This is a genomic window from Brucella sp. NBRC 12950 (assembly GCF_030268145.1).
Taxonomy (GTDB): Bacteria; Pseudomonadota; Alphaproteobacteria; order Rhizobiales; family Rhizobiaceae; genus Brucella.
Map to the genome: position 1 here is coordinate 1 of NZ_BSQC01000002.1, position 56,597 is coordinate 56,597.

Sequence of the window (56,597 nt, forward strand, 5' to 3'; positions counted from 1 at the left end):
GTATTCCCTATCAGAGCCGTGGAAGACTACCACGTTGATAGGCCGGGTGTGGAAGTGCGGCAACGCATGTAGCTTACCGGTACTAATAGCTCGATCGACTTGATCACTCCCATTTACAATATCCATCGAACGAAGTTCGATAGTTTGTTTTGTCCTCACGCTGTCGCAGCTAACGCTGCTTCGCTGCGGACGGCGCGTCGCACAAGCGACGGCACACAGTCGTGTGCTTATTGTTTATCAGCGCCTGAAAACAACTCAATATCAGCACGAAAGACAACAGCTTCTCATATTTGTGTTCTTCGCCGACCTGGTGGTTATGGCGGAGCGGCTGCACCCGATCCCATTCCGAACTCGGCCGTGAAACGCTCCAGCGCCAATGGTACTTTGTCTTAAGACACGGGAGAGTAGGTCGCTGCCAGGTCTGCTAAGCACACAAATATCAATCATCTTCTCAAAACCATACAAAACAGACCATTCAACGCGGCAACCGCGAAAAAATACCCAACCGGTTCATAATAAACACCCTGGCGCGGGGTGGAGCAGCCCGGTAGCTCGTCAGGCTCATAACCTGAAGGCCGCAGGTTCAAATCCTGCCCCCGCAACCAAATAGAACCCAAAACCCTCAATCAATTCAAACGGTTGGCTGAGGGTTTTTTGTTGCCTGAAATCCATCAAACTTACCAAAATCTAGTTTCATCAGTTATTACAGTGCCTTAGCCAAAATTGGTTCAAATCGGGGGTGGCTTCAAACGCAACCACATACAATATGTAACGACCGTAGTTTGGGGCAGGGGACAACCCAAAAAAGTGCGAGCCTGGCGGTATATGTTGATGTTTGTCTAGCGCGGGTTGTTATGAAGCATCCAAGACAATCGAAAGGCAGCTTTGCGCCTTCATGCCGGACGTTCGAGCTTCCGAAAAGTTTTCTGTAGGCGGTCATTTCGCTTTTCATACTACTAGCGACTGCGAAGGGGTGGGCAGCGGTCGGGCAGCTTTTTCTTGGGAAGAATGGCAACGGGACATTCGCTCTCAGGTTTACGGCCTGTTCTTCCCCTGCTGATCAATCAAGACTGCCTGCTGCCATCGGCTTGGCGCTTTGTCGGTGCGGTGAACGCAGCCCGCCCAACAGCATGGGCGTTTCTCTCCCTCCAACAGTTCGTCACAGGTTCGCTCTATGCGACGCTGGCGCGTCTTTGGCTGTTTCGCATCATCCACCCAGCAGATGAATTCATTCCGGCCGAGCGGCGTCAGGCTTTCCCACAGCACGAAGACATTCGGATCCGATTGCAGGGCCGCCTGAAGATCCGCGCGTGCCTCGTGAACAGTGCCGTGTGGAAAAGTGTTCGCCATGCAACCTCCAAACAATGTCGCTAGCAACCCGGGCGGCGGCGAGCCATTTGACCGCCGTCGTCAGGTTACTTTTTGTCCTGCGCCAATGTGTGTGCGACAACTGCGTTAGCGTGCCCGTGTCCCATTCCATGCTCGTTCTTCAACATTGCGACGAGATCCATGTGCTTTGCCGGGAGACCCTTACGTACCAAATCCTGCCAATGGACGATGGGACGGCCGTACTTCTTTTCAATTGAAGGGAAGTAGGAGGCTGGGCCCTTGGCCGGTTCGTCGGTCATTAGTGAATTTACCCCATGTTGTAGGTAGCACCAAATATCGCCCGAATCGGGAATGAGCGCAATATGCTGCGAGGAGCAGCTTTCAGCGAAGTCTCACCATGAAATTGACGGCTGACATGGGGTCGGAAACTGTCGTAGACGCAAACAGAGCGGGAACCTTCCCAATTGTTTCTATTCGGATTCTTCGTTCTCGGAAAACCGTTGCAAAGCCCCCGGGTTAACGACAATGATAGATCGATAGGTGTGGTTAACCCAACCGGCTGCAACAAAACGTTGCATTGCCGTGTTGACCTGTTGCCGGGAAGCGTTGGCCATGACACCAAGGTCACTTTGAGATAAGCCAATGGTCATGTCGCCCAACCAGCCTGCCCGTTGAAGCACTGCAGCAATCCGGCGCACAACATCGCGCTTTTGCAAGTCGTGAACGATGCGAAGAAGAACATCAACAGTAATTACAGTGTTCATGCCGATCGCGCGAAAGACGCCGGAATCGCGTGCTGCCATCTTTTCGAGAGCTTCGAGCGGTACATGCATCATCCAGGCGCCACCAAGCGCCCTCATTTCAATACGACGTGGTTGGCCGGACAAAAAAGGACCTTCGCCCGTCCACGCGCCGGGCATCCCCAGATGGATCAGACGGGGGGTCGCGTCGCTGGGCGCCGAATTTATGGTCAGGGATCCAGCGACAAGTCCGTACATCCCTCCGCTCAGGTCACCGTGCCGGTAGATGATTTCGTTAGGGTGGAACTTCTGTAAATGCGCGTGTCGCAGCAGTTCTGTTCGAAATGTATCGCTCATACTTGCAAGCCATGGCCCCCTGCTCATGACTTCTTCCGCCTTCTTTCGCGTCATAACCGGCACATTTTTCTCCACATTTTCAAAAACGTTCGGGCAAAAAGCTGACCGCCCTATACCTGCATCGCTGTTGCAAATTAAATAACCAGAAATACAGACTGATGATATACTTTCAAAAAAATGACAGATTGTCGGGATCCGCACAATCTAATGTTTGTGAATATGCAATCTGATCCCGTCGGTGAGCTTCGCGCGGGGCTATGGGCTTGGGGGCATTGGTTTTTACTCGGCAAATGAGGCGGCGAGCCTGCCACAAATGCGATTGCGAACCTTACTCACATTCCTCTTTCCACGATGAATACCAATCTGAGCCGAGATGCATATTTGTTGACACAGGGAAAAGCCAATGAAGCCTTGTTTAGTGTTGGCACTATTACTATTCAGCGTTGCTGCGGGGGCATCGGTCAAAGCTGCCGACCTTCATCAGCCATTCATCGTCCCTGAGGCCAAACCGGCCGGGATTGATGGTTGGACTTTTGCGGCGAGTCCTTATTTCTGGGGTGCCAGCATCTCCGGCGATGTTGGGCAGTTCGGTCTGCCAGCGGTTCATCTCGAATCCGATTTCAGCGACATTCTGAAGGATCTCGACTTCGGGTTCATGGCGATTGGCGAAGCGCGATACGACCGGTTCAGCATCTTCGGCGATGTCATGTACACCAAGCTGTCGTCTGGAGCATCCACACCGCTGGGCGTTGTCGCGGGACGAGTCGATGTCACGTCGGAGACATTTGCCGGACTTGTCGGCGCGGGCTATGCTGTTTTTCAGGAGGGGCGGAGCAATCTCGACCTCGTGGCCGGCGCTCGCGTCTGGCGCGCGAGCACGGAAATATCCTTTTCCGGTGGCGTTCTGGACGGGGTTTCGGGTAGCGACGGCGCCACATGGGTGGACGCCATGGCAGGTTTTCGCGGACGGTACTTTCTGTCGGACAGCTTCTATCTTAGTGCCTGGGGGCTAATCGGCGCCGGACAGGCGGACCTGGACTGGGATCTAGCGGCCGGTCTCGGCTATGAGTTCAACGACAGGATTTCGTCCGTGGCTGGCTATCGCGCACTCGGCGTCGACTACAGCAACGACGGCTTTGTTTTCGATGCGGTGCAGCAGGGACCGATCCTTGGTCTTGTCCTACGCTTCTGACCAGTCGTCGGCGCGTCTGCGTCTTTATAAATTCAACTTTGGAGGACACCCCATGCTTCTTGCCAGGTTACACATCTCGACAATTGCGGCGGCGACGCTGTTTGCTGCCCTGCCAGCTGCTGCGGATCCAATCCTTGTCAATAGCGACAACTTTGTCCGCGCAGAGAGCGACCTTTATTTTTCCGGCATCGCCGCGAACGGTGGTTTTGGCAAGTTCGACCATACGCGGGAAATGGCGCCACTTGACAAGCAGACAGTCATTCGTCTGAACCGGGATACTCTCTATTCTTCGGCCGTCTTCGATCTGGACGCGGGGCCGGTGACTATTAATGTACCCGATACCGGCAGCCGGTTTGTGTCGCTCCTTGTGATCGATGAGGACCACTACGCCCACGGTGTATATTACGGTGCTGGTTCGCATACCTTGACGCGCAAGGACATAGGGACCCGTTATGTCGTGGCAGCCTTCCGCTTTTTTGCTAATCCCGACGACGCCGAAGACATGAAGAAGGTTCACGCACTCCAGGATGCGGTAACGGTCAAGCAGGAAGCAGAAGGTAATTTTGAGATCCCACAGTGGGACGGCAAAAGTCGGGACAAGACCCGCCGCGCGCTCCTGGATCTAGGCGCTTTGCTACCTCAAACCGCGAAGATGTTCGGATCGCGCGACGAGGTAGATCCGGTACGGCATTTGATTGGAGCAGCACTTGGATGGGGTGGAAACCCGGACAAGGAAGCGCTCTATCTCAACGTGACGCCGGAAAAGAACGCCGGCAAGAATGTCTATCGGCTGACTGTGAAGGATGTTCCGGTCAAGGATTTTTGGTCCGTCACGGTCTACAACAAGGACGGCTTCTTCACGCCGAACGAGTTGAATGCTTATTCGCTGAACAATGTGACTGCACAAAAGAGCGCGGATGGTTCGATCACGATCCAGTTTGGAGCTTGCGACGGAAAAATCGCCAACTGCCTGCCGACGCCCGAGGGATGGAACTACATGGTACGTCTCTATCGGCCAGAGACGCAAATTCTCGACGGAAGCTGGAAATTCCCCGTTGCGGAGGAAGTGAAATGAAGCGTCGTAGCTTTCTGGCGGGCACCGTTGCACTAATGGCGCTGCCGTCACTTCCGGCTTTGGCTGCGGATGACATGAGGGCAGTGGCCCGTGAGGCGTATATTTACACCTATCCGTTGGTAAAAAACTACCTCACCATGTATCAGTACGCGTTGGAACCACGCGGCAGCCAATACAAAGGTCCGCTCAACGCTCTCGTTAGTATCGCACGGGTCTACACGCCAGCAGATACGGCAATCATCACGCCCAATTCGGACACGCCCTATTCTTTCATCGTGTTCGATCTAAGGGCGGAGCCCGTCGTGGTAACGATGCCGCAGATTGAGAAGAACCGTTACTATTCGCTGCAACTCATCGACCTCTATACCAATAATGTCGACTATCCTGGGACGCGGCTCGACGGTAATGACGGCGGAGATTTTCTCATCACCGGCCCTGGCTGGAAGGGCGACGTGCCGAAGGGCATCAAGAGGGTGATCGAAATGCCGACTGCGCTCGCCATCGGCATCGTCAGGACGCAGCTCTTCTCGTCCGATGATCTCGACAAGGTGAAGGAGATCCAGGCGAGCTACAAGGCACAGTTGCTTTCCGCCTATGCCGGCACGCCGGCTCCAGCCGCTCCTTTGGCCGTCGACTGGATGCCCATCTCGGATGAGCTGATGGTCACAAACTACTGGCAGCTTGCTGCATTCCTGCTTCAGTTCGCGCCCCCTTATCCGGGCGATGAGGCGCAGCGGGAAAATCTTGCCAAGCTCGGTATCCGCGAAAGAGCAACGTGGCCGGGAACGGATGTTTCACCCGATACTGTGGCGCTAATGAAAGAGGTGGTGGTCGCGACGGAAAAGGAGATTCGCGACGAGGCTGGCCGGCTGACGGATTCATCCAAGATATTCGGCACGCCTGAATTCATGAAGGGCCAATACATGACACGCGCCGCAGCGGCGCAGGGAGGAATCTACGGCAACTCGGTGCAAGAGGCACTTTACGTCATCTATGCCTTCGATGCACAGAAGGCACTACTAGACGGTAAGACAGGAAAATACACCCTGACCTTCACCCAGGAGGCGCTTCCACCGGTCGATGCCTTCTGGTCGCTCACCATGTATGACAGGCCCAAACAACTCCTTGTCGCCAACCCCATCGACCGTTACTTGATCAACTCGGCGATGCTTGCTGACCTCAAGAAGAACGACAAGGGCGAGATCGTCCTCTACCTGCAGCATGTCAGCCCGGGAGTGGAGCTGGAATCGAACTGGCTGCCAGCTCCGGCCGAAATCTTTTATGTCGTCATGAGGCTGTATTTGCCCAAGACGGAAGCGTTGGAAGCACGGTGGTCGCCGCCGCCAATCGAAGCTCTTCCGTGAAATCTCATGCCCAAATTATCCCATGTCAAGTTTGGAGATCGACGACTTTTTCAAGGCCCTTTGGCAAAGATATCCCATTCAAAGGGAGTCTTATGCCTTCCATCGTCGGGCGGTCTAGCCTTCGAGGTTCTGGGCGGGTAGAGCCACCATTTCCGCCGGCGTGCTCGGTCCGATGCCAAAAAATGTCGGTCAGCTTTGCGCTTTATTTCGGACATTAGCGTAGCCTTCACACCTTCCTCAAAGCAGTCGTTCCGTCTATTTCTTCCAGAGAAATCAGCACCCGTGTTTGCGTTTCGTGTTTTAAGAATTACGTGACAGGAAATTTCAGATTACATGAAGCAACATCCCGCTTACGGCCAGGAGCGCGACGACGATCCACGGCTGAACTTTCCAGACAGTGAGTAGGAGAAACCCGGCCAAAGCCAGTGTGAAATGCCGTGGTGCAAAAACCGCGCTTGTCCAAACCGGGTCGTAGAGGGCTGCGCCCAGGATGCCGACGACGGCGGCGTTCGCGCCACGCATGGCTGCCTGAGCGGTCGGCCGCAATCGCAACGCATCCCAATAGGGGGGCATTCCGTAGACCAGTAGAAGACCCGGCAGGAAGATCGCAACGAGCGCGATGGACGCGCCCGCTAGACCATTGGGCGTCGGCCCCATGACCGCGCCGAGATAGGCGGAAAAGGTGAATAGCGGTCCTGGTACGGCCTGCGCCAGACCATAACCGGCCAGAAAGGATTCGTTCGTGACCCAACCAGGTGCCACCACCTGTGCTTGCAACAAGGGGAGCACGACATGTCCTCCTCCGAACACCAAAGCGCCGGAACGGTAAAAAGCGTCAAAAAGTGCCACCGCCTGATGGCCGGTCGTCGTGGCCAGTAACGGCGGGATCACGAAAAAAGCAGCAAACAGAAAGAGGGATACCGTCCCGTTGCGACGCGAAACCGGAAAGCGGAGATGGCCCGTTGGCTTGGAAAGTTCACCGCGGCAGAGCCAGAGTCCGGCGATGGCACCTAGCGCAATCGCACCGATCTGGCCGAATGAGCCGCCAATGAAAACCACTATGGCGATCCCGGCCAAAGCAATTCCCGCGCGTTCCCGATCGGGGGTAAGGCTCTTAGCCATGCCCCAAATCGCATGGGCGACCACGGCGACGGCGACCAGCTTCAATCCGTGCAACACACCTTCCGCAGCAGTTCCAGTAAATGCCGCCGCGCTGAGTGCGAGGGCAAACAGGATCACGGCCGACGGCATCGTGAAGGCGAGCCAGGCGGCAAAACCGCCGAGCAGCCCATTGCCGCGCAAGACACCGAGTGAGAATCCAACCTGGCTCGAAGCCGGCCCGGGTAAGAACTGACAGAGTGCGACTAGATCGGCATAACCTTCCTCGTTGATCCACTTGCGGCGCACCACCAGTTCATCGCGGAAGTATCCAAGATGAGCGATTGGCCCACCGAAGGATGTCAGCCCAAGTTTGAGAAACACTCGAAAGACTTCAAGAGCCGATCCGGCAGCCGGTTGCGCGGCACGGGCTGAATTATCATGTGCGGTCATCACGGTCTCCGGACGATACAAATGGTGTCAATGGAGCGAATGCAGGTAAATGGACTCAGCGATGTTCTAGCATCTCGCCGATCAACTCGCGGACCTTGCCGCGTGCCATCTCCAATGCCTCCCGGCCAAGCGGCGTCGCTCGATAGATGTGCCGGACGGAACGTCCCGCACGTTGCTTCTCGGAAATGAGATAGCCCTTCTTCTCCATCGAACGCAGCATCGGATAGAGCGTCCCGGCACTCAGCTTGTATCCATGATTGACCAATTCTTCGATCATACACTGTCCATAGACCTCGCCTTCGGCCGCATGATGCAGAACGTGAAGGCGAATGAGGCCATTCAGCAGATATTGATGTTCCATATGCCCACATGATCCCAATGCATCCATTCCATCGAGTATCGTTATCGAATTTCGATAATATAAAGTGACTATGTCACGGCGATGAACGAATTACACGCCCGGCAAACTGGCAGAAGCAGGCGATGTGGACATAGCAGAAAGTCCCTCAATGGTTTGGAATGGGCGGTCTGCGGCTTGGGCCTCGATTTTTACTGTATCGATCAGCTTGATGCTTCCGGGTTGGGCGAATTGCGCTTTACTGCCGTGGTTTAGTTCCAACCACATTTTCCTGTAAGCTGACATCAACGAAGCAACTTCAATCCTGTGAGAATCGCGACGCCTAAAGCGGCAGTAAGAGCCAGAATAGTGAGGCTCCAGCTCGCACCAAAGTTCGTTATACTGGAAGCCATCGCTAACGGTGCAGTGGCGGACACGATTAATCTGGCTGATATGATTTTGCCCTGCATGGAACCGTAGCCATCACTGCCGAACAGTGACAAAGGCAAGGTTCCGGAGACAATACTGAAGAGACCGTTTCCAAAGCCAAAAAGACAGGCAAACATCATCGTCGCAATAATGGACGGAGCTCCGAATAGCAGAACAATGAGGGCTAGACCCATCAATGAGGCGGAGATTGCTGCCAGATTGATCGGCATAAGGTTCTTGCCACCGAGCATGTTGATCAGGCGGCTGGCCACCTGAGATGGTCCGAACATCGCGCCAATAAAAGCTGCAGAACCTGCAAGACCGAGCGCACCCAAAATCGGCACCATATGGACCAGAATAGCCGCTGCAACGAGAGCCTGCATCGAGAATGCGACGAGAACCAGTAGCAAACCTTTGCGCCGTTGATGGGCAGGCAGATCACCTGAACAGGCGGCTGCGACTGTTCCATTCGTTGATCGCTTCCGATCACTCTTTGCAATGGAACGCGCGAGCATAAGGTGTACCGGCACGCAGAGAAACAAGTGGAGGCAAGCGAACAGCAAATAGGTCTGTTGCCAGGTGAGCCAATGCTGAAGTGTTGTTGTGATGGGCCAGAAAATTGTCGAGGCAAAGCCTGCAATCAGTGTCAGATAGGTGATGCTACGCTGGGCAACATTTGGCGCCAATTGCACTAATAATGCAAAGGCTGCTCCATACTGGACGAGGTTTGCGGCGATTTCGATGATCGTCAGCGCGCCTGCAAACGCCAAAGCGTTGGGAGAAAGCGAACACAGTATGAGAGAGACGGCGGCCAGTATCGAGCCTATCGTCATCATGCGACCTGCGCCGTAACGATCAATCCATTTGCCTAACCAGGGAGCCAGAAAGCCCCCTGCTAACAGGGCAATTGACAGCGCTCCGAAAATCCATTCGTTGGAAACGGAAAAGTCCCGCGCCATGGATGGCGCGAGAATGCTGAAGGAATAATATAAAGTGCCGTAACCGATATTCTGGGTCAGGCCGAGACCGGCGATGGCCGCAATGGGAAGCCGTTCAGCGCTCATATTGATTTCAACGAAACACGCTTTTCGAGTTTGGCAGCTTCTTCCTTGCGCTCGCTATATCGGTCTGTGAGATGATCCGAGATGCCACGCGTCAGAAGTGTGAACTTCACTAGTTCTTCCATCACATCGACCACGCGATCATAGAATGATGAGGGTTTCATCCGTCCAGCGTCGTCAAATTCCTGCCATGCCTTTGCGACGGATGATTGGTTTGGAATGGTGATCATTCGCATCCAGCGCCCAAGAATACGCATCTGATTAACGGCGTTGAAGCTCTGCGATCCGCCAGAAACCTGCATTAATGCAAGCGTTCGGCCCTGCGTCGGACGAATTGCTCCACCCGGCAATGGGATCCAGTCGATCTGCGATTTCATGACAGCGCTCATGGCTCCATGACGTTCTGGACTGGTCCAGACTTGCCCTTCTGACCAAAGCATTGCCTCGCGCAATTCCTGAACCTTCGGATGCTCTGCTGAACCGTCGTCTGGCAAAGGAAGACCATTGGCATGAAAGATACGCGTTTCAGCGCCCATCGCATCCAGAAGGCGCTGCGCTTCCAGCGTCAAAAACCGACTATAGGAACGGTCACGAAGTGAGCCATAGAGCAAAAGGATACGAGGCTTATGCTTTGGAAAGTCGGCGCGTAATGCATCCAGATCAGGCAATGCGAAGGAATTCTGATCGAGGTTCGGCAGGTCCATGTCAGCGCGACTTTCTTTCATAGGTGATGACTTCTCCGTCCTCTTTGGTGAATGACGACACCGGGTTTTCCAGAATGTCGAGAACCAGTTCTGACGGACGGCACAGTTTGGTGCCAAGCGACGTTTCCACGATTGGACGATTAATCAGGATAGGATGCGCCATCATGAAGTCGACCAGTTCATCATCGGTCCATTTGGGATCGGACAATCCCAATTCGGCATATGGTGTGCCTTTCTCGCGAAGGAGTTGGCGAGGCGTCATCTGCATTGCAGTGAGCAGTTCGACCAGTCGTTCTCGCGGCGGCGGATTTTGTACATATTCAATGACGACAGGCTCTTCGCCGCTGGCACGGATCAAGGCCAATGTGTTGCGAGAGGTGCCACAGTTCGGATTGTGATAGATCGTAACTGACATCAGAGTTTTCCTGTTTCGGTGACTGGCTTTTGATTGGCACCGCGTTCGTACCAATCCTTTGAGCGGTTCACGATCCAGACGACAGAGAGCATGACGGGCACTTCAACAAGAACGCCAACCACTGTTGCGAGCGCCGCGCCAGATGAGAAGCCGAAAAGGCTGATTGCGGCTGCTACTGCCAGCTCGAAGAAGTTGGATGCGCCAATCAAAGCCGAGGGACCGGCGACGCAATGTTGTTCGCCTGAAATGCGATTCAACAGATAAGCGAGACCAGAGTTGAAATAGACCTGAATGAGGATCGGAACGGCCAGCACCGCAATGATCAGGGGTTGTGCGATGATCTGCTCTCCTTGAAACCCGAATAGCAAAACGAGTGTCGCCAAAAGCGCTACCAGGGACAGGGGCTGTAGTGTCTTGAGCATTGCATCGAACGCTCGTTCTCCACCACTGGCGAGAATGCTTTTGCGCAGGATTTGCGCGATAATCACCGGAATGGCGATATAGAGGACAACCGACAAAACGAGTGTATCCCACGGGACAGTAATTGCCGACAGTCCGAGCAGTAGCCCGACGATAGGGGCAAAGGCCACAACCATGATCGCATCGTTCAGTGCGACCTGTGACAGCGTGAAATGCGGCTCGCCCTTGGTCAGGTTGGACCAGACGAATACCATTGCCGTGCAAGGGGCAGCCGCCAAAATAATCAGCCCTGCAATGTAGGAATCTATCTGGTCTGCAGGCAGATAAGGGCGAAACAGCCAGCCAATGAACAACCAGCCAAGAAGCGCCATAGAGAATGGTTTGACGGCCCAATTGATAAAGAGCGTGACGCCAATGCCGCGCCAGTGCTCAGTGACCTGTCTCAATGCGCTGAAATCGATCTTCAGCAACATAGGGATGATCATGAGCCAAATGAGAATGGCGACTGGAATGTTGACCCTGGCGACTTCAGCAGATCCGATTGCATGGAATACTGTCGGAAAGAAGTGGCCCAGAGCTACGCCTGCGACAATGCAAAGAGCCACCCAGACAGTCAGATATCGTTCGAATGTGGACATCAGTTATTCTCCACATTTGTCTGTGTGCTACCTTCCATGGTGCCGATTTCTTTCAGATGATTTTGAAGCGCCATACGGTCTATCGTGGCGTGGGGAAGGCTCAGGAATGCTGATATTCGGTTCTTCAGAAAACGGGCCGCCTGCGCAAAGGCGCGCTGTTTTTCTGCTTCATTTCCTTCGACGGCGGCAGGGTCCTCGATGCCCCAATGGGCTGTCATAGGATGGCCAATCCAGACGGGGCAGGCTTCTCCCGCAGCGTTGTCGCAAACCGTGAAAATGAAATCCATCTGAGGGGCGTCGCTAACTGAAAACACGTCCCAGCTTTTTGAGCTCAGGTTCTCGGTGGAATAGCCGAGAGCGTCCAGTTCCTTGATTGCGAGAGGATGAACGCCGCCTTTGGGCCGACTACCAGCCGAATAGGCGTGAAAACGACCTTCGCCGTCCTTGTTCAGAATTGCTTCGCCCAAAATTGAGCGTGCGGAATTGCCCGTGCACAGGAAGAGCACGTTGTAGACTCGATCCGTCATTTTATCAGTCCGTTTGTGTAAGGCCGAATTCAGCGGCCTTGTGTTACTGGGCGACCGTCTTTGGTTCGCAACAGGGTGTCAGGCTTTTTATAAGAGGTGCACAGAGTTCGGCACTGCCGCCACAGCAGTCCTTGATCATGAAAAGGGTCAGTTCTCGAAATCGGTCGAGGTCAGCGCGATAGATGATCGAACGGCTCTGACGTTCGCCGTTCACGAGACCAGCACGCGACAACGTCGCAAGATGCGCGGACATTGTGTTTTGCGGAACATCCAGAATGCGCGCCAGTTCGCCTGCCGGAACACCGTCAGGTTCATGCTTCACCAGCAGACGGAATGTATCGAGCCGTGTCGATTGAGCGAGGGCGGCCAGCGCCGTAATTGCAGTGTCATTTTCCATATATCCAGAATAACAGATATATAGGAACTGTCAATAATCCAAGCTGTATCTATTGCATGCCCCAAGTTGGTGAAACCTGTCGCAACTGATAAGAGCAAACATTACAATCGGATAGTCTGGTTAGGGCCTCGTAACTGTCGGCCTGCTTTGCGACCTTAGTGCTCTCTGCCGGTTTAATGACAGGCATCGGGCCTAGCGATCTGCAAGAGTTGGTTGAAAAGGCGTATTGGTATAAATTCCTGAAACGCTGCTAGATGGCTACCTTTAGTGAGTGTCGGTATCGGTATTTGCGTGCCCCCGCAACCAAATCTCCAAAACATAAACCAAATCTTATCGCTGGCACGAAGATTTCATCTTCGCTGGCGATCGTTGCTCCTTCTTTGGAAGGCTTTCTGCATTCCCGAAAATCCCCTCCGGCGTTATATCTGAAGCATCAGAGGGAAAGCTGTCGCGCAGTGGCGAAGGGGTGGTAATGGTATAGCGATCCAGGGCTGGAGGTATGAGAGGGCAAGAATCCGGGATGATGCACACGACATCGTTGTTCCGTGCAATGATATTCTTGCCGGTACGCCAGTGATTGCTAACGCGCGAATTCCAGCTCATGATGTATTGGCTGCTCCGGTCGCAAGCGTAACAGGAGAGCAAACCCTCACGAACTTCCCCCCGCTGGCTACTCATCATATTAAGTTAGTGGCATCCTATTGTAGTATGGGTTGGAATGGATCGTTGAATACAGCGCTGATCCGTACTCCGTATATCCAACCTTCATAAAAGCCCGATTCACGATATACTTTTATCGCACGGTCGCCACCCCAGCTCTACTTCGCTCTGTACAAAAATCTGGCCGCGAACGAGCCTTATGTCCAATTAGATGGACAAAACTTGATTAAACGTCATGGCTATGACACAATGTACAAGAATCCGGACATGAGATGGCCTCACGTCCACTTAAATGAACAAAGCTGATATCACTGTGCCCCGTCAGAGAAGCTATTCCAGAGTTACGCGTCAAGCGCTTGCTATGATCGGCAAGCTGATCCGCGTCGGCCGTGCCGAGCGAGGCCTGACCGCACAGGAACTGGCGGACCGCGCCGGCATCAGCCGCACCACCCTCTCTAGTATCGAAAAAGGCGCACCGGGTCCCGAGATAGGCCTCGTCTTTGAGGTTGCCTCACTCGTCGGTGTGCGTCTGTTCGACTATGACGAGCGCACGCTCCAGATTCACAATGCCCGACTCGTTGAAAAACTGACACTGCTGCCGAAGAGCGTACGCCATGCCGTGAAGGAGGTCGATGATGACTTCTAAGGCAGACACTACCGAAGCTTTTGTGTGGATGTGGCTACCGGGGGCAACGGAACCGGTGGTGGCCGGCCGCCTCGACCAGGTTGGCGAGCGCCTGCTCTTTACCTACGGCGCCAGCTATCGCCGCCGGAAGAGTGCCATTCCCATCTACGAACCTGAACTTCCACTCCAAGCAGGTGTCATTGCGCCCATCAACGGCCTGACGATGGCAAGTTGCATCCGCGACTGCTCGCCTGATGCCTGGGGCCGCCGTGTCATCATCAACAGGCTGATGGGCAAAAAGCCGGACGCCGCCGGCGTGCCGGAGCTCAGCGAACTGACCTTTCTGCTCCAGTCCGGCTCTGACCGCATCGGTGCCCTCGATTTCCAGGTATCTGCCACAGATTATTTCCCCCGCCTTGCCGCACAAGCATCGCTTGATGAGCTCATGGAAGCTGCCGCCCTCATCGAAAAAGGCGTCCCCCTAACCCCTGCACTCGACCAGGCCATCCATCATGGCACGTCGATTGGCGGTGCACGTCCCAAGGCGCTTATCGACGATGGCACAAAGAAGTTCATCGCCAAATTCTCAGCTGCCAACGACACCTATAGCGTCGTGAAGGCCGAGTTCATCGCGATGAAGCTAGCAGCAGCCTGCGGAATCAACGCCGCTCCCGTGTCTATGGCCTGCGCCGCCCATAAGGATGTGTTGCTTATTGAACGCTTCGACCGTACACACACAAAGGATGGCTGGACGCGGCACGACATGGTCTCAGCTCTGACCATGCTGGGTCTTGATGAAATGATGGCCCGCTATGCCTCATACGAAGACCTCGCCGAACTCATTCGCCATCGCTTCACCGACCCTAAGGACACGCTCAAGGAACTCTACGGGCGGATTTGCTTCAACGTGCTGTGCGGCAATACCGACGACAACGCTCGCAATCATGCGGCTTTCTGGAATGGCAAGATGCTGACGCTCACGCCGGCTTATGACATCTGCCCGCAAAGCCGCGCGGGCAACGAAGCCACACAGGCTATGCTGATCAAGGGTGAGCGCCGTGCCAGCACGATCGCCACCTTGCTCGCTGCTGCTCCCGACTATCACCTGAAAGAGGCGGAAGCCGCAGTGCTGATCGAACATCAGATCACGACCATCGCCGAACACTGGCAAGAAGTTTGCGACGAAGCAGACCTCAGCAACGTCGACCGCCAGCTGTTTGCCGGACGCCAGTTCCTTAACCTTTATGCCCTCGAAGGGCTCGATAACCACAAGGCGCTCCAGGATAACTTCCGCGTCGCACAGGCAACGCTCATAGCCAGCGGAGGCGCGTGAACATGCCCCCTGCTTGAGTCAATTCTTCGCACACACAGGATTGACCAATACGATTAAATATGGCGGTCAAGATGACACACTTCCAATTCCAGGCAATCGTTGGCTGCCAACATTTCGTATTTCGTATTTCGTATTTCGTATTTCGCTGAAGCGACGTGCCTCTTTTCCAAACGTTCCCTAGATCAGTCGAATACACATCTGAATTAAGTATTTGGCATATGGTATAACTTGAAATTGTAAAGAGGCGCCCCAGCGGCAACATACTGCGCGGCGAAGAAGGCCATTGTTGCTAGTTGGCAAAGATATCAGTGCTAGCTGCTCCTTTGTGAGTAGCAATCTCCGGCTCGTCCGTTATTCGGTCTCAACTCGCAAGCATCATGCCCTTCATGCAGCGTTTTCGCCGCGGCTCCGCTCGTTCGTTTGACCATGTGCCCGTAGTTAACAGCAGGTCTGGCGAATATCTGATATGCCCAACAGACGAGGTTCCTTTCCTGAACCGAGAGGACTTCGACAGCGTGATACTTCTAGCCTTTTACCTAGCGGCCATTCTAGGGCCATTTAGCCATGTCGGTGATGTTATATTGGGCTCCGGCCAATAGCTATAGACCTAACCGCCGCCACACATAGGCACATCGTGCTGCGGGCTAATGCGCATCGCTTCTGGCTGATGGTCATACCACAAGCCAATCCCCCGAGTACGTTGCGTACCATTCAATAGCGAGTGCAATTGAAGTTGAAGGCTCGTGCAGCCCGCAAGCATCCTACGATTTCACTCGCTAGGAACGCTGACGGAGCAAAGACGCGATTTTCGCAGCAATCAAAGCTTTAGCGATTTTTCCTGCGGCAGTATCATGTTCAGAATGATTGCGAAAATAGCACCGAATGCAATCGATGAGCCGAGCAAATAACGAACGAGATCAGGTAGGCTGTCTACAAATTCTTTCGGCACCAAGGTTGCAAAAAGTGCCATCAGGATTGGCAATCCAACGACCAACATGTTGCGCTCTGTCATTGCGCAATGACGCACGACTCGAAACCCATTGATCGCAATTACTGCGCACACGACGCCGAAAACACCACCGATCACCGGTGCTGGGATGACTGCGATCACCGCAGCCAGTTTACCGATCAAACCAAACAGCACAAGGAAGACGCCTGCAGCAGCGAATGCCACCCGACTAGCGATCCCTGTTACTGCAATGATACCGGCATTTGACGAATATCCTGTCACAGGTGTGCTGCAGAGTAATGCGCTCGTCAGGCAGCCGAGCCCTTCACCGATTGCACCGCGGTCGAGTTGTTCTTTAGTCAACGGCTTGTCGGTCACTGCACTAATTGCAAACCACGTTCCAGTGGTTTCTGCCAGTACTACGAGATAGACCACGATCATCGTAAGTATCGCTGACATAGAAAAGCTTACATCGAAATTAATGAATGCGATGCGGGGCACGCTGAACCATGCTGCGTCAATCACAGGCTGTAAGCTGAAACGCCCCATCAATGAGGCGGCGATACATCCGCCGACGAGTGCAATGACCACAGACGAAACACGTAGCCAATTACCGCTTGTGCCCATGCTTATTCCGATAACAATGCTTGCGACAAGCAGCACAGCTGATGTTGCGGCGAGCGCGATGTTCTGGGTGAGAGTTCCGGTGCCGTGAACAGCGAACACGCTCTCGCGCAACGCAACTGGCATTAGCGCGATACCCACCACGATGATGATCGTTCCGCCAACCAACGGTGGCACGAGCCGGCCAACAATCTTATGGAAGACGCCTGTTAATCCCAACAAGGCAATAACAATGGCGCCGGGGATCAAAGCGCCGATGACAGTTGAAAGACCTGCAATTCCTCCACCTGCACCAAATGCAATAGCGAGGACTGCACCGATCGGTACGTAAGACGGACCCTGAACGATGGGAAGGCGCATGATCCATTGCGATTGGATAAGCGTTGCGATGCCCGCCGCCAGAAAGCCCGATTGGATAAACGCCGCTGAATCAGGGACGTTAAACGCCAGTACCGAAGCAATGATAAACGGCACGATGTAGACGTCCATCGCGAGGACATGCTGAAGCCCAAGAAATGCGGCTTTTGCTGGAGGAATTTTATCATCAGGTCCGGCGACGAGCGCACCCTCATATGCTTGCGGTGATTCCATGCATTAAATCCCTCTTCGGATATGGGGTGGCCTTTATTTCCTGGGCGCCTTCGTGTCACAAATCTTAATATAGAAATGGACAGATAATTCACTTAGAAGATTCGCATCGATTTTGGTTTATCCCATGTTTTGTTGCCGCTTTCCCAAAGCTTCGCTAACGGGCGGTATAGAGGATTTTTATGCATAATACGGTAATCTGCGGCGCTGCTTTCCACACCCCTGAGCTTGGCCGAATAGAGGCAATGGATCGCGTAGCGATAGCGGTTGATTCAAAAGGCATCATCTCTCGTGTCGAAATCGACGGCACAGCGGACTTTAATCGCTTGGTCGCGGATGCCAGGGCTTCTAACCAGTTGATTGAGCTGGAAGAGGGGAGCATTCTGATGCCAGGACTTGTTGATCTTCATATTCATGCTCCACAGTGGCCGCAACTTGGCAAAGCCTTGGATGAACCGCTTGAAGTCTGGCTGCAGAAATATACGTTTCCGCTGGAAGCCAAGTATGAAGACGTTGATTTTGCCCGAATTGTGTATCGCGACCTGGTGCGTAGCCTGTTAGCACATGGCACAACGACTGCGGTTTATTTCGCCACGACGCATGTCGAGGCTTCGGTAGAGCTTGCTCAAATCTGCCTCGATGAAGGCCAACGTGCTTTTGTAGGTAAGGTGGCAATGGATGATCCGGAGCAGTGTCCCGCATATTATCGCGATGAAAACGCTCATACGGCGATCGCGGACACACGCGCCTTCATTGACCGTGTACGTGCTTTGGATGGCAGGGAAGATGCGTTAGTCAGACCGATCATTACGCCGCGCTTTATCCCCAGCTGCAGCGATGCACTTTTACAAGGGCTAGGGGACCTCGCTGCTGAAACTGGCTGCCTGGTTCAAACACATTGTTCGGAAAGTGACTGGGAACGTGATTTCGTTCTTTCCCGACATGGCCGTACAGACAGTGAGGTGTTGCGCGATTTTGGGTTGCTGCGTGAACATACCGTGCTTGCACACTCAAATTTCGTCAACGAAGAGGATCTCCAGCTCATCCGTGAGAAGGGTGCAGCCGTGGCTCATTGTCCGTTGTCGAATTTCTACTTCGCCAATGCGGTTTTTCCTTTGCGAAAAGGGCTCGACATGAAGGTGAGGACTGGCCTGGGTAGCGATATCTCCGGGGGGCATAGCCCTTCAGTTCTAGATGCATGCCGCCACGCCCTGACGGCATCACGGGCTCATAGTAGTGGTGTCGATGCGTCGCTACCAGCCGCAAGTAGAGGTGCAGATAGCGCACCAGTCACAGTGGCAGAGACACTCTGGTTGGCGACTGCCGGTGGAGGCGAGGCAATCGGGCTGCCGGTTGGAAAGTTCGCTCCAGGTTTTCGCTTTGATGCAATCCTTATTGATACCAATCGCCCAGCTAGCCCTATAAAAGTTTGGCCGGGGATAGACACGTTAGAAGAGATGGCCGCTAAGATCGTGCTGAACGCCGGCAGGGAAAGTATCGCGCGCGTGTGGGTCGAGGGTAGGGAAGTCTTACGAAGTTAGCGTTTTCGAGCGAGAATATTTGCCAGGACCGGTTTTTTTAAGTGCTTAGCAATTTCGGTAGCTCAATTTTATACCGAGAAACCTATCAGCTAATCGATGAATTAGTCCATAGTGCTCAGTATAACTACGGAAGCGTACCCAAATCATAAGATAAAATGAATTTAATATGAAAGTGACTGGAAAGCCACTCGGGTTCATGCGTCGATCATGGGAAAATCGCTTAGGATGAGCTCGCTACGGTCGAGCATAATGTCGAGCGCAGTATCCGGCAGCGGACGACCTCAATCCTGTTCTGTCGATTGGGCTGGGGAATACGGGCTCGAGCTACCACGATCTGACGAGCGGCGTGAGACCATACTGCTAAACGGTTTTCCGGACAGCACTGATGCCCCTTGCCTAATTGAGCAGGGTAGAGAGCGGATTACACAGCTATCGTCTCGAATTGTTCGAGATTGCCTGTTTCGCCGGCTCGTATTGCGAGCCTACGACAAACGATGCGCGATAACAGGGCTGAAGTTGATCGATGATGGCGGACGTGCTGAAGTTGACGCCGCACACATCCGACCTGTTGGGGAGAATGGGCCTGACATTCTTTCAAATGGGATTGCTTTATCCGGGACGGCCCACGGGATGTTTGATTGAGGGCTATTTTGCCTATCTGATGAACTCGAGATTCTCATCTCACGTCATGCGAATGATCGCGGTAGCATTAAGGGACTGATCAATAAGACCGGGCGAGCGATCGGTCCCACGGGTGTTTACGAGCGACCGCATCCCCATTTCGTGCGCTGGCATCGCGAGAATATGTTTAAACATTGAGGCTTGAGAGTCTCTGGTGACCAAGTTTGGTGAATAGAGGAGATCTTCTATTGTCATCATTGGTAAGCCCGCCATTCGGCGGGCTTTATTGTTTTTGGAATCGTGTTGTAAATTGAGGCGATAATCAGATCTGAAAAACGTTACACGGTTTCAGTAACCTTTCGGAGGTTCTTAGGTGCGTCTGGATTTAATCCGCGAGCCTGCGCCACATATTCAATAAACCGATAGTAAGCTCCTAGCCCAACAAGAGGATCAACCAGGCCATTGCCTGTCGATGCAGTATGGATTGTCTTTCCTGCAATAATGCCTTCGCCGATTGTTACAACATCCGCGCCCAATCCGATCAGACGATCAATAGCTTGTCGATTGGCATTATAAGCTTCATCCTGATTGAGAAAGGCTATCACTGGGAAGTTGCCGTGCACGAGGCGGATTGGGCCGTGCATGACTTCGGCAAGCGAAAATGCTTCCGCATGTATCCCGCAGGTCTCTTTGGCTTTCAGAGCCGCCTCCAAGGCAACTGCGAAACCGGTTCCGCGGCCCACCACATACATTCCATTGATTGCCGAAAGACGAGAAGCCAGACTACTATCGATCGTTGCGTTGGTGGTTTGCTCCAGAGCTTCTGGTAATCTCGTTAACGCGTGTTGAAGTGGGGGGGCTTCGGCTATAGCTGCGGTAACGGCTGCAAGCGCCGTAGCCCCCGCGATACAGGATTTGGTGGCAGCGACGCTTTGTTCTTGTCCGGCGCGGAGGTTAAGAACAATATCGGCCTCTCGTGCTAATGGGCTGTCAATGACATTGACCACAGCAACTGTAATTGCGCCGCCCTTTTTTGCAGCCTTCTGTAAAGCAACAATATCTGGACTTGCGCCGGATTGCGAGACAGTAAAATGTAAACCGCCTTCTAATCGCAGACGACCATTGTAAACCGACGTGATGGACGGCCCGATGGATGCAACCGGTATGCCAACGCTGATTTCAAACAGATACTTAAAAAACGATGCAGCATGATCAGAAGATCCACGCGCGGCTGTTGTAATGACACGCGGCGTGCGCTGCTGGTAGATACGTTTGATTTCGGCGAATGTTGCCGCTTCTTCTCTTAACAAGCGAGAAACAACTGAAGACGCTTCTATTGTTTCTTGTCGCATAAAGGATGGTGTGGCCATGGCTGCCCCTCATTAGAAAGGTAAATTCGCTGATAATTTAGCTCTGCAAAATCGAAGCGCCGCCGAGAGCCTGCACTGCAAGGCTACCGCGCTGAACACCTGCTTCCAGACTTTCCAGTGCGGACCGTCCATCGATCCAGAAGTCGATAAATCCGGCATTGAAAGCGTCGCCAGCGCCGGTGGTGTCAACCACCTTAACTTTCTCGGCAGGCAGGTGAATCGCTGTATTTTCGACACGCACCCAAGCGCCCTGTGATCCTGTTTTTAAAGCCACGACTGGAAAATTCTGGGACAGGATATCAAGTGCTCTACTTGCATCGCTCTCTCCAGTAATTGCTTCAGCTTCTTCGCTGTTGGGAAGGAAAATATCCACTCCCTCACACTTCTTCAGAAGGTCATCACTGTAGATAAGAGTTTCATCCCAACTTGGATCAAGGGATACCGTCAGGCCTGCAGCTTTGGCCTTTAATATGAGATCGGGCATTTCGTGTAGTGTCGCATATTCTGCAATGTGCAAGTGTTTTGCACTTTTCCAGCTTAGCGCCTCGTCCAACGTTGACGGATGTGCCGTTCCGGCGCGGCGCGACAAGAATGCACGGTCATTGCCAATCACGCTAGCGACAGTCACTTGCGGTCCGGCCTCATCCGATACTTCCAGAAAACGCAAATCAAGGCCTTGGACAGTCAGATCCTGTTTCAGACTTTGTGACAGAGTGTCTGTCCCAAGACGCGCAACGAGTGCGACCGAGCGGCCCACATGCGCGAAATGTGCAGCGGAAATGAATGCGCCACCACCGGCAACAATTTTCATATCGCCCGCGAACACCTCGCGTCCCAGCTGTGGTAAAGCATCCAGGCCGGTGAAAATAAGGTCGCAGTATAACCGTCCTATGCTTAGGACTGCAGGAGATTTGAACTGTTTTGACATTATAGGCGACCGCGGCTCTTTTCTGTCTTGGCATCAAACAGATACAGGCTGCCCGAAGGCGCTGATGCAGTCAGTGTGGTGCCTGTCTGTGGCACGGTTTTTCCAGGCGCTGTGGCGATAATCGCACTGCCATTCACATCCAGATGAACCAGCGTTTCTGCTCCCAGGGGCTCTACTGCTGTCACAACGCCTTGAAGGGACAGGCTTCCCTCTACCGACGCTTCGCCGACCTTCAGCTCGTGCGGTCGAATGCCGATGAGAAGATCACCATCTTCTGCAAAAACCACTCTCTCACCAGTACGACGACCTTTAATCAGGTTCATCGATGGGCTACCGATAAAGCGAGCTGTAAAGACATCAACTGGATGCTCGTAAAGCTCAGTCGGAGTTCCGGTCTGTAAAATCTGACCATCGCGCATCACGACAATACGATCAGCCATGGTCATAGCTTCGACCTGGTCGTGGGTGACGTAAACCGTTGTTGTCTTGAGACTCTGATGGAGGCGCTTGATTTCGATGCGCATCTGCGCACGTAATTGGGCGTCAAGATTTGACAGTGGTTCATCGAACAAGAAGGCCGATGGATTGCGTACCATTGCGCGGCCAATCGCAACGCGCTGGCGCTGGCCACCAGATAAAGCAGCTGGGCGGCGATCCAGATAGGGGGTCAGGCCAAGAGAGGCGCCTACGTCCTCGATACGTTTGGCCTTCTCTGCCTTGGAAAGATTGGAAGTATAAAGCCCGAAGCCAATATTCTGACGCACGCTCATATGCGGATAGATTGCATAATTCTGAAACACCATAGCAATATTGCGCTGCTTTGGATCACGCTCATTGACCACCTCATCACCGATTTTTAGTCGGCCACCAGATATATCTTCTAGTCCCGCAATCATCCGCAAGGTTGTGGATTTGCCACAACCGGAAGGGCCGACGAATACAACAAATTCGCCGTCTGCAATCTGAAGATCAATCGCGCGCACCGCTTCGACTTTGCCATAACGTTTGACAAGTTTCTCAAGTTCAATAGTTGCCATTAACGTCTCTCCGCAAGGGCGCTGAATTTTTGATTAAGTTCGCTATCTGCTTTGGCCTCAAAATCGGCTAGTTCAGAAGCTCGTACGTTAAAAGCGAGGGCGGCATTTTGGTAAATTGCTAGCGCTGCAGCCATCGCTTCGGGTCCTGGGCCACCGAGCCGGTCACGCACTGCAACGAAATGCTGCGGCGAGACAAGTTGCTCGAATTTCTCGTGTCCGAATGAGGGTTCGCGTTTGGTGGCTTCGCGAAATGCATCAAGGAATGGCGCGAAGCCATCATTCTCAAGTCCGCCACCCTGCGCCACTACAGCACGTGCGACCTTGGCTGCAATCTCGTGTGCGTGGCGGAACGATAAGCCTTCAATGCGGACCAGCGAGTCTGCAAGTTCTGTGATTGTAATGCATGAACGGCGGATATTCTCCGCGACGCGGATTGGATCAATGCGGATTGCTTCAATGAACGCGCTCAGTAAATCAAGCACACGTCCCGCTGAGGCAAAAGCCTCGTAACCCATTTGCTGTGTTTCACCTTCACTGTCGTTCATGTCTGTGAAAGGCGTGTTGTGCATTACATCAAGCACAGTACGTGCCCGCCCCATGGTCTGGCTCGACAGATGCCGCATATGCTCAATCGGTACCGGATTGCGTTTTTGTGGCATGATTGAAGAAATCTGCACAAATGCATTCGGCACATAAATCTGGCCGACCTCAAAACTTGTCCAGAATTGGAAATCCTGAATAAGCCGACCGAGATGAATGAACATCAATTCCAGCGCGGAATAGGTCGAAGTCACATAGTCGACTGCGGCGATACAACTATAGGAATTGTTTAAGGGGACGGCAAAACCCAATAGCTCCGAGACGCGTTGGCGGTCGATCGGGAAGCCAGAGGTGGTGATGGCTGCCGCCCCCATTGGAGACTGGTTAACAATAACGCGAGCTGCTTCAATCCGCTCAATGTCGCGGATCAGCACCTCCGTGGCTGCCGCAAGATAGTGGCCGAAGGTTGTCGGCTGTGCTGGCTGGCCATGCGTATATGCGACAATTAAGGTCGCCTGCTCGCGGTCTGCAGCTGCAATGAGAACCTTGAGCAGCTGACGAGATTTGTGAAGCAGTACATCAAGCTGTCTCTTCAAACCGATTTTGAACAAGGTGTGGTCGATATCATTGCGCGAACGTGCTGTGTGCAATCGACCTGCAACATCCGCACCGATACGGGTTTTGAGTTCCTTCTCAATCAGAAAGAAGAAATCTTCGACTTCGCCGGTATAGCTTAGTTCAGCCGGATTGATCTCTTGATCGATTGCAACAAGCGCACCTGCGATCTGTGCCGCCTGTTCACGATCCACAATCCCACTTTCCACAAGCATCACCAGATGGGCGCGATCAATTCGACGAAAGCCATCGACATGGTGCGTTTTGGCGCCGTCGAACAGAGGGCGCAGCACCGTCTCTACGTAGACTGGATTTGGAAAGACACTGTTGTCGGAAAGTTTTGGGTCAAGATCTGACATGATTCACCCTTTAAGACCTGCAAGCATGACGCCACGCACAATGTAACGTTGGAGAAGCATGAAGACGACGAGCGTTGGCAGTGTGGCAATCGCAGCCCCAGTCATGATCATCTCCCACTGGATTGATTGCTCGACAGCAAAGCTCGATAATCCTACTGGCAGCGTATAAAGTTCGGGGCTTGTGGAAACGATCAGTGGCCAGAAAAATGCTGTCCAGTTGCCGAGAAAGGTGAAAATTGCCAGTGCTGAGAGGGCCGGTGTGACCAAGGGCATCGCAATCTTCCACCAGATCTCGAACTCGTTGAGACCGTCCACGCGTGCCGCTTCGAGGAAGTCATTGGGCACTCCTTCAAAGAATTGTTTCATGAGAAAGGTGCCGAAGGCGGTCATCATACCTGGGAACATGATGCCCCAATAGCTGTCCAGCCAGCCAAGCTTGCTAGACATCAGGTACCATGGAATGACCAGCATTTCGGTCGGGATCATGAGTGTCGACAGGATCGCGAGAAAGATGAAGTAGCGACCACGAAACTGAAATTTTGCCAGTGTGTAACCCACAAGGCTATCAAAGAACACGTTCGATAATGTTACGACGACTGCAACAATCATCGAATTCATGAACCAGCGTACAAAGCGGCCATCTGCGAGAATTGTCGCATAGTTTTGTAATGTGGGTTCCGCTGGAATAAGCCGAAGGTCGTAAACCTGACTGGCTGTTTTCAACGAGGTTGAAAACATGAAAGCCAGAGGCGTTATCATAATCAGGCCGCCAATAAACAGCAAAGTCCATGTTACAATACGGCCAGGCTTCAGGTTCTGGAAAGGGAGTGGTTTGGTTGGGGTTGTCATTTCTTTTCCCTTAGAATCCAGAGCTGCAGCAGGGACACGCAGAGCAGAATGATGAAGAGGATAATCGTTTGCGCAGCCGCATAGCCCATCGCGTAGGATGAGAATGCCGTTTGATAGATCATTAACACCAGAGGCTTCGTTGACCCCAGAGGCCCGCCTGGATCGTTGGTGGTCATGTTGTAGACTTGATCAAAAATACGCAGGAAACCGATCGATGAGAAGACCACCAGAAAGACTGTCGTTGGCTTCAAAAGTGGAATGGTAATCTTGCGTAGGATCGCCCACTCCCCAAGGCCATCAATGCGTGCGGCCTCATAGAATGTGTTGGGAACAGCGCGCAAACCAGCCATGAAGATGATGATCTGAAAGCCAAGCCCTGCCCAGATTGATGTTGCCATGATGGCATAGAGACCTTGATCGACAGAGCGCAGGAAGCCTTGCTGAGGCAGACCTATAGAACTCAGAATATTATTGATGAATCCAATGGGAGCAGGCTGATAGAACCAACGCCAGACCCAAGCCATTGCGGCTGCAGTGGTAAGGTAAGGCAGGAAGTACAAGGCTCGAATGAAGCCGTGCAAAAATCTTATGCGGTCCAGATAGTATGCGATGACAAACGCCAGAACCAGACTGATGGGGGTGCCAACCAATAGATAGACGAAGGTGTTTTTAAATACTTTCCAGAATTCCGGATCGGCAAACAGCTTCTGATAGTTTGCAATCCCAATAAATTCCGGTGGGCTCATCAAGTCCCAATTGGTGAAAGAGAGCCAGAAAGCTTCAATCGTGGGATAAAAGCGAATGACGCTGTAAAAGAGGATTGGTAGCGCCAAAAAGCTCCATACCCAAATCAGTCGTCTGGTTTTCATCGACAGGCGATCTGTCAGCCGCGATCTGTTAGGGCCGCGCGCTGAGCGGTCTGGTTCAGCTGTCATTGTCATACTCAAAATCCTTCGGCTAGCCCATCATGCAGGGTAACCATGGTCGGAAATCAGCAGTTGCGTTGATAACAACAGATGCAACTGTTGATGCCGCAAAGCGGTTTGTAATAACTGAGATATAGAGAGTGGGCGGCTCACAAGGGCAGCCCACTCTCGTCATCGTTACTTCGCTGTGTCCAAAATGGCTTGTTCAGCCTTGGCAGCTTCCTCAAGAGATTCCTTGACCGGCTGATTTTGCAAGATCACGCGGTTCGACATATCGACAATGATCTGGCGCTGCTTCAACTCATCGGTGAACATGGTGGTGTGGGCATATTCCAGACCTTTAAGGAATGGCCCATAGACCGGATCGGAAAGATTATTTTCTGTCAATGCAGCGGAGCGACGTGCAGGCAATTCGCCAACGCCCTTCAGCCAGATTTCCATTGCTTCTGGCGAGGTGATGTAATTGAGAAATTTTGAGGCAGCTTCCAGCTTTTCGCCTTTTGCTGAAGCGCTGATGCCATTGGCAAAATAGCTGGCGTAATTTGATCGCAAGCCTTCAGAATTGGCAGGCAGTTCGGTCACGCCCCACTCGAAATCCTTGATTGTGTTGAACGCTGCCAGACGAAATGTTCCATCAATCGTCATGGCGGCTTTGCCAGAACGGAAAGCGGCGTGACCTTCGTCCATGAACTTGACTTCGCCAACCTTATACTTGGTCTGGAGATCGGTGTAGAACTGCAGAGCCTTCTCGCCGGCCGCGTCGTTGTAGGCGATCTTGCGGTAGTCATCGCTGTATGGAGCGCCTCCGAACTGGCGCACCAGCACTTCACGCCACCAATGCAAGTCCTGCCCTGGCATATCGAGCGTGATGCCTTCGCTCAGTAGATTGCCGGAAGCATCGCGTTTTGTTGCTTTCTGGGCGTAAGCGAGCAGCTCGTCGAGATTTTTTGGTGGGTTCTTGGGGTCGAGGCCGGCTTCTTCAAAAAGCTTTTTGTTGTAAAACAGAGCGAGCGAGCGAACTGCAGTTGGCAAACCGTAATATTCATCACCGCGCTTCATCGCGCCGACGATGGGGAAGAACTCACTCTCAATTTTGTCGTGCGGGAAAGCGTCCTGCGGAAGCGGCTGCAGGATGCCACCTGCGGCAAATTTATCGAGCCAGCCATAGAACAGCTGCATCACATCGGGACTTTTGCCAGCCATCTTCGCAGCAATTACCCGGGTCTGATAATCGTCATAAGGAAATGTGACCTGTTTGACTTTGATATCAGGATTGGCTTTTTCGAAATTCTCGATCAGCTTATCCATCGTCTTGACGCGCGATTCAAAGACGTACTGCCAATACTCTATTTCAACTGCTTGAGCAGCGTTGATTGCGATCGAGCTCAACCCGGCCACAAGGCCCGCAAGTAGCAATTTACCCATTTGCATTAGACCTCCCCATTGCTCAGCCCCTCTGGTGCCCGAGCAAGGTATTTGCAGGTCGATGACCTGCTGGTTCCACCATTGCCGCGTTTTCTGCGCAGCATCCTCACCGCCGACAGATTAGCAACGTGCCATCAGCGCCGACAGAGCGATCGACGCCCCACTACTAGGCTTCAATTTTACTGCTCATTTGTCAATAAGATAATTTAGTTGAATTAATATATTGCTGTTAAAACCTGCTTGCGCTATTTCATTTTAAGCATTGGACGTGGGCATGAAATCGAAGGCGGCGAACGCACCAGCTATGGCGCAACCGGACACGCAACCAGTCACTATGGGAAAAAATCCCGAACGAATCCGAGACCATAACCGGCGTGTGGTTCTTGATGTCGTCCGCCGGCATGGTCCTGTGGGGCGTATGCATATCGCCCGTTTGACGCATTTGACGGCGCAGGCAATCGCAAATATCGTCGATGAGCTGGTTGCAGAAAATTTTTTGATGCAACTCGGAAGATTGAAGACCGGGCGCGGCCAACCACCAATCCAGTTTGCTGTCAATCCGTCAGGAGCAATGACAATCGGCATTGAGATGGGTTCGACCCATATAGTCGCAACGGTTCTTGATCTATCAGGCGTGCCGCGTAAGAAGCAGGTTCATCTCATGGGGGATACGCGGCCGGAGGCGCTTTGCCGTCAGCTGCGCATTGAGATTGACAAGATCAAGTCCGAATTCGATGCGCGTCTGCTGGGGATTGGTGTTGTGATGCCGGGGCCGTTTGGAATTGAAGGCATGACATCGGTTGGTCCAACGACACTGCCGGGGTGGGCGGGAATTGATGCTGCAACTGTTTTGAGTGATGCATTTGGTGAGCCGGTCATCGTTGAAAACGATGCGAACGCTGCAGCTGTTGGTGAGCGGCTGTTTGGCGCTGGGCGTTCGGTTTCGAATTTTGCAATGATCTATTTTGGAGCCGGTATCGGTCTCGGCATGATTCAAGATGGCGCGCCGTTTCGAGGGGCATTTGGCAATGCGGGTGAAATTGGACATATCTCCATCGTACCTGGCGGGCGCCTTTGTTCCTGCGGTCAACATGGTTGCCTGGAAACCTATTCGTCTGTGCACGTTCTCAAAGAGAAGCTAGCCCATGCGGGATTTTTCGATATCAGCACCGAGAAGTTGGAGGAACTGCTCCGTAACGAAAACGCAGTGGTTATGGAGTGGGTAGCAGATGCTGCAAGGCATCTCGCGCAGATGATCGCAATCATCGAAAACATTGTGGACCCTGAAACTATTGTTCTGGGCGGCATGCTTCCAGATTCCGTTATCGATGCACTTATATCGCATATGGATATGCTGCCCATATCTGTTGCGAATAGAAGCGTACGCGCTCTGCCGCGTGTGCTTCGTGGGCAAACTGGTCAGTTTACGGCAGCGCTTGGAGCTGCGTCTTTGCCCATGTTTGAGGTCATGACGCCAAAGCTTGATATGAGTCTTTAGATGCAGAAGATCCATCAAAGACACAAATGTATGGCAAGTGGTGGGTTGTTTGCCTCTTGACTATTTGCAAGTCAGCAGTAGTCGTTATGTTGGTTTCAGGCAACCGGTTGTTTGTAAAACATCAGGGAAACATCTATAGATTATCGAATGTTAGGGTGAATCCTGATGAGGATTTCCGCGCTATATGGTGGTCGATTTACCCAGTGCTCCAGTTTAGATTTGACAAAAGCCGATTGTAAATAATCAAATGTAAAATACTCGTATTGACATCTGTCGATCAATTGGTGATTTTTGTCATGCGTGGTCAAGGAGGATGCCGTGCAGACGCTGTTAAGAACTGAGACCCTGAAAAAATCATTCGGCAGCATTGCTATACATCGCAATGGCCAGACGGACCTGCGAATAGGCTCGGTCCAAGTAGGCGGAAATTGCGTAGGCAAATCCGTGTTTCTCTCTATATTAATAGGTGTTGAGCGCGACGGCGCCAAAATCTCGCTGCGCGGTGAAGAAGTTCAGGGCCCGACGTCTACGGAAGCGCTTCAACCTGGTATTGAGATTCGAGCGGGCGCCGACTTCTGTTCCACAAAGGCGTTTTGTGAAGAAATCTTCTCGGTTGCCAACCTTCTGATCGATGGTGGCTACACACTTCATTAAAAAACTGAACAATTCTCCGTTTGTTCGAGGCCGGGACTATGGCTTTTAGATTATAGAGCGGGAACTAATCTCTCGCCTCCGATAGGTGCAAAATGCAAAGATTTATCAACAATCCGGATGAAGTGGTCGAAGACACCGTCAAGGGGTTTGTCAAGGCGCATAGAGACCTGGTCCGGCTTTCGACAGAAAACCCTCGCGTGGTTGTGGCCAAAGAAGCTCCTATCGAGGGAAAAGTCGGTGTCATTACCGGCGGTGGCTCAGGCCATGAGCCTGCATTCATCGGCTATACTGGCAAGAACCTGTTGGACGCGGTTGCGGTTGGGGAGCTGTTCTCCTCGCCGACCGCTAAGAGCTTCTATGATGCGGCGCGTGAAGCCAATGGTGGCAAAGGTGTCGTCTGCCTCTACGGCAATTATGCTGGCGACAACATGAACGTCAAAATGGCCATAAAGCTTGCCTCCAAAGCTGGAATAGAAATTCTGACCGTCGTTGCCAATGACGATGTATGTTCTGCTCCTATCGAAGAACGCGAAAAGCGTCGCGGTGTTGCTGGCGAGATTTTCATGTGGAAGGTTGGCGGTGCAAAGGCTGCATCGGGCGCAAGCCTTCAGGAAGTTCAGGCGACGGCACAAAAGGCCATCGACAATTGCCGTTCAATCGGGGTCGGCCTTGGTCCGTGCACGCTGCCTGCCGTTGGCCATCCAAACTTTCAGATTGAGCCGGGCACCATGGAGGTCGGCATCGGCCATCATGGTGAGCCGGGCGTTCGCGTCGAACCACTCAAGCGTGCTGATGAAATTGCCAGCGACATGAGCAAGATCGTTCTTGACGATCACAATTTGCCTGAAGGCACTGAAGTTGCTGTTCTGGTTTCCGGCCTTGGCGCAACGCCGATCAATGAGCTTTATATCCTCAACGATACGATAGAGCAGGAAATCACCGCTCGAGGTCTCAAGATTTATCGCACCTATGTTGGCAACTATTTCACATCGCTTGAAATGGTTGGTGCAACGCTCACTGTCATGGCTTTGGATGATGAACTCAAAGCACTGTTGGACGTAGAAGCCTCCTCAACTGCAGTGTTGTAAGAAAGAAACCTATAATGCACACATTCAGGAATGCCGGATCGGGTGAGATCGTTCTTTCGTTTGCCGACCGTATCATCGAGAATAAAGCGTATCTCAGCGAAATCGACGGCAAGATCGGTGATGGCGACCATGGTGTGAATATGGCCAAGGGCTTCGGCCTTGCAGCGGACCGCCTGAGAGGCAAGGACGTAAGCCTTGCTGAAGGTCTTGATACGCTCGGAACAGTTTTGCTTACCGAAATCGGTGGCTCGATGGGGCCGCTTTATGGCGTAATGTTTAACGAGTTCGCAGAAACACTGGAAGGCGTTGAAAACATCGACGCAAACGTATTCAGCACAATGCTGCATGCAGGTCTCGAAGGCATTCAGTCGATCGGTTCAGCCAAGCTGGGTGACAAGACGTTGCTCGACACTTTGATCCCTGCAATCAGTGCTTTTGACGATGCAAACGCTAATGGTCAGTCCTTTGCTGAAAGCCTCGACGCAATGTCAGCGGCAGCCGAGGTCGGGCGCGATTCAACGCTTAATCTCGTGGCGAAAATCGGTCGCGCGAGCCGTCTTGGTGAACGTTCGCTGGGCGTTCTTGATGCGGGCGCGACATCTTGTGCGCTGATTCTAACCGAACTTGCGGCACAGGCAAAGAGCCGCTTGCTATAAGTATCTCGGCCCTGATTTGAAGTTTGGCGTCTGAAAGCTGTGTGGGCCCGCACGTTTCAGGCGCCAAATTTGTCTCATCTTGTTGCAATTGCGTTTGAACGCTTTCATGTTTGCTGCGCAGGAGAGAGGCAACAGAAAACCGCATGACGTCTAAACCCCAAACATCACGCAAGCCCGGAAAACCAAAGACCGGTGCGAGTGAGAATTCGATCACAATTCCCATGCGTTATGGCGATGACCCCTATGTGTGGGCATGCTGGCTTTATTACGAAGACGGTCTAACACAAGGTGAAATTGCCGACGTCATGGGCATTTCACGCGCGACCGTGAACAGCTATCTGGCCGATGCACGGGACAAGGGCATTGTCAATATTTCCCTTGAGGCAGGGCGGCTGGAATCACTGTCTGTTGCTCAGGAATTGAAACGCCATTTTGGCCTGACTGACTGCTTCATCATTCCACATGATGACAATGCCCGACCGTTGATTGATCGGCTTGGGGTCGCAGGTGCCCATGCACTCAAGAAGCTTCTTAAATCCGGTGATACACTTGCTGTCGCCTGGGGACGGACGGTACTTTCAGTCGGGGAACAGACCGCTATAGGTACCCTTCAGGACATGACTGTGGTGCAAGCCACAGGTGGAACAACGGCATCGTTTTCATATACGCCGGAACGCTGTGCTGCGACGCTTGCAGAAGCCGTTTCCGGACGCTGCGTCAACATCATGGCGCCCGCTATGGTGCGTACGCAGCAAACACGGGACGTATTGCTTGAAGAGCCTTTGCTTCAGGAGCAATTTGCGACGCTTGAAAATGCCAATCGTATTATTTTTGGTGTTTCGTCGCTACGTTCCAACTCCACCATTCACACCAGCGGCTTTTTTGAATCAGTCTCTCTGCAGCAATATCTCGCAGCTGGCGCGGTGGGTGTTGTGGCGGGCCGCTTCATCAATGAGCGTGGGAAGCCAGTCGCAGGTCCGCTTGATGAGCGTACAATAGGCATTTCGCTCGATAAATTGCGCCAGATCAATACCCGTATCGCGGTTGCTGGCGGTTTCGACAAGGTGCCTGCGCTTCTGGCAGCCCTCCGCGGCGGGTTCGTCAATGTTCTTGTTACCGATGCTGCGACGGGTCTGGGAATTCTGCGAGCTGACGGGATCATTGATCTTGATGCACGTCTTTCACAAAAGCCAAAGACAAATCAAATCCCGGCAGCTTTCCGCGTGCGTGTAAAAAAACTCCTTAACAATCCGAACGAGGTGGTTGAGGAAATGCTGGACGGAATTGTGCGCGCTCATGGCAAATTCCTGCAGCCAATCGGTGGCTCCAATCGAGCGCTGGTCGCGCGGAATGGTCCACGCGCCGGAAAAGTGGGACTGGTCATTGGTGGTGGCGCGGGTCACGAGCCTTGCTTCGTTGGCTATGTAGGCAGAGGGTTGGCCGATGCTGTTGCGGTCGGTAACGTCTTTTCGTCTCCGCCTCCCGACCCGATTGTTGAATGTGCGCTTGCTGCATCCAACGGCGCAGGTGTTCTCTTCGTGTATGGCAATTATGCAGGCGACGTCATGAACTTTGAGATGGCAGCTGAAATGGCCGAGGAAAAAGGCGTCAAAATCAAAACTGTTCTGACCACAGATGACATCGCCTCATCACCGATTGATGACAAGGACGGGCGCCGCGGCGTTGCAGGCAATTTTTTCGTCTTTAAGGTGGCAGGTGCTGCTTGCGACAAAGGCCTTTCACTGGATGCTTGCGAAACTGTTACACGAAAGGCCAATTCGCGGACCTATACTATAGGTGTCGCCCTTGAGCCGGGTTCGCTGCCCCAGACAGGCCGTCATAACTTTGAAATTGGCCCGGAAGATATGGAGATAGGAGTCGGAATTCACGGCGAGCCGGGTGTATCGCGAGACAGAATTCGTCAGGCTGACGAAATTGTCGATGGTATCATGGACAGAATCTTCAATGAAATGAAAGCTGTACCAGGAGATCGTGTTGCCGTTCTGGTCAATTCATTCGGGTCAACACCGCTGATGGAGCTTTATGTTCTTTATCGTCGTGTAGCGCAGCGACTTGAAGCCAAAAATATCCATGTCGAAGCGAACTGGGTCGGTCATTATTGCACCTCATTGGATATGGTGGGAGCGTCGATTTCGGTCATGCATCTTGATCAGGAGCTAACAGATTTACTGTTGCATCCATGTGAAACTGCGGCCCTCATAATCGGCTAGATGCTCCAATTGAGTTCTGCCGTTTCACAGTGCCCTAAAGTAAACTAGCATAGGCCTTATGATGCCCGACTTGGGTTTGCAGTTATAAGGTTTGAGGAGAACACCCATGTCTGAAACCGCTGCTCGAAGTCTTGCTCATATGTTCGACGCTGTTTCTGAAGCGCTGGAAGCGGACCGCGACCGGCTTTCTGAACTCGACGGCGCAATCGGCGATGGCGACCATGGCACCACCATGGCATTGGGCTTTCAGACCGTACGCAGGGAGCTGTCTAAGCTAAACCTTGATGAAACAGATATAGCGACTGTTCTCAATACGGCTGCAACCGCTTTCATCAACGCAGTCGGTGCGTCGACTGGACCGCTCTACGCGACTGGTTTCCGTCGTGCGGCGCAAGCGACTGCGGGGCGTAATGATCTCAATCTCGCCACTTGTGCAACAATTATCGAGGCAATTGGGCTTGGTATTCGCGAGCGCGGACACGGTCAACGCGGTGACAAAACGATGCTTGATGCATGGCTGCCTGCTGCAGAAGCCGCGCAAGCAGCAGCAATTGACGGCCTAAGCTCTGTCAAATTCTGGGAAAATGTGGTGGCCGCAGCTGAGTCTGGTGCCAATACGACCCGCTCCATGATCGCAACGAAGGGTCGTGCTGCCCGTCTCCGTGAACGCTCGCTCGGCCACGTGGACCCCGGCGCGGCATCGACGGTGACTATCCTGCAGGCTATGGCTCAATCCGTTAAAAACTGATGCATCGTCTTAGAAGCGGAAAGCCGGAAGATAGTAATCAAACATTATTCCGGCTTTCCTAGCTTGGTCGGTCATTTCGTTGTAACCGACCCCTGCATGGACACCTGTGCCGACAAGACAGGTCTGATGTCCAGCAGACGCTCCGCCCGCAATATCGTGCTCGACACTGTCCCCTATGCAAAGTATGCGGGGATTTTCCAGTTCTAATCTGCGCGCTGCTTCCTGGTAGATTGCGGGGAAGGGTTTGCCGATGAATGTAACTGCTCCACCCATTGCCTTGTATTCCTGTGCTATCCGACCGGCACCCGGTTTTACACCCTGCCCAGTTAACATGGCCATGTCCGGGTTGGTGCACCAGCACGGAATTTTTCGTTGGGCCGCCGGTTTCAGAAGACGGACATAGTCACTGAGCTCAATCGAATCGGCATTGCTGGCTGCGAGTAAAAGCAGATCAGCGGTTTCGGGCTTTTCAACGAGTTCAACCGGGAGGCCCTCAATGGCTGACAAGTCGTTGTCACGCGCGTGCAGCCAGATTTTTGGCATTTGGGGGAGGTCATCGCCCATTGCCATGATCAATTGTGCATAAGCGACTTCGCCGGAACTGAGCACTTCCTGAAACGAGTTACGTGCAAACCCAAGCTGAACCAGACGGCGCGCATTCGCTTCGCCGCGCTTGCCTGAATTGGAAAGCAGAATGATGGGTTTCCCCAAATCGCTGAGCGCTTGCAATGCTTCCGGCGCACCCGAATATGGCTTTCTGCCGTCAAGCAGAACGCCAAATTGATCAACAAAAAATGCATCGAACTGCGGCGCTATTTCCGACAGACAAGCTATTTCAGACATTTTGGGCTCCCAATCGGGCAAGTCGTGCTGTCCCGTACGCGGCTTCTTCAGAGGTGGCGTCAAGCAAGGGCACGTGAAGGCTTCTCGCGCGAATAGCGGTCCATTGCATATTCTTGGCACCCCCACCCATGGAACGAACAGTTTTCAATGAGGGAGCTCCCAATTTCTCGAGCAAAGCGTAACCCTGTGTTTCGATATTCGCTATTCCCTCAAACAGGCCATGAAGAAAAATTGCAGGATCGGCTGGGCGCGGAGTCAATCGTGGGTTGAAGTCCGGATCATTTACCGGAAAGCGTTCTCCCTTTTTGGGCAAGGGGTAGTAGTTAAGGCCCGTTGGTCTGCATGGGTCGATCTTTGCGCTCAGGGCGCCTATTTCATCAGTGCTGAAGTGATTGAGTAAGGCTGCTCCACCGGTGTTCGATGCGCCACCTGCCAACCAGTTTCCCAATAGCCTATGGCTGTAGATACCAAATTCCGGTGCATCTATGCGCTTGTTGGAGAGCAGTTTCAACGTGAGTGTCGTTCCCAAAACTGAAACCGCATCGCCGGGTTCAGTCGCGCCTGCCGCGAGGAAGGAAGCACACCCGTCTGTGGTGCCCGCAATAACAAGGGTTTCACGTGCTAGCCCGAAACGGTTAGCAGCTTCTTGAGTGGTCATGCCAACAATTGTGCCGGGCTCGGTAACCTCTGGAAGCAAATTGCAAACGTCGAGTTTAGCCATCCATTCAGGCCAGCTTCGCGTAAGAGACGAGTAGCCGGTTTTAAGAGCGTTATTGTCATCTGAAACGAAGCGGCCCGAAAACAGAAAGGCAAGCCAATCGGCTTGATGCAATATGCGGGCAGGCCGAAGCGACAAGAATGACTGGGCTCGAAGCAAGGCTGGCAGGCCAGTAATAATTTGGGGCCCTGAAACCGCCCCGATCGTTGCTTCTGCATTGATGTCGGAAGGCGGATCATTATACATCAAAGCATCGGCGAGCGGTGAGCCGAACTTATCGACGGCTAAAACAGTCCCAGAGGTACCGTCAACGGCCAGAGCGTGGATGTCTTGGGCGCACACAGCTGAGAGGGCTTCATCCAATGCGCCTTCCATTGCCCGACGCCAGTTTGCAGGGCTGCGGTGATTACCTGCAATTGCAGCTTTTCCCGATGAAACCAGCTTTTCTCTTTCGTCGATGACGACGGCACGGGCACCCGATGTGCCGAGATCAATGCCTAAATAGAGTTTTTCAGGCATTCAGGCTCTGCCTGTATTTCTCGGCATCCCAATCAAGCAGAGAAGCGACATCTTCGAGTGTGAGATAATTGACCTCTGCATCTTCGGGCACACGCAACAGAACGTTACCAAGGCATTGAGCCAGTGCTTCCGCCCCGGGACTTGCTTCGACCTTAATGTATACCCCTCCATCTGCCTCAATGATCAGAGTTTCGCCTGACAGTTTTTCGGCTCGCCCTATGGTTGGCCCGCAAAAAATGACATGATCAGGATACAGGTTGCCGTTCAATGCAATTGTGCGGAGACGTGGAATTGTCATTGCTTGCGTTAGAACATGATCCTTTGCGAGCGGCTTGTATCCCACCGGTGCGGGGCCGGGAGTCTTTCCCGCACCAAAGGTTGCTATAAGGTTGAGCTTGCAGCAAACCTCGTCAAGTAAGATTTCAGCTTGTGCCACACTATCGGCGGCGACCAGCAGCCCGTGATTGCCGAGGATCGCAACATTCTCTGTCGTTCGCTTTTCAAGGAGAATTCGCCCAAGTTCCGCGCCCGGCCTGCGATAAGGCACCCACACCCACTCGATATTTGGCATCCGTTGTTTGATGCGCTGCGCCCCGTCGCTCAAGACTGCGAGTGCGATGGTCGAAACACAGTGGACGTGGAGAACAACTGCCGCATCAAAAATTGCGTGAAGACAGGTTTCGATCGAAGGTCGCAGCGTTCCGTCACCAAGTAGATAAGCCGCAGGTTGGTCTGCCTTTGGTGACCCGTCTTTTAGCGAATGAGCGATGTCACGCCATGCAGTCGGCACAAAAATATCCCGTTCAAGGGCATCACCCAGATTGGTGCCGGATGCTTTAATCCACATCACGTCACCAATTTTCAATGAGGTGTTTCCACCCGCGGACTGAACCAATAGCGGGTCTTGTCCTACCCTTGCCGAAAGCTGGACAAGCGCATCGAATTCCGCTTGATACTCAGCCGGTATTGAAGGATTTGAACGGGATGTTGTGTCGACCACTTAGGGCTCCTTTCAATCAGGCAGCGTCAGGTGCGCGATCTTGAACACCATAGCTTGCAAAGCCGCGCGCCGTGCGTTCAATCTCTTCATCCGAGAGGATCTGGGCTCCTCCAATCAGTTCTGCATGGTAATATTGATCAGCCAAAGCTTCGAGTTCATGAGCGAGCCATAGGGCGCGTGTCAGGGTATCGGCGCAAACGACCATGCCGTGATTGGCCATTAGGCAGCCTTGGCGTCCGTCGAGAGCGGTGAGAATGTTGCGAGATAGTTCAACGGTGCCATAGGTCGCATAGTCTGCGAGGCGGATGGTTGGTCCACCGAAGGCCGCAATCATATAATGCACCGCCGGGATCTGTTTGCCTGCAACTGAAAGAATAGTCGCAAAGCGGGCGTGCGTGTGAACCACCGCATTCATTTCGGGGCGTGCACGCAAAATGTCGCGATGAAATGGCCATTCGACGGATGGTTTCCTAGGGCCTTCAAATACGTCATTATCATCATCGATCCGCATTTTCGCGATCATCTCAGCTGTCATCTGCTCGTAGGGAATAGCCGATGGTGTTATGAGCATATGGTCGCCGGCACGCAGTGAAATATTGCCAGATGAGCCACGGTTGAGCCCAGAGCGCGACATGGCAAGACAGCCGTCGATGATGGATTGACGCAATTGGTTCTCGTTCATAATTTTCTCCTCAGCACAGGTGCCAGGCGGGTTCGCCTGCAATATATCGGCGCACTTCTTCGGCGGCCTGTTCAGCGGCAAAGGTGACGGTGCGAACCGACGCACCCGCGATATGCGGCGTCAGCGTAACATTATCAAGTTTAAGAAGAGGCCAATCGGCCGGTACCGGCTCAACACCAAAAGTTTCAAGCATTGCTCCGCTAAGATGGCCTGACATAAGTGCTTCCGTTAATGCATCATAATCGCAAAGCGGACCGCGTGCGGTATTCACGAATATCGCTCCTGCTTTCATTTTGGCAAATGATGTTGCGTTCATCATGCCGGTGGTTTCTTCCGTTACGCGCGGATGCATTGTAACAAGATCGGCATCAGCTAACAGGCGGTCAAAATCGACAAGTTCGACACCGTCTGCGGCGTCGGCTGGGTTGAGCTGCACATAGGGATCGTGCACAATTACCTTTGCGCCGAAGGCTCGGAGCAGGCGGACGACGCGGCTACCGATCTGACCATAACCTACAACGCCGACAGTCATTTCGGAGAGCTCACGCCCAGTCGTGTCGGCACGATAGAGATCCCCACGCCAGACACCTTGCCTCAGAGCTTCATGACCGACCCGAATTTTTCGGGTTTCAGCCAGAATGGCGCCGAGAGTGAATTCAGCGACTGCCGAAGCATTGCGTCCGGGTGCGTTAACTACCCGAATACCGCGGTCGCGTGCCGCTTTCATATCGATATTGACGGGCCCACCGCGGGTAACGGCGATCATTTTGAGCCCTGGCAATCGGTCAAGCATCGTCCGTGACATGGGAGCGAGTTGAGTGACAAGTATTTCCGCATCGCCAATCATGCTGACGACTTCGTCAGCCGAACCCATATATTCTTTCAGGCCATCCATGCCGGCGACGGCATAGCCGTGCTCCATCGGACGATCCGGCCAATCCTGTGTGAAACTCCGGATGTCCAGACCGTCACCGCAGGCCTCGCGGAGTTTTTCTTCGAATATTTCGGGCAACATGAAATGGTCCCCGATGACCACGAGTTTGCGGCTCATGCACGCATCTCCTTTATTTACAATTGCTTCCAGATCGGTGCCAGGGCGGCAACCGAAGCGGTGTAGCTGGGGAAAATCTGATCATATTTTTGAACTAGTACGGTGTCTGGAGCCTCGCTTTTGGAGAGGGTAGGGCTGACCCAGTCCTTGATGATGGTTCGCATATCTGGCGCGAGACCAACGCCAACAGCGGCGATCATTGCCGCACCTGTCGCTCCTGCTTCTTCACGGGTAGCACGGCGGAGATCTGCACCGAGACAGGCTCCCAGAATTCGACGGAGTTCATCGGCGCGTGCTGCGCCGCCTGTGACAACAATTTCGCGCGGGATTTCTCCCATTGCTGAATAACAATGGCGGGCCGAAAGTCCAAGGCCTTCGACTACAGATCTGACGATGTCTGGGAAACGATGGCCCGAATTGAGGCCGATCAGGCTTGCCCGCGCCTTCACATCAATAAATGGGCCGCGCTCGCCCGCCTCGGAGATATATGGATGATAGAGAAGTTGCCCAGGTTGCGCTTTGATGAGCCATCCATTGAGACGGGCAATAAGTTCGGCCCTATCTGGCTGATGTCCGAATTCACGAGCTATTTCGCCCGCTAATGCGAACACCCAGTCAAGATTGAGCGTTGCAGCCATATTGCTTTGAATTTGTGCGACCCAGCCCGGTATCGGAAGCGGCATTACATATCCGGATCGTGCGTCGACGGGTACGAAATCATCTGCGGGTTTTGCCACCATATGCATGCCTGTCGAACCGATGATTGTGCAGGCATTGATGTCGTCTTGAGCAAAAAGACCGCCGCCGATTGCTGTGCAGGTAACATCGACATAAGCCAACGCGACAGGAGTGCCTGAACGTAAACCTGTTTCGCGTGCGGCATCCTGTGTGAGTTTGTGCGTTTTTTGCGTGCCGTCGATTATCGGCGGCAGAAGATATTTCAGCTCGGTGAGTTCCAGTGCGTCAATAACGTCGGGCGAGTATTCCCGTGTACGAAAATCCCCAAAAGTGAAACTCGCTTCCGAGGGATCCACAACTCGTTTGCCCGTCATACGGAAGTAAAGCCAGTCCTTGCAGTGAAGTGAGGTTGTCGCCTTGTCGAAAACCTCTGGCATGATTTGCCGCATCAGTCCAAGTTGCGTTCCCATCTGGCAGGAGTTTAAACCTGCGCCCGTCGAAACATAGCGCGCCTGATCGCACGGCTTACGTTTAAGCTTTTCTGCCCGGTCCGCTGCGCGGGCATCAAGCCAAAGCCATGCTTCGGTTACGGGTTCACCGTTCTTGTCGATTAGCCATGTACCGTCGCCTTGGCCGGTGACACCGATTGCGGCGACACGATCGGCAATCCCAGGCACTTTATCGACAAGTTGCCGCAATGCGAGGGCTGTATCTTGCCAGGTTTCATTCATGTCCTGCACTGCGGCGCCGTCCGGTCGCGTCACATATCGATTTGGAACTGCCGCAACCGCTATCTGCTCGCCTGACAAATCAAAGGCAACTGTCTTGATCACAGAAGTTCCCGCATCGATGCCGATAAGGATATCCTGCTTTGCCATCATGCGATCTCCTGGCCATGTGTGATTGCCTGTCCGCTGATCGCATCAAACACGTGCAGATCATTGGCCGGGAAATGCACGCCAATGCTCTCGCCCACCCGAACTGCGCTGCGCTCATGTTCTACGAGAACGAGCGGTCTGTTACTGAGTGTAGCGCCAATATGGCTTTGATCACCGAGCCATTGATTGACATTGACATTTGCCGTTACACCCTGTTCTGCACGCTGCACAGCATATGGTCTGATGCCAATCACGACATCTCCCAGTGATGCTACCAATTCGCGTGTACCAGCTTTAAAAGCTTCAGGCTTATAGACAAGTTTTTGACCATTGCCGAGATCGAAGCTCAAGCTGCCATTGGTCTCCGCCGCAGCTTTTGCAGGAAATGTGTTCATTGGTGGTTCGCCGACGAAAGTGCCGGTGAACAGGTTGGCCGGTTTAAATTTAATCTCCTGCGGACTTGCAAATTGTTGCAGAACGCCTCCCTCCATCACCGCGATCCGGTCGGCGAGAGCGTTGGCTTCCGTCTGATCGTGGGTTACAAGAATCGCGGTCAGTCCGTGTTCTTTGATATAATGCTTGATGCGCCCGCGTAGCAATGTGCGCAGCTGTGGTTCAAGTTGCCCCATTGGTTCATCGAGAAGATAGAGGTCGGCCTCTCGTACGAGCGCCCGCGCGAGAGAAGCACGCTGCTGCTGTCCACCGGAAATAGTACCGGGCATACGATGCAAAATATCCGTGATTTCCAGCATCGATGCCACCTCATTGACGCGGCGGCTAACGTCCGCTTCGGCAAGCTTTGCGGCTTTGAGTGCGAAGGCGATATTGTCGCGAACATTTACCGTGGGGTAAAGAGAGTATCCCTCGAAGGCCATGGCAACATGCCTGCGGACGGGTGGCAGCTGGTGCACTTCTCGGTCGGCCATGATGATCGTTCCGCGAGAGACAGGTTCAAAGCCTGCTATCATCCGCAGAGTAGAGGTTTTTCCACAACCAGATGAGCCAAGCAATGCGATGATTTCGCCGGCGTTGATGTCCATATTGAGGTTTTTGACCGCATGGAAACCTTTACCAGCCGGTCCGTAAAATTTGTCGAGGTTGGTCAGTTTGAGCATAGTCTTGGTCATTGTCCGCCCTCCAGTTCAATACGGCGACCGTTTTGAGGATCAAACAGCAGAACGGCATTTGCATCGACAGCGACGTGTGCAGGACCGCGATCCGGTGCAGGTGTTCCGGCCGGTCGCGAAAGCATGATTTCGCGACCACGTTCAGTGAGGGCAAGCGAAACTGTCTTTTCATTAAGTGGCGTTTCTGCCTCGACTGTAATGGGGATTGCCCCGGGCGTTTCGGACGTAACAAACCGAATTGATTCAGGACGCAGACCCAGCATCAAAGATTGACCGACATGCGCTGCAAGGCCTTGCGGTAAAATGAGGCGGCCACCGGAAAGACGCGCTTCGACGGCACCTGAGGACATTCTCTCAGGTGTTATTTCGAGAAGATTGATAACCGGATCACCAAAGAGGCGCGCAATTTCAATGGTGGCCGGGCGACAATAAATGTCCTCTGGCGTGCCAATCTGAGTTATGCCCTTTGCATCAAGAACGGCAATTCTATCACCCAGAGCCATTGCTTCCTTATAGTCCTGCGTGACGTAAATGACAGTCGCATTGCGTTCGCGTAAGAGCCGTGGCAATTCAAGCCGCATTTCGAAGCGCAGCTTGGCATCGACATTTCGCAGCGGATCATCGAGCAATAAGATGGAGGGATCGCCGGCAAGCGCACGGGCAAGTGCCGTACGCTGTTTTTGACCGTTGGAGAGCTCTTTGGGCTTGTGACTTGTGACATGGTCGATTTTCAGGAGGCGAGCGAGATTGCCGACTGCTTCCCTGATCTTGTCTTTGCCATAACGTCGTGCAGTCAGTGGTGCCGCAATATTTTCCGCCGCGTCCATATGTGGGAAGAGCGCAAAATTTTGAAACGCCATGCCGAGCCCGCGATCTTCCGGCTCGACCCCTGCCATGTCTTGGCCATTAAGAAATATGCTGCCCTCATCGGGGTCGACGACGCCGGCAATCAGGCGAAGAAGAACGGTCTTTCCTGCACCCGAAGGACCAAAAAGAACTACCGTTTCGCCAGTCCCGACGTCGAAGGAGATGTTTTCGAGGACTTTATGGGTCTTGAATGATTTATGGATGTTCTTAAGCGATATTGACATATCTTACCCTTTCACCGCGCCGAGCGATAGACCCTCAACGAGGTAGCGTTGGGCATAAAGTGCAATGGCGAAAGTAGGCGCGATCGAGAGAACGATTGCTGCTGCAACCTGCCCATACTGGATGCCGGACGCGGTCACGAAAGCGAGGGCACCAACTGTCACCGGCTGTTTGTCAGCCGATGCAAGCACCAAGGCAAAGACGAAGTTGTTCCAGGCGAAGATGAAAGCCAGCAGCGCTGCGGCTGCAATGCCGGGGCCTGCAAGCGGAAGCGCGATCCTGCGAAATGTCGCTCCCCAGCTATGGCCAGCGATACGATAGGCATATTCAATATCGGCAGGCATGTCTTCAAAATATCCACGCACGATCCAGAGGATCAGCGGCAGTACGATTAGCTGATAAACCCAGATAAGACCAAGATAAGTGTCGCTCAAACCGATTTGCTGGAAATAGATTGTAAGCGGCAGCAGAACCAGTAGTGGTGGAGCAAAGCGGAACGAAAGAAGTGTGAAAGCGATGTCTTCCGAACCACGAAATTTAAGGCGCGCGAATGCATAGGCCGCAGGAACACCAAGCAAAAGACCTATCGCGACTGACGTCACCGATAAGAAAAACGAGTTGAACAGGTTCTTCATGAAACTGATTTCGAGAACGCCTGCCGATGTTTGCAGTTTGCCGGAAATAAGTGCCGTGTAGTTTTCAAGTGTGGGCGAAAACACCACGGATGGCGGCACGCGCAAAATGGTTTCGTTGGTCTGAAAACTCATCAGGAATATCCAGACAATCGGGAACATGAAGAACAGCACCACCAGGGTCAAAGCAATGACACGCAGGATGCGTTCGAGAGGGTGAACATGTTGCATCGTCATATCCTCTTACGCTTCGGCATGGGCTTTTTCGCGCAGGCGCAGCCATTGCTTGATGAAGATGTTCGACAGCGTATAGGTGATTGCCCAAAGGATAATCATGAGCGCTGCAGAACGCCCGACATTGGTGGATTGGAAGAAATTGAGATAGGCCTCGACCTGGAAGACGGTCAGCCGGTTGCCCGGTCCGCCCTGGGTCATGGCGTAGATGATATCGAATTGCTGGATGCTTTCGATGACGCGGAACAGCGTCGCAGTGAGCAAAAATGGCGTCAGCATTGGCAGCGTGATACGCCAGAAAACGAACAGCCGAGGAACTCCATCGAGCGTGGCGGCTTCAAAGGGTTGTTGTGGCAGTGAGCGGAGACCTGCCAGCAAGAGGATCATGATGAAGGGCGTATAAACCCAGATGTCCACGATCACGACGGTCAACATCGCCGTTGCGGGATCAGACGCCCAGCGGAAATTCTCAAGTCCGACCTGCGAAGCTAGCCATGACATAATACCGAAACCGGGATTGGTCATCAGTTTCCACATCAACGCAGCAAGCGCAGGCGCCGTCATCAACGGCATCAAAAGCATGATCGATATGGCATTGTTGATCATTGTGCGCCGTTGGAGCAAAAGTGCGATGCCAAGGCCCAGCAGAAGTTCGCAGATCACGGTCGAGAAGGCATAGGTAGCTGAGACTTTCAGGGTGTTCCAGAAAGCGGCATCGGTCATGAAGTTGAGATAATTCTCGCCCCAGTTCCATTTGCGTGCCCATGGCTGTGAAAGTCGGTATCGCTGAAGCGAATATGCTACCGCCGTCAGAAAGGGGATGAGAATGCCAATACATGTCAGCAGTGCCGGCAGGCTCAGCAGATAGGGGAGCATGCGGCGGCTGACACGACGGCGGCGAACCACGGGTGCACGGGTCATATCACTCATGAGGCGGTATCCTCGGCAAAGCTCCGCCCGCGGGATAAATCTCCCGTTACCTCACAGGCAGGCGGAATACGAATGGGAATGATGAGGGCAGCGACATTAATCACCGCCCTCGTTGCATCATTGTCAGCCCAGGCCGGCTTCTTTCAGCTGGCGGTTCACGCTTTCCGCCAATTGATCGAGGCCTTCATCTACCGGCACTTCCTTCGCCACCATCTTTTGCAACATCGCGGCCCATTCTGTGGTCAGGTCAAAGAACAGGGGCTGCGCCGTGAACTTGATGGATGCACCGTCTGCTGAGGCGTCGAACATTTCGACATAGCCCGGATACTTTGCGGCAATTTTGTCGCGATAGGTCTGATCTGCCCAGACTGACTTTCGGACTGGGTTGGTCAGATCCATCTCACGTGCACCGAACAGGTCATGTTCAGGACCGGTTGCCCACTGCAAGAAGAACCAGGTTGCATCCTTCTGCTTGGAAAAACTCGACATGCAGAGCGACCAGATCCAGACATTCGGCGTTGGACCAGAGGCTTCTGGATTAGGTTTGAAGGCTGCATAGGCAAGGTTGCCCATTTCGGCATTGCCGGGACCGTTCATGAAGTAACCTAGGCAGTCTGCATCATAGATAAGGGCCGACTTGCCCGCGCCCAGATCGGTGCCTACCTGATACCATGTATGTGTCGACCAGTCAGGCGCGCCGGCTTCCTGGATCATCTGTACCCACTTCTTGTGGTAATCCTTGGAAACGTCAGTGTTCATGGCTGCCGACAGCATGCCGTCATCGGCTACGGTCAAGTCTTTCTGACCGAAATTCGCATAACCGGAAAGGAAGCCTGCGTGGATTGTTGCCCAGCTTCGCGAGCCGCGAACGCCGACACCATATCCACCGGAGAGTGCACCTTTGGCTTTCTTGCCAGTTTCGATCAACTCGTCCAGCGTGGTCGGAACTGTTAATTTGTTGGCGTCGAAAATTCGCTTATTGTAAGTGAGGTTATTCATTTCGTAGGCCATTGGAATACACCATTGTTTGGCGTCTTCCGATCCGAGCTTTCCGCCCGGTTGGCCGTTCCATGCGCAACTGTCAACGACGGGCTTCAGGAAATCGTCCCAGTTATAGTTCGGATTGGTCTGGCTTGCGTCTGCGATATAGGGTTTGAGATCTTCGATCCAGCCAGCAGGACCATAGGTCCATGTCATGTAGGCACCCGACATGAACGCATCATATTCGGAGGAGCCTGATGAAAGGGCGGCAGTCACTTTGTCGAAATAAACATCTTCCGGAAAGACGTCGTATTTGACTTCCATGCCGGTCAACTCTTTGAACGCCTTGAGATTGGCGATCATCGCATCCGTATAGGGATGCTTGTTCAGCAGGAGCTTTACGGTCTTGCCTTGGTGCTTTTTCCAGTCGAAGTCAGCGGCGAGGGCGCGTGTCGCACTCAAGTTCAGAAGAACCGATGCGGACGAAACACTCATCCCCAGAATGCCGAGCCCTTTGATCAGGCTGCGACGGCTCATCTGCCCACGTTGAAACGCTGCGATCAGGTCTTTTTCTTTATCGTACAATTTCGTTCCTCCCAAAAAGCCCCCTCCTCAAGGGGCGAATGACAAAAGATTCCTTGCAGTTACTTCGTCAACGATCAGGCCTGAAAGCAGGCCGGATTTTAATACAGCGCGGATCGCGCTGACCTTCTCCCGCCCCCCTGCGATTGCGATCAGGCGGCTTTTCCTCAGCACATCTAGGTCGAGCGTGATCGAACGCGCTGTGAGCGGTGTTTCGACGTGGCTGCCCTCTGTGTCGAAGAAGTATCCCAGCACCTCGGCCCTTGCTCCCATGGCTTTGATACTGGAGATTTCCTCGCGGTCGATCATGTCGGCCGCAACGAGCTGTGCGTCAGCCTCTACATTGCCTATACCGACGATCTTAACTTCAGATGCCGCCGAAAGTTCAAAGACACCAGCGACGCCACGCTGAGACAGCAGAACTTCGCGGTCTTCGGGTGTGTTGGCCGCAAAAGGTACAGGCAGCATGTATGCTGGTGCCGATGTTTTCTCGGCGAGTTTATGAATGACGTCGTGCGGATTGGCTGCATAATTGCGCGCAAGCCCCCCGATCAGCGATACAAACCGGATGCCGGTTGTTTCCAGTCGTCGCAAATGGGACGCTGCAGCTGCCAAAGTGCGACCATGACCGATGCCCAGAAGCCGATATTGTTGTGATCCAATCAGTCGATAGAGAAAGTCTGCTCCGCGGATGCCAAGCGCCTTTAATGGCATCCCTTCTTCGTTGAGATCAGGCGCAACCTCGCAGACGTCAAGTCCGTATGTATCCTTGAGACTATTTTCGAGGCGAATGCACTCGCCGATCTCGCCTTCGATCGAGATGTTTACGGCGCCCGCCTGAACTGCCCGGGCAATCAGGCGGTGGGTTTTGACACGGGGCAAATTAAGCCGATCCGCGACTTCAGACTGCGTCATGCCGCCTGCGTAATGCAGCCATGCTGCCCGGATCGCGAGATCGTCCTCACTGTCAAACACTGCCACCAAAGTCGCCTCGTGTAATAAAGTTCAGGTGATGAACAATTGTTAGTCCTTCACCGTGCGTGTGTCAACGGGCGGTCGATCAAAGATTTCCCCTCTGATCGTTGCCGGTTCAATTTGTGTTTGCTGTTAGTTACGAAATCGGCGCTTGCGCTCAGGGCTCGTTGGGCATCGGCCGATGTCTTGAGACAAAACGGTCAAGCTCTTTTTGCTGTGGTGGTTGACCGGTGAAGGTTTCGACATAGTGCGGAATACGTGCGAGGCGCAACAGCTTCTCCTCCTTGGTCCGCATCGAGATGTAACCGATCTGAACGAGGTAAACGGTACGGGCGCGTACATCAGCCGAGGCCCTGTCACACCCGAAACGCTCAAACATACGCGAGAGCCCATCGAGGCGTATTCGATCCGCGGCATGCACTTCCTCTTCAACCTGAACGGATTGAAGAGCCCAACTGCGGATCGCGAATTCAAATTCGGGGTCAAAGAGATCGGGGCTTAACCAGCAATCAAAGACATTCAATACGGCTTCTTGTATTGTTTCGGCATAAGCATTTGCTCGGTGCAAGAGCGCGCCGGTATTTTTGTCGCGCCAGCGTACAATGAGGGCATCCAGCAATTCTTCTCGATCTTTAAAAAACCAATAGAAACTCGTCCGTGAAATATCGAGTGTCTTTGCAAGCGGTAGAATTCTAACCGCATCGACGCCACTTTCGATCAACGCGTCATAAGCTGCCCGCAGCCATAAATCCGGCGAACCGCGCCAGCCAGTCTCATTTAATTTAGCTTGTTCCATTGTTGAATTTTTAACAGACCGCTGCAGTTTGGCAAGGGTTCTGTACATTGATGAATATTAAATTGACAGCTGTGTACATTTAGATTTAGCTCAGTAAAAAAATCATACACGGGAACAAACGCTATGTCGGTCGATCCGCTGCTCTTGCCGCTTCAGATTAAGCATCTGACGCTTCGCAATCGCATTATGCTTACCTCGCACGAACCCGCATACGCCGAAGACGGCATGCCGAAGGCAGCTTACCGGGCCTATCATGTTGAACGTGCCAAAGCTGGTGTCGCATTGACGATGACAGCTGGCTCAGCTTCCGTCTCAAAAGACAGTCCGCCGGCATTTAACAACGTACTTGCCTATAAGGATGAGGTGGTGCCTTGGTTACGAGACCTTACCGACGAGTGTCACGAACATGGGGCCGCGGTGATGATCCAGCTTACACATCTTGGTCGTCGAACCCGGTGGGACAAGGGCGACTGGTTGCCTTCGGTCTCTGCATCTGGCAAGCACGAACCTGCACATCGAGCTTATCCCAAAAAAGCCGAGGATTGGGATATCGAGCGTATAATTGGCAACTATGCCGATGCTGCGGAACGCATGAAGGCTGCAGGACTCGATGGATTGGAGGTTGAAGCCTATGGTCATCTGCTGGATCAATTCTGGTCGCCACGAACCAATGAGCTCGACGGCGATTATGGAGGCTCGCTTGAAAATCGCATGCGCTTTTCGTTGCAGGTATTGGCTGCGATCCGCGAGCGTGTTGGTTCCGATTTTCTTGTCGGCATCCGCTATGTCGCCGATGAAGTTCTTGCCGGTGGGTTGACGCGCACCGATGGTCTCGAGATTTCACGGAAACTCAAGGAAAGCGGTCTTGTCGATTTTCTCAATGTCATTCGAGGAAATATTGAAACAGATGCCGGATTGACTGATGTTATCCCCATCCAAGGGATGCCCAGTGCGCCCCATCTTGATTTTGCCGGAGAAATTCGCGCTGACACCAACATGGCGACGTTCCACGCGGCTAGAATTCAGGATGTTGCCACAGCGCGCCATGCGATTGCATCGGGTAAGCTTGATATGGTGGGTATGACGCGGGCGCATATGACTGACCCACATATTGTACGCAAAATTATGGAGAAGCGAGAAGTCGACATTCGCCCCTGTGTGGGTGCAAACTATTGTTTGGATCGGATTTATCAAGGTGGCGCCGCGTATTGCATTCACAATCCTTCTACAGGACGTGAACTGACGATGCCGCATCTGGTGAAGCGAGCAGAGCAAAGCCGCCAGATTGTAGTCGTCGGTGCAGGCCCGGCAGGACTGGAAGCATCCCGCATCAGCGCGGAGCGTGGCCATAGAGTGACCGTATTTGAGGCAGCAAACCAGGCCGGAGGGCAAGTTCGGTTGACGGCTCAAAGCCCGCGCCGGCGCGAGATGATGGGCATTATCGATTGGCGTATGGCGCAGTGTGAGAAGCTTGGTGTCGATTTCCGCTTCAATACTTGGGCTGAGGCAGATGCGGTGCTGGGTGAGGTGCCTGATGTTGTGATTGTCGCTACCGGCGGGATGCCAGATGTGCATATCCTACGCGAAGGGAATGAACACGCGACTTCGCCGTGGGATATAATCTCTGGTGATCTGCGAGTTGGCTCAAATGTGCTGTTGTTTGACGAGGCGGGCGATCATTCCGGACTGCAGGCCGCTGAATTTGTAGCGGATAATGGCGGGAAGGTTGAGATGATGACAGCTGATCGCACTTTTGCGCCAGAAGTTATGGGTATGAACCTCGTGCCTTACATGCGAAGCCTGCAAAAGAAGGATGTGACGTTTACTGTGACCTATCGATTAGAAGCGATCCGTCGCGATGGAAACAGGCTGATCGCGCAGATTGGCAGTGACTATGGTGGGGTCAGCTTTGAGCGAGAATATGATCAGATCATCGTCAATGATGGCATCCGACCATTGGATGATCTCTATTTTGAGCTCAAGCCTTTGTCCCGAAACCTGGGCGCTGTGGATTATGACGCACTGATTGATGGTCGTTCTCAGAATTTGGTCAGAAACGCCGCCAGTTCGTTTGAGCTTTATCGCATCGGTGACGCAGTTTCCACGCGTAACACCCACGCAGCAATTTATGACGGCCTGCGTCTTGGAAGTGCACTTTAACCATTCCCGCCGAGGTATTACTTCAGGTTATGGACGAGCAGATATTTTTTGTATTTGTAATCTATCGGTCCGGAACTATCGTAATCAATCAAGGGAACACTGACAGCATAAACAATATCAAAGAGCTGTCTGAACAATCGCGATCCGCTGCCTTCTGCAGGCGATCAGAACTGCATGTCGCGGAATGATGGGAATGATCGTGATGAACGATAAAAATGGGGAGTCTGCTTATTGAACGCGATGCGCCCGGCACTGGTATCTGAAACGGTGGGTATTCCTGCCGCCACGCCAAAACTCATTCGCCTCGAAGGCCTTAGCAAGCATTTTGGCGCGCATCGTGTACTGGAGAATATCGATTTGGATGTCGCGCAGGGAGAGGTGCTGGCTATCATCGGACCTAGTGGCTCCGGCAAAAGCACGCTGCTACGTTGTATCAATTACCTTGAAAGACCCGATGGAGGTTTGCTCACTGTTGGCAATCTCAAGCTCGACGCAACTCAGGAACCGCGAAAGGCACAATTGAAAGAATTGCGCAACACTGTTGGCATGGTCTTTCAGTCGTTTAATCTATTTCCACATATGAGCGTTCTACGGAACGTCAGCCTGCCGCAAGAGCGTGTTCTGGGCCGTAGCCGAGCTGAAGCAGAGCAGAGAGCGCTTCAATTACTGGAGCGGGTCGGGCTTGCAGATAAGGCCACGCAATATCCAAGTAGATGTTCCGGAGGGCAGCAACAGCGCATCGCTATTGCGCGTTCTCTTGCACTTGATCCGCAGGTGATGCTTTTTGATGAGCCAACATCCGCGTTGGATCCGGAACTTGGTCTTGAAGTACTCGCTGTGATGCGGGAACTGGCGGAAACCGGCATGACAATGCTGGTCGTAACGCACGAGATGGGTTTCGCAGAAAACGTGTCAGACACAGTAATGATTATGGCTGATGGCAAAATCATCGAAAAGGGTGCGTCAAAGGAAGTGATGCGCAATCCGCAAGAGGAGCGCACGAAGCGGTTTCTTCGTGCGGTGCACGACAGATGACAGCAGACAACGTTCTTCTCATCCTGAGTGGCCTGCCGTGGACCATTGCCCTGACGCTGGGTTCGTTCACAATAGGATGCATACTTGGCGTGCCGTTGTTGGCAGCACGCAGCGCGCGCTTCGCACCAACACGTTGGATTGCAGCTTTCATCATTCAAATCGTTCGCGCGCTTCCACCAATCCTGTGGCTGTTCATTATATTCTTTGGTATTGGTATGGGCATTATGCCGATCAATCCTTTTGTTGCGGCAATGATTGGTCTTGGGTTGATTGCATCCGCAAATATGGCGGAGATCTATCGTGGCGCTCTGGCCTCGTTGCATCACGGACAGTGGGAAGCGGCGACCGCTCTTAATTTTGGTTCCAGATATACGTTGATCGATGTGGTTGCCCCGCAAGCGTTTCGCGTCGCACTTCCTTCGGCTGCGAGCTATCTCATAGGGCTTATGAAGGAAACAGCCGTTGCTTCGACCATTGGCGTTGCCGATTTGGCTTTCCGCGGCAATCAAGTTTCACAGCTCACGTTCAAGGGAATTGAAGTATTTGCGCTGGTCGGGTTGTTTTATATCTTCCTGAGCCTTCCGGTTGCGTGGCTGTCACGCTCTGCGGATAGCTATCTGAGAGCAAAGGTGGCGCGGTAATGTTTCCCACCCTTGACGAATTTTACGAATGGATGCCAGCCCTTTTAGGCGGACTTAAGATCAGCCTGCAGGTTTCAGCTTTAAGCCTCGCAATCGGCATTCCGCTTGGCCTGGGCCTGGCGCTAGGTGTCGGTGCGAGGTCACGCGCGGCTCGATATGTCAGCTTGTTTCTCGTCGAAATCGGGCGAGGGGCACCGGCGCTCGTGCTGTTGCAATTCATGTATTTTGGCTTGCCATCCACGGGATTGACGATGACATCTTTCTCTGCGGCCGTAATTGCCCTTGCCTGGAATACCGGCGCTTACACGAGTGAAATCATTCGCGCCAGCCTGCAATCGATCCACCAAGGTCAACGAGAGGCTGCTGAGGCAATGGGTTTCAGTATGATTGATGAGCTGCGATTTGTGTTGTTGCCTCAGGCATTGAGGGTCGCGCTGCCAGCGCTGCTCGGCTTTGCCATTCTGATTTTTCAGAGCACGTCGCTTTGTTTTACAATTGCGTTGCCAGAACTGGTGAGCAATGCCTACGAGATCGGCGCCAACACCTTCCGCTATATGCCCGCGTTGATGTTAGCGGGTCTGCTCTATGCAACCATCTGCGTACCGGCTGCATGGATCGTTTCATACGTTGAAAGGCGGTCATCCGCCTATGCCGCGCGATAAATTCACAACAAAAAAAGGGGAGTTGCATATGAAGAACGGGATCATTCACAAGGGCATTATCGGTTTTGCCATTCTATTAGGGATGTCCGCCACGGCCTTGGCACAGGATTGCAAGCCGAAGCACGAATTCAAAACCATCACACCGGGCACATTGACAGTCGCAGTTACAACTTATGCACCACATTCCTTTATGGATGAAAGCGGGATGATGAAAGGTCTCGACGGTGACATTGCAACAGAATTTGCCAAGCGAGAATGCCTGACTGTAAAACCCGTTGCAGTCGACCCGGCCGCAGCCATTCAATATGTCCTATCTGGCCAAGCCGATATCACCACCGGTGACTGGTATCGGACCGCCGAGCGCGCCAAGGTAATGAATCTTTCCTATCCTCTCTATAAGGATCAGATGGGGCTTTACTCCAAAGATGGTATAAAGACCGTCGAGGAACTTGTGGGGAAGAATGTTGGCACTGTACAAGGCTATCTATGGGTAACGGATGCCAAAAAGTTACTCGGCGCGAAGCTGCGCCTTTATCCGAATTCGGTGAATATGCATCAGGATCTCGCATCAGGTCGTATTGACGTTGGTATCGACGGCTATTCGACAGGTGCTTATGCAGCCAAGAATGGCAACCTTAAAGATATTAAGGTCGAAGTCGCGTTACCAGACGATCGTATTCGAGCTACCAAGGAAGCGGCCCAGGCAAGCTTACCATATGCGAAGAACGCTACGGATTTCGGCGCTGCGTTAGACGCAAATATCGAGGAAATGCACAAAGATGGCACAATTGCGAAAATTCTGCAGTCCTACGGCCTGGAGGAAAGTGCGGGAGATACCGGCGCACCAAAGCTCCTCGAATAGTCGCTGACATTCACTTCAACCACATTTCATATCGGAGACTGTAACGATGACTGTTTACGCGGTCAGCCGGAACAGCCAGTCGTGGTATGGGGAACAGGTCGGCATCCTTATTTTGGATGCCGCCTATCCCTGCGTGCCTGGTAATGTCGGCAATGCGACTACTTATAAATATCCGGTTCGCTATCAAGAAGTGCGTGGTGCTTCGATTGATAGGTTGCTGAACCAGCGTGATCCGGCACTGCGGGAAGCGTTCGTGGAGGCTGCGCTTGAACTGCAGGGTCGTGGTGTGAAAGCCATAACTGGTGCCTGCGGGTTCATGGCCTACTTTCAGAAAGAGGTTGCGGACGCTGTGGATATCCCGGTGTTTTTGTCTAGTCTGATGCAGATACCATTCATGCATGCAGTGGCACGTGGAACGGTGGGAGTAATTACCGCAAATGCGCAGCGAATGACACCGCGCCATTTTGCTGCGAGCGGCATTCCGGAGACCATCCCGATTGTGTTGGCAGGGATGGAGGAACAAACTGAGTTTCGTGAGGCGGTGCTTGAAGAAAAAGGAACGCTCGATTCCGCAGCCATTGAACGCGAAGTGTGCGAAGTGGCCAAAAAACTGGTTCGCGATAACCCTGACGTTCGCTCTATTCTGCTCGAATGTAGCGATCTCCCGCCTTACGCCCATGCAGTTCAAAAAATCACGGGAAGGCCAGTTTTCGACTTCATCTCAATGATCAATTATGTCCAGCAGACCGTAGCTTGCCGCCCCTATCAGGGCCTCATGTAAACGTGTGAATAGGAGTTACCGATGTCGCTTGATCATTATTTCCTGCTTGGCCGATCGGGTCTGCGTGTCAGTCGTCTTGCGCTTGGCACAATGACATTCGGCAATGGTGGAATTAGGGGGATCAGTGGCTCGTGGGGTACGAATGAGGCTGATGCGCGTGCGATCTTTGATCGCTATTTGGAGCTTGGGGGTAACTTCATTGATACAGCAGACTCTTATGGCGCAGGTCTGAGCGAAATGCTCGTTGGCAAGTTCATTGAGGAGACTACTTGTCGTGACCAAGTGGTGATCGCAACCAAATATTCGAATAATATTCACGCTGGTAATCCCAATACGGGAGGTAACAGCCGCAAGAATATGATGCGTGCAGTTGATCAATCGCTGAGGCGTTTGAAAACAGACTATATTGATCTCTACATGGTGCATACTTGGGATGGAATGACACCTGTTGAAGAGGTCATGCGGTGCTTTGATGACCTGATCCGTGCTGGAAAAATTCGCTATTGCGGGCTTTCAGATGTTCCGGCCTGGTATGCTGCTCGTGCCCAGACTTGGGCAGAAGCGCATGCATTGTCGCCACCGATTAGCCTGCAATTGCCGTATTCGCTGGTCGAACGTAACATAGAGCATGAATTCGTACCGTTAGGGCAGAATCTTGGATTAGGAATAACTGCATGGAGTCCGCTCGCCATGGGGCTTTTATCCGGAAAATATCTTGGTGGTGGGGAGGGGCGTCTCAATCGAGACAACGCGGATGGGCTCGGCCTTTTCACCGAGCGTAATATGCGTGTCGTGTCGGCTCTTGCCGAAGTGTCTGAAGCCCTTGGTAAGTCTATGGCGCAAGTAGCGCTGAACTGGGTGGTCACACAGCAGGGTATTGGTGCTGCCATAATCGGTGCAAGCAAGCTGTCGCAGCTTGATGACAATCTCAGATCACTTGATTTTATGATCTCCGAGGAACTTCGCTTCAAACTGGATGAAGCGAGCAAGCTACCACCGCCCTATCCATATTCTCTGTTCACTCGGGATTATCAAGCGGGGATCCTAAACACAGGTACTTCGGTCGGGGATAAGCCACAGGGTTATTGGCCTACGAAATTCATTCCAAAGATCGGTGACTATACTTTCGGTAAGTCCTCCAGCAATTCCTAAGACTTTCAAAGGAACATCATGAACGATATGCCCGCCAAAGTGCAGCCTGTCGCCAGCATCGAACCTGCGCTCTTTGTTTTGACACTTGATTGTGACGACAAGCCTGGCATCGTTGCAACGATCACCACAGAACTTGCCGCAATCGGTGGCAACATTGTGGAAAGCAACCAGTTTCGCGACAAGCTCACCAACCGCTTCTTCATGCGCATCGCCTTCAGCGCTGCCTTTGATATGCCGCGTGAAGCGATAGTGCATGCTTTAAAACCCGCCGGTGAACGTTTCGGTATGAAGTTTAACGTCGCAGATGCAAGCCGCAGGCCGAAGATTGTACTGATGGTTTCGAAGTTCGATCATGCAATGCTACATCTGCTTTATCAAATCCGCGTAGGTTGGTTGAATGCCGAGATCGTCGCTGTGGTATCCAATCATGAAGACAGCCGGCTGACCGCTGAGAGTGCGGGAATTCCTTACTATTGCTGGGCCGTAGATAAAGGCAATAAAGCCGAGCAGGAAGCGCGTTTAATTGATCTGGTTCGCGAGACACAAGCCGATCTGGTTGTGCTTGCTCGTTATATGCAGGTGCTTTCTGATCAATTGTCAAATCGTCTGTTCGGGAAGATTATTAACATTCACCATTCTTTTTTGCCGTCGTTCAAAGGTGCAAAGCCATATCATCAGGCATTTGAGCGTGGTGTGAAACTGATCGGTGCGACCGCCCACTACGTGACACCTGACCTTGATGAAGGTCCAATCATTGAGCAGGAAACAGAGCGTGTTACCCATTCGATGAGTGCTGAAGATTTCGTTGCAACGGGTCGCGATATAGAAAGTCGTGTTCTCGCCCGCGCGGTAAAGATGCATATCGAAAACCGCGTTATGCTTAATGGGCACAAAACGGTCGTTTTTGCTCAATAGAGCGCTCGTTAAAGCTCGAGCTCCGCGTCTGCGCCCTGTTCCAGTAACCAGTCGCGGAACAATTCTGCACCGCGTTTTGGCGGCCGCTGTGCAGGCATGATGAGATAAACTGTGTCACCAGAGCGGTGGGATATATTGGCAGCACAAACCAACCGGCCGGCCACAATGTTATCACGCACGAGATGTTTCCAGCCGAGTGCCACACCTTGTCCAAGCACTGCCGCTTCGATTGAGCTGAGTGCATCGGTAAAGACAAAATCCTGCTCGATGCGC

54 protein-coding genes, 1 tRNA gene, 2 rRNA genes and 1 pseudogene (1 of these 58 running past the window's edge) are annotated in these 56,597 nt (G+C 52.9%); 25 read left to right on the top strand and 33 right to left on the bottom strand.

Going from position 1 to position 56,597, the window contains the following annotated elements; all coding sequences use genetic code 11:
* From QSJ70_RS03035 to QSJ70_RS03045, 3 genes are all read left to right on the top strand, one after another.
* Positions 1-107 (top strand): 23S ribosomal RNA (locus QSJ70_RS03035); the annotation flags it as partial.
* 199 nt (positions 108-306) lie between these two features.
* Positions 307-421, top strand: a 5S ribosomal RNA gene (gene rrf, locus QSJ70_RS03040).
* A 107-nt stretch (positions 422-528) separates the two neighbouring features.
* A tRNA-Met gene (locus tag QSJ70_RS03045) sits at positions 529-605 on the top strand.
* A 430-nt stretch (positions 606-1,035) separates the two neighbouring features.
* Here the strand turns inward: QSJ70_RS03045 and QSJ70_RS03050 are convergent.
* From QSJ70_RS03050 to QSJ70_RS03060, 3 genes are all read right to left on the bottom strand, one after another.
* Positions 1,036-1,350, bottom strand: a complete 315-nt coding sequence (locus tag QSJ70_RS03050) for a YdeI/OmpD-associated family protein (RefSeq protein WP_285534742.1) — start codon at positions 1,348-1,350, stop codon at positions 1,036-1,038.
* 65 nt (positions 1,351-1,415) lie between these two features.
* On the bottom strand, positions 1,416-1,628 hold the full coding sequence (locus tag QSJ70_RS03055; protein ID WP_105535313.1) for a DUF4287 domain-containing protein: 213 nt from the start codon (positions 1,626-1,628) through the stop codon (positions 1,416-1,418).
* Between the two features lie 171 nt (positions 1,629-1,799).
* Positions 1,800-2,480 (bottom strand): Crp/Fnr family transcriptional regulator, encoded by a 681-nt coding sequence (locus QSJ70_RS03060; RefSeq protein WP_100557315.1) that lies wholly within the window; start codon positions 2,478-2,480, stop codon positions 1,800-1,802.
* A gap of 349 nt (positions 2,481-2,829) precedes the next feature.
* Here QSJ70_RS03060 and QSJ70_RS03065 point away from each other — a divergent pair, with 349 nt between their 5' ends.
* From QSJ70_RS03065 to QSJ70_RS03075, 3 genes are read left to right on the top strand one after another with little or no spacing between them, the layout of a single operon-like run.
* Positions 2,830-3,618 carry a hypothetical protein gene (locus tag QSJ70_RS03065; protein ID WP_285534743.1) on the top strand — a complete coding sequence of 263 codons (789 nt, stop codon included), beginning with the start codon at positions 2,830-2,832 and terminating at the stop codon, positions 3,616-3,618.
* Between the two features lie 52 nt (positions 3,619-3,670).
* Positions 3,671-4,693, top strand: a complete 1,023-nt coding sequence (locus tag QSJ70_RS03070; protein ID WP_285534744.1) for a DUF1214 domain-containing protein — start codon at positions 3,671-3,673, stop codon at positions 4,691-4,693.
* Complete coding sequence (locus QSJ70_RS03075; protein WP_285534745.1) at positions 4,690-6,057, top strand: DUF1254 domain-containing protein; 1,368 nt, start codon at positions 4,690-4,692, stop codon at positions 6,055-6,057. Before QSJ70_RS03070 ends, QSJ70_RS03075 begins: the two co-directional genes overlap by 4 nt.
* Positions 6,058-6,381: 324 nt before the next feature.
* Here the strand turns inward: QSJ70_RS03075 and chrA are convergent, their stop codons facing one another.
* The 8 genes from chrA to QSJ70_RS03115 all read right to left on the bottom strand — a co-directional run bounded on the left by chrA (position 6,382) and on the right by QSJ70_RS03115 (position 12,536).
* Positions 6,382-7,608, bottom strand: a complete 1,227-nt coding sequence (chrA, locus tag QSJ70_RS03080; protein WP_285534746.1) for a chromate efflux transporter — start codon at positions 7,606-7,608, stop codon at positions 6,382-6,384.
* A 55-nt stretch (positions 7,609-7,663) separates the two neighbouring features.
* Entirely contained in the window at positions 7,664-7,969 is a 306-nt protein-coding gene (locus QSJ70_RS03085) for a PadR family transcriptional regulator (protein ID WP_285534747.1), read from the bottom strand.
* Positions 7,970-8,250: 281 nt separating this feature from the next.
* On the bottom strand, positions 8,251-9,438 hold the full coding sequence (gene arsK / locus QSJ70_RS03090; RefSeq protein ID WP_285534748.1) for an arsenite efflux MFS transporter ArsK: 1,188 nt from the start codon (positions 9,436-9,438) through the stop codon (positions 8,251-8,253).
* Positions 9,435-10,160 carry an arsenical resistance protein ArsH gene (gene arsH / locus QSJ70_RS03095; protein WP_285534749.1) on the bottom strand — a complete coding sequence of 242 codons (726 nt, stop codon included), beginning with the start codon at positions 10,158-10,160 and terminating at the stop codon, positions 9,435-9,437. Before arsH ends, arsK begins: the two co-directional genes overlap by 4 nt.
* Complete coding sequence (gene arsC, locus QSJ70_RS03100; RefSeq protein ID WP_285534750.1) at positions 10,141-10,554, bottom strand: arsenate reductase (glutaredoxin); 414 nt, start codon at positions 10,552-10,554, stop codon at positions 10,141-10,143. The genes arsH and arsC overlap by 20 nt, the downstream gene beginning before the upstream one ends.
* A complete protein-coding gene (gene arsB / locus QSJ70_RS03105; protein ID WP_285534752.1) occupies positions 10,554-11,612 on the bottom strand; it encodes an ACR3 family arsenite efflux transporter in 1,059 nt (352 codons plus the stop codon). The genes arsC and arsB overlap by 1 nt, the downstream gene beginning before the upstream one ends.
* Positions 11,612-12,139: an arsenate reductase ArsC gene (locus QSJ70_RS03110; protein ID WP_285534753.1), complete on the bottom strand. Its 528-nt coding sequence runs from the start codon at positions 12,137-12,139 to the stop codon at positions 11,612-11,614. The genes arsB and QSJ70_RS03110 overlap by 1 nt, the downstream gene beginning before the upstream one ends.
* A gap of 43 nt (positions 12,140-12,182) precedes the next feature.
* On the bottom strand, positions 12,183-12,536 hold the full coding sequence (locus QSJ70_RS03115) for an ArsR/SmtB family transcription factor (RefSeq protein WP_285534754.1): 354 nt from the start codon (positions 12,534-12,536) through the stop codon (positions 12,183-12,185).
* A gap of 555 nt (positions 12,537-13,091) precedes the next feature.
* Here QSJ70_RS03115 and QSJ70_RS27650 point away from each other — a divergent pair.
* From QSJ70_RS27650 to QSJ70_RS03125, 3 genes are all read left to right on the top strand, one after another.
* Positions 13,092-13,307, top strand: coding sequence for a DUF433 domain-containing protein (locus tag QSJ70_RS27650; RefSeq protein ID WP_352230991.1), 216 nt, complete (start codon positions 13,092-13,094; stop codon positions 13,305-13,307).
* Positions 13,308-13,557: 250 nt separating this feature from the next.
* Positions 13,558-13,842 carry a helix-turn-helix transcriptional regulator gene (locus QSJ70_RS03120; protein WP_285535088.1) on the top strand — a complete coding sequence of 95 codons (285 nt, stop codon included), beginning with the start codon at positions 13,558-13,560 and terminating at the stop codon, positions 13,840-13,842.
* A complete protein-coding gene (locus QSJ70_RS03125) occupies positions 13,832-15,154 on the top strand; it encodes a type II toxin-antitoxin system HipA family toxin (protein ID WP_285535089.1) in 1,323 nt (440 codons plus the stop codon). The genes QSJ70_RS03120 and QSJ70_RS03125 overlap by 11 nt, the downstream gene beginning before the upstream one ends.
* A gap of 817 nt (positions 15,155-15,971) precedes the next feature.
* Here the strand turns inward: QSJ70_RS03125 and QSJ70_RS03130 are convergent.
* A complete protein-coding gene (locus QSJ70_RS03130; RefSeq protein ID WP_285534755.1) occupies positions 15,972-17,318 on the bottom strand; it encodes a solute carrier family 23 protein in 1,347 nt (448 codons plus the stop codon).
* Between the two features lie 179 nt (positions 17,319-17,497).
* Between QSJ70_RS03130 and guaD the strand changes: the two genes are divergently transcribed.
* Both guaD and QSJ70_RS03140 read left to right on the top strand, forming a co-directional pair.
* Positions 17,498-18,856, top strand: a complete 1,359-nt coding sequence (gene guaD / locus QSJ70_RS03135; protein WP_285534756.1) for a guanine deaminase — start codon at positions 17,498-17,500, stop codon at positions 18,854-18,856.
* A 268-nt stretch (positions 18,857-19,124) separates the two neighbouring features.
* Positions 19,125-19,675 (top strand): annotated as a pseudogene (locus tag QSJ70_RS03140) (HNH endonuclease); the annotation flags it as partial.
* A gap of 140 nt (positions 19,676-19,815) precedes the next feature.
* Here the strand turns inward: QSJ70_RS03140 and QSJ70_RS03145 are convergent.
* The 7 genes from QSJ70_RS03145 to QSJ70_RS03175 all read right to left on the bottom strand — a co-directional run bounded on the left by QSJ70_RS03145 (position 19,816) and on the right by QSJ70_RS03175 (position 27,526).
* Positions 19,816-20,847 carry an SIS domain-containing protein gene (locus QSJ70_RS03145; protein WP_215777389.1) on the bottom strand — a complete coding sequence of 344 codons (1,032 nt, stop codon included), beginning with the start codon at positions 20,845-20,847 and terminating at the stop codon, positions 19,816-19,818.
* Positions 20,848-20,884: 37 nt separating this feature from the next.
* Positions 20,885-21,775, bottom strand: coding sequence for a carbohydrate kinase family protein (locus QSJ70_RS03150; protein ID WP_215777387.1), 891 nt, complete (start codon positions 21,773-21,775; stop codon positions 20,885-20,887).
* Positions 21,775-22,812 (bottom strand): ABC transporter ATP-binding protein, encoded by a 1,038-nt coding sequence (locus QSJ70_RS03155; protein WP_285534757.1) that lies wholly within the window; start codon positions 22,810-22,812, stop codon positions 21,775-21,777. Before QSJ70_RS03155 ends, QSJ70_RS03150 begins: the two co-directional genes overlap by 1 nt.
* The gene (gene argH / locus QSJ70_RS03160; RefSeq protein ID WP_285534758.1) at positions 22,812-24,326 is read right to left on the bottom strand and encodes an argininosuccinate lyase; all 1,515 of its coding nucleotides are present in this window, start codon (positions 24,324-24,326) and stop codon (positions 22,812-22,814) included. Before argH ends, QSJ70_RS03155 begins: the two co-directional genes overlap by 1 nt.
* Before the next feature lie 3 nt (positions 24,327-24,329).
* Positions 24,330-25,175, bottom strand: coding sequence for a carbohydrate ABC transporter permease (locus tag QSJ70_RS03165; RefSeq protein WP_215777382.1), 846 nt, complete (start codon positions 25,173-25,175; stop codon positions 24,330-24,332).
* Positions 25,172-26,116, bottom strand: a complete 945-nt coding sequence (locus tag QSJ70_RS03170; RefSeq protein ID WP_215777380.1) for a carbohydrate ABC transporter permease — start codon at positions 26,114-26,116, stop codon at positions 25,172-25,174. Before QSJ70_RS03170 ends, QSJ70_RS03165 begins: the two co-directional genes overlap by 4 nt.
* Before the next feature lie 162 nt (positions 26,117-26,278).
* Positions 26,279-27,526, bottom strand: a complete 1,248-nt coding sequence (locus QSJ70_RS03175) for a sugar ABC transporter substrate-binding protein (protein ID WP_285534761.1) — start codon at positions 27,524-27,526, stop codon at positions 26,279-26,281.
* A 274-nt stretch (positions 27,527-27,800) separates the two neighbouring features.
* Here QSJ70_RS03175 and QSJ70_RS03180 point away from each other — a divergent pair, with 274 nt between their 5' ends.
* From QSJ70_RS03180 to dhaL (QSJ70_RS03205), 6 genes are all read left to right on the top strand, one after another.
* On the top strand, positions 27,801-29,024 hold the full coding sequence (locus QSJ70_RS03180; RefSeq protein ID WP_215777377.1) for an ROK family protein: 1,224 nt from the start codon (positions 27,801-27,803) through the stop codon (positions 29,022-29,024).
* Between the two features lie 318 nt (positions 29,025-29,342).
* Complete coding sequence (locus QSJ70_RS03185; protein WP_285534763.1) at positions 29,343-29,678, top strand: P-loop NTPase family protein; 336 nt, start codon at positions 29,343-29,345, stop codon at positions 29,676-29,678.
* A 92-nt stretch (positions 29,679-29,770) separates the two neighbouring features.
* The gene (locus tag QSJ70_RS03190) at positions 29,771-30,766 is read left to right on the top strand and encodes a dihydroxyacetone kinase subunit DhaK (protein WP_215777373.1); all 996 of its coding nucleotides are present in this window, start codon (positions 29,771-29,773) and stop codon (positions 30,764-30,766) included.
* Between the two features lie 14 nt (positions 30,767-30,780).
* Positions 30,781-31,422 (top strand): dihydroxyacetone kinase subunit DhaL, encoded by a 642-nt coding sequence (gene dhaL / locus QSJ70_RS03195; RefSeq protein WP_285534764.1) that lies wholly within the window; start codon positions 30,781-30,783, stop codon positions 31,420-31,422.
* Positions 31,423-31,565: 143 nt separating this feature from the next.
* Positions 31,566-33,653 (top strand): bifunctional sugar-binding transcriptional regulator/dihydroxyacetone kinase subunit DhaK, encoded by a 2,088-nt coding sequence (locus QSJ70_RS03200; protein ID WP_285534765.1) that lies wholly within the window; start codon positions 31,566-31,568, stop codon positions 33,651-33,653.
* A 106-nt stretch (positions 33,654-33,759) separates the two neighbouring features.
* Entirely contained in the window at positions 33,760-34,401 is a 642-nt protein-coding gene (dhaL, locus tag QSJ70_RS03205; protein WP_215777368.1) for a dihydroxyacetone kinase subunit DhaL, read from the top strand.
* 9 nt (positions 34,402-34,410) lie between these two features.
* On the opposite strand, the gene QSJ70_RS03210 is transcribed toward dhaL (QSJ70_RS03205), so the two are convergent.
* The 13 genes from QSJ70_RS03210 to QSJ70_RS03270 all read right to left on the bottom strand — a co-directional run bounded on the left by QSJ70_RS03210 (position 34,411) and on the right by QSJ70_RS03270 (position 48,116).
* Positions 34,411-35,244, bottom strand: coding sequence for a TIGR01459 family HAD-type hydrolase (locus QSJ70_RS03210; protein ID WP_285534766.1), 834 nt, complete (start codon positions 35,242-35,244; stop codon positions 34,411-34,413).
* Entirely contained in the window at positions 35,237-36,481 is a 1,245-nt protein-coding gene (locus QSJ70_RS03215) for an FGGY-family carbohydrate kinase (protein WP_285534767.1), read from the bottom strand. The genes QSJ70_RS03210 and QSJ70_RS03215 overlap by 8 nt, the downstream gene beginning before the upstream one ends.
* Positions 36,474-37,481, bottom strand: a complete 1,008-nt coding sequence (locus QSJ70_RS03220; RefSeq protein WP_285534768.1) for a class II aldolase/adducin family protein — start codon at positions 37,479-37,481, stop codon at positions 36,474-36,476. The genes QSJ70_RS03215 and QSJ70_RS03220 overlap by 8 nt, the downstream gene beginning before the upstream one ends.
* Before the next feature lie 16 nt (positions 37,482-37,497).
* On the bottom strand, positions 37,498-38,163 hold the full coding sequence (locus QSJ70_RS03225; RefSeq protein ID WP_285534769.1) for a class II aldolase/adducin family protein: 666 nt from the start codon (positions 38,161-38,163) through the stop codon (positions 37,498-37,500).
* Positions 38,164-38,173: 10 nt separating this feature from the next.
* Positions 38,174-39,214, bottom strand: a complete 1,041-nt coding sequence (locus tag QSJ70_RS03230) for a 2-hydroxyacid dehydrogenase (RefSeq protein ID WP_285534770.1) — start codon at positions 39,212-39,214, stop codon at positions 38,174-38,176.
* Positions 39,215-39,231: 17 nt separating this feature from the next.
* Positions 39,232-40,773 carry an FGGY-family carbohydrate kinase gene (locus QSJ70_RS03235; protein ID WP_352230983.1) on the bottom strand — a complete coding sequence of 514 codons (1,542 nt, stop codon included), beginning with the start codon at positions 40,771-40,773 and terminating at the stop codon, positions 39,232-39,234.
* A complete protein-coding gene (locus tag QSJ70_RS03240; RefSeq protein WP_285534771.1) occupies positions 40,770-41,897 on the bottom strand; it encodes an ABC transporter ATP-binding protein in 1,128 nt (375 codons plus the stop codon). The genes QSJ70_RS03235 and QSJ70_RS03240 overlap by 4 nt, the downstream gene beginning before the upstream one ends.
* Complete coding sequence (locus QSJ70_RS03245; RefSeq protein WP_215777357.1) at positions 41,894-42,988, bottom strand: ABC transporter ATP-binding protein; 1,095 nt, start codon at positions 42,986-42,988, stop codon at positions 41,894-41,896. The genes QSJ70_RS03240 and QSJ70_RS03245 overlap by 4 nt, the downstream gene beginning before the upstream one ends.
* 3 nt (positions 42,989-42,991) lie before the next feature.
* A complete protein-coding gene (locus QSJ70_RS03250) occupies positions 42,992-43,849 on the bottom strand; it encodes a carbohydrate ABC transporter permease (RefSeq protein ID WP_215777356.1) in 858 nt (285 codons plus the stop codon).
* Positions 43,850-43,861: 12 nt separating this feature from the next.
* Positions 43,862-44,782: a carbohydrate ABC transporter permease gene (locus QSJ70_RS03255; protein WP_215777354.1), complete on the bottom strand. Its 921-nt coding sequence runs from the start codon at positions 44,780-44,782 to the stop codon at positions 43,862-43,864.
* Between the two features lie 123 nt (positions 44,783-44,905).
* Positions 44,906-46,348 carry an extracellular solute-binding protein gene (locus QSJ70_RS03260; protein ID WP_215777353.1) on the bottom strand — a complete coding sequence of 481 codons (1,443 nt, stop codon included), beginning with the start codon at positions 46,346-46,348 and terminating at the stop codon, positions 44,906-44,908.
* Between the two features lie 27 nt (positions 46,349-46,375).
* Entirely contained in the window at positions 46,376-47,260 is an 885-nt protein-coding gene (locus tag QSJ70_RS03265; protein WP_445558150.1) for a sugar-binding transcriptional regulator, read from the bottom strand.
* 217 nt (positions 47,261-47,477) lie between these two features.
* On the bottom strand, positions 47,478-48,116 hold the full coding sequence (locus tag QSJ70_RS03270; protein WP_285534773.1) for a TetR/AcrR family transcriptional regulator: 639 nt from the start codon (positions 48,114-48,116) through the stop codon (positions 47,478-47,480).
* Between the two features lie 123 nt (positions 48,117-48,239).
* Between QSJ70_RS03270 and QSJ70_RS03275 the strand changes: the two genes are divergently transcribed.
* From QSJ70_RS03275 to purU, 8 genes are all read left to right on the top strand, one after another.
* On the top strand, positions 48,240-50,276 hold the full coding sequence (locus QSJ70_RS03275; protein WP_285534774.1) for an NADH:flavin oxidoreductase: 2,037 nt from the start codon (positions 48,240-48,242) through the stop codon (positions 50,274-50,276).
* 240 nt (positions 50,277-50,516) lie between these two features.
* Positions 50,517-51,311 carry an amino acid ABC transporter ATP-binding protein gene (locus tag QSJ70_RS03280; RefSeq protein WP_285535091.1) on the top strand — a complete coding sequence of 265 codons (795 nt, stop codon included), beginning with the start codon at positions 50,517-50,519 and terminating at the stop codon, positions 51,309-51,311.
* Positions 51,308-51,952 carry an amino acid ABC transporter permease gene (locus QSJ70_RS03285; protein ID WP_215777348.1) on the top strand — a complete coding sequence of 215 codons (645 nt, stop codon included), beginning with the start codon at positions 51,308-51,310 and terminating at the stop codon, positions 51,950-51,952. Before QSJ70_RS03280 ends, QSJ70_RS03285 begins: the two co-directional genes overlap by 4 nt.
* Positions 51,952-52,614 (top strand): amino acid ABC transporter permease, encoded by a 663-nt coding sequence (locus QSJ70_RS03290; RefSeq protein ID WP_215777346.1) that lies wholly within the window; start codon positions 51,952-51,954, stop codon positions 52,612-52,614. The genes QSJ70_RS03285 and QSJ70_RS03290 overlap by 1 nt, the downstream gene beginning before the upstream one ends.
* Before the next feature lie 28 nt (positions 52,615-52,642).
* Positions 52,643-53,476 carry a substrate-binding periplasmic protein gene (locus QSJ70_RS03295; protein ID WP_215777345.1) on the top strand — a complete coding sequence of 278 codons (834 nt, stop codon included), beginning with the start codon at positions 52,643-52,645 and terminating at the stop codon, positions 53,474-53,476.
* 46 nt (positions 53,477-53,522) lie between these two features.
* Entirely contained in the window at positions 53,523-54,257 is a 735-nt protein-coding gene (locus tag QSJ70_RS03300) for an aspartate/glutamate racemase family protein (RefSeq protein ID WP_215777343.1), read from the top strand.
* 21 nt (positions 54,258-54,278) lie between these two features.
* Entirely contained in the window at positions 54,279-55,409 is a 1,131-nt protein-coding gene (locus QSJ70_RS03305; RefSeq protein WP_285534777.1) for an aldo/keto reductase, read from the top strand.
* A gap of 18 nt (positions 55,410-55,427) precedes the next feature.
* Positions 55,428-56,324 (top strand): formyltetrahydrofolate deformylase, encoded by an 897-nt coding sequence (purU, locus tag QSJ70_RS03310; RefSeq protein WP_215777339.1) that lies wholly within the window; start codon positions 55,428-55,430, stop codon positions 56,322-56,324.
* An 8-nt stretch (positions 56,325-56,332) separates the two neighbouring features.
* Here the strand turns inward: purU and QSJ70_RS03315 are convergent, their stop codons facing one another.
* Positions 56,333-56,597 carry the final stretch of a LysR substrate-binding domain-containing protein gene (locus QSJ70_RS03315; protein WP_215777337.1) on the bottom strand. The gene runs 659 nt beyond the window's last position, so the window shows 265 of its 924 coding nt (coding positions 660-924); its start codon lies beyond the right edge, outside the window; the stop codon is at positions 56,333-56,335.

What these genes read in the sequence shown, in the direction of transcription:
- QSJ70_RS03050 (WP_285534742.1), bottom strand. Translation starts at nt 1,350, where the DNA reads ATGGCGAACACTTTTCCACACGGCACTGTTCACGAGGCACGCGCGGAT.
- QSJ70_RS03055 (WP_105535313.1), bottom strand. Translation starts at nt 1,628, where the DNA reads ATGACCGACGAACCGGCCAAGGGCCCAGCCTCCTACTTCCCTTCAATT.
- QSJ70_RS03060 (WP_100557315.1), bottom strand. Translation starts at nt 2,480, where the DNA reads ATGACGCGAAAGAAGGCGGAAGAAGTCATGAGCAGGGGGCCATGGCTT.
- QSJ70_RS03065 (WP_285534743.1), top strand. Translation starts at nt 2,830, where the DNA reads ATGAAGCCTTGTTTAGTGTTGGCACTATTACTATTCAGCGTTGCTGCG.
- QSJ70_RS03070 (WP_285534744.1), top strand. Translation starts at nt 3,671, where the DNA reads ATGCTTCTTGCCAGGTTACACATCTCGACAATTGCGGCGGCGACGCTG.
- QSJ70_RS03075 (WP_285534745.1), top strand. Translation starts at nt 4,690, where the DNA reads ATGAAGCGTCGTAGCTTTCTGGCGGGCACCGTTGCACTAATGGCGCTG.
- chrA (WP_285534746.1), bottom strand. Translation starts at nt 7,608, where the DNA reads ATGACCGCACATGATAATTCAGCCCGTGCCGCGCAACCGGCTGCCGGA.
- QSJ70_RS03085 (WP_285534747.1), bottom strand. Translation starts at nt 7,969, where the DNA reads ATGGAACATCAATATCTGCTGAATGGCCTCATTCGCCTTCACGTTCTG.
- arsK (WP_285534748.1), bottom strand. Translation starts at nt 9,438, where the DNA reads ATGAGCGCTGAACGGCTTCCCATTGCGGCCATCGCCGGTCTCGGCCTG.
- arsH (WP_285534749.1), bottom strand. Translation starts at nt 10,160, where the DNA reads ATGAAAGAAAGTCGCGCTGACATGGACCTGCCGAACCTCGATCAGAAT.
- arsC (WP_285534750.1), bottom strand. Translation starts at nt 10,554, where the DNA reads ATGTCAGTTACGATCTATCACAATCCGAACTGTGGCACCTCTCGCAAC.
- arsB (WP_285534752.1), bottom strand. Translation starts at nt 11,612, where the DNA reads ATGTCCACATTCGAACGATATCTGACTGTCTGGGTGGCTCTTTGCATT.
- QSJ70_RS03110 (WP_285534753.1), bottom strand. Translation starts at nt 12,139, where the DNA reads ATGACGGATCGAGTCTACAACGTGCTCTTCCTGTGCACGGGCAATTCC.
- QSJ70_RS03115 (WP_285534754.1), bottom strand. Translation starts at nt 12,536, where the DNA reads ATGGAAAATGACACTGCAATTACGGCGCTGGCCGCCCTCGCTCAATCG.
- QSJ70_RS03120 (WP_285535088.1), top strand. Translation starts at nt 13,558, where the DNA reads ATGATCGGCAAGCTGATCCGCGTCGGCCGTGCCGAGCGAGGCCTGACC.
- QSJ70_RS03125 (WP_285535089.1), top strand. Translation starts at nt 13,832, where the DNA reads ATGACTTCTAAGGCAGACACTACCGAAGCTTTTGTGTGGATGTGGCTA.
- QSJ70_RS03130 (WP_285534755.1), bottom strand. Translation starts at nt 17,318, where the DNA reads ATGGAATCACCGCAAGCATATGAGGGTGCGCTCGTCGCCGGACCTGAT.
- guaD (WP_285534756.1), top strand. Translation starts at nt 17,498, where the DNA reads ATGCATAATACGGTAATCTGCGGCGCTGCTTTCCACACCCCTGAGCTT.
- QSJ70_RS03145 (WP_215777389.1), bottom strand. Translation starts at nt 20,847, where the DNA reads ATGGCCACACCATCCTTTATGCGACAAGAAACAATAGAAGCGTCTTCA.
- QSJ70_RS03150 (WP_215777387.1), bottom strand. Translation starts at nt 21,775, where the DNA reads ATGTCAAAACAGTTCAAATCTCCTGCAGTCCTAAGCATAGGACGGTTA.
- QSJ70_RS03155 (WP_285534757.1), bottom strand. Translation starts at nt 22,812, where the DNA reads ATGGCAACTATTGAACTTGAGAAACTTGTCAAACGTTATGGCAAAGTC.
- argH (WP_285534758.1), bottom strand. Translation starts at nt 24,326, where the DNA reads ATGTCAGATCTTGACCCAAAACTTTCCGACAACAGTGTCTTTCCAAAT.
- QSJ70_RS03165 (WP_215777382.1), bottom strand. Translation starts at nt 25,175, where the DNA reads ATGACAACCCCAACCAAACCACTCCCTTTCCAGAACCTGAAGCCTGGC.
- QSJ70_RS03170 (WP_215777380.1), bottom strand. Translation starts at nt 26,116, where the DNA reads ATGACAATGACAGCTGAACCAGACCGCTCAGCGCGCGGCCCTAACAGA.
- QSJ70_RS03175 (WP_285534761.1), bottom strand. Translation starts at nt 27,526, where the DNA reads ATGGGTAAATTGCTACTTGCGGGCCTTGTGGCCGGGTTGAGCTCGATC.
- QSJ70_RS03180 (WP_215777377.1), top strand. Translation starts at nt 27,801, where the DNA reads ATGAAATCGAAGGCGGCGAACGCACCAGCTATGGCGCAACCGGACACG.
- QSJ70_RS03190 (WP_215777373.1), top strand. Translation starts at nt 29,771, where the DNA reads ATGCAAAGATTTATCAACAATCCGGATGAAGTGGTCGAAGACACCGTC.
- dhaL (WP_285534764.1), top strand. Translation starts at nt 30,781, where the DNA reads ATGCACACATTCAGGAATGCCGGATCGGGTGAGATCGTTCTTTCGTTT.
- QSJ70_RS03200 (WP_285534765.1), top strand. Translation starts at nt 31,566, where the DNA reads ATGACGTCTAAACCCCAAACATCACGCAAGCCCGGAAAACCAAAGACC.
- dhaL (WP_215777368.1), top strand. Translation starts at nt 33,760, where the DNA reads ATGTCTGAAACCGCTGCTCGAAGTCTTGCTCATATGTTCGACGCTGTT.
- QSJ70_RS03210 (WP_285534766.1), bottom strand. Translation starts at nt 35,244, where the DNA reads ATGTCTGAAATAGCTTGTCTGTCGGAAATAGCGCCGCAGTTCGATGCA.
- QSJ70_RS03215 (WP_285534767.1), bottom strand. Translation starts at nt 36,481, where the DNA reads ATGCCTGAAAAACTCTATTTAGGCATTGATCTCGGCACATCGGGTGCC.
- QSJ70_RS03225 (WP_285534769.1), bottom strand. Translation starts at nt 38,163, where the DNA reads ATGAACGAGAACCAATTGCGTCAATCCATCATCGACGGCTGTCTTGCC.
- QSJ70_RS03230 (WP_285534770.1), bottom strand. Translation starts at nt 39,214, where the DNA reads ATGAGCCGCAAACTCGTGGTCATCGGGGACCATTTCATGTTGCCCGAA.
- QSJ70_RS03235 (WP_352230983.1), bottom strand. Translation starts at nt 40,773, where the DNA reads ATGATGGCAAAGCAGGATATCCTTATCGGCATCGATGCGGGAACTTCT.
- QSJ70_RS03240 (WP_285534771.1), bottom strand. Translation starts at nt 41,897, where the DNA reads ATGACCAAGACTATGCTCAAACTGACCAACCTCGACAAATTTTACGGA.
- QSJ70_RS03245 (WP_215777357.1), bottom strand. Translation starts at nt 42,988, where the DNA reads ATGTCAATATCGCTTAAGAACATCCATAAATCATTCAAGACCCATAAA.
- QSJ70_RS03250 (WP_215777356.1), bottom strand. Translation starts at nt 43,849, where the DNA reads ATGCAACATGTTCACCCTCTCGAACGCATCCTGCGTGTCATTGCTTTG.
- QSJ70_RS03255 (WP_215777354.1), bottom strand. Translation starts at nt 44,782, where the DNA reads ATGAGTGATATGACCCGTGCACCCGTGGTTCGCCGCCGTCGTGTCAGC.
- QSJ70_RS03265 (WP_445558150.1), bottom strand. Translation starts at nt 47,260, where the DNA reads ATGACGCAGTCTGAAGTCGCGGATCGGCTTAATTTGCCCCGTGTCAAA.
- QSJ70_RS03270 (WP_285534773.1), bottom strand. Translation starts at nt 48,116, where the DNA reads ATGGAACAAGCTAAATTAAATGAGACTGGCTGGCGCGGTTCGCCGGAT.
- QSJ70_RS03275 (WP_285534774.1), top strand. Translation starts at nt 48,240, where the DNA reads ATGTCGGTCGATCCGCTGCTCTTGCCGCTTCAGATTAAGCATCTGACG.
- QSJ70_RS03280 (WP_285535091.1), top strand. Translation starts at nt 50,517, where the DNA reads ATGCGCCCGGCACTGGTATCTGAAACGGTGGGTATTCCTGCCGCCACG.
- QSJ70_RS03285 (WP_215777348.1), top strand. Translation starts at nt 51,308, where the DNA reads ATGACAGCAGACAACGTTCTTCTCATCCTGAGTGGCCTGCCGTGGACC.
- QSJ70_RS03290 (WP_215777346.1), top strand. Translation starts at nt 51,952, where the DNA reads ATGTTTCCCACCCTTGACGAATTTTACGAATGGATGCCAGCCCTTTTA.
- QSJ70_RS03295 (WP_215777345.1), top strand. Translation starts at nt 52,643, where the DNA reads ATGAAGAACGGGATCATTCACAAGGGCATTATCGGTTTTGCCATTCTA.
- QSJ70_RS03300 (WP_215777343.1), top strand. Translation starts at nt 53,523, where the DNA reads ATGACTGTTTACGCGGTCAGCCGGAACAGCCAGTCGTGGTATGGGGAA.
- QSJ70_RS03305 (WP_285534777.1), top strand. Translation starts at nt 54,279, where the DNA reads ATGTCGCTTGATCATTATTTCCTGCTTGGCCGATCGGGTCTGCGTGTC.
- purU (WP_215777339.1), top strand. Translation starts at nt 55,428, where the DNA reads ATGAACGATATGCCCGCCAAAGTGCAGCCTGTCGCCAGCATCGAACCT.